Origin of the sequence: Nocardioides lijunqiniae, from assembly GCF_015024225.1 — a bacterium.
GTDB classification, from domain to species: domain Bacteria; phylum Actinomycetota; class Actinomycetes; order Propionibacteriales; family Nocardioidaceae; genus Nocardioides; species Nocardioides lijunqiniae.
Map to the genome: position 1 here is coordinate 55,312 of NZ_JACJGM010000021.1, position 53,450 is coordinate 108,761.

Genomic DNA, 53,450 nt, shown 5'->3' on the forward strand with positions numbered 1-53,450 from the left:
CGTTGGCGCCGTCGTCGGCGTTGAAGAAGACCTGGTCACCGAGGGCCACGAGCTCCTGCTGGCCGTTGCCGGTGGCGCCGGGGAGCGTCTCCTTGACCAGCACCGGCAGCGTGCCGTCGCTGCGCCACAGCTCCCGGTTGCCGTCACTGGACTGCGCGGTGAAGAGGATGCGCGAGCCGAGCACCGTGAAGTTGCGGGGGACGGACGAGCCGGCCGGGTTGATGTCACCCAGCTTCTGCGTCCCGGGGCCGGGGTTGCCGTTGCTGACCCAGGGCTCCGCGCCCCCGGCGCCGTCGGCCGAGAAGACCAGGCTCGTGCCCCAGCGCGTGAGTGCCTGGATGCCGGCGTCGTCGCTGCCGGGCCCGATGTCGGAGACGAGGCTGGTGCCGGCCACGGTCCCGTCGGAGCGCCAGAGCTCGCGTCCGTTGAACGGGTCGGTGGCCGTGAAGTAGACGGTCCCTCCCACCGCCACCAGCTGGTCGGGCTCGCCGGAGGCGGTGCCCGAGCTGATGTCGCGCACGAGCCGGGTGCCGGCCGCGCTGCCGTCGGTCACCCACAGCTCGCGCCCGTGGATGCCGTCGTCGGCCGTGAAGAACACGCGGGCGCCGACCGTGAGCAGGTGGTAGGGGTAGGAGTTGCCCCCGGGGCGCAGGTCCTTGACCATGCGGGTGCCGCGCCCGGTGCCGTCGCTGGACCACAGCTCGACACCCGCCGTCCCGGACTCGGCGTTGTAGATGACCCGCGAGCCCAGCGTGACCACCTCCGTGGGCCGAGAGTCGGCCGCACCCGGGTTGGCGTCGACGACCCGGTGGGGCACCGGGTCGAAGTCAGCCGCACGGGCGGGTGCCACGGCGACGACGCACAGGGCGCTCGCCGCCAGTCCGAGCACGAGGGCGCCGGCCGCCCCTCGGGCGAGGCGGGCAGGGGTGGGCAGGGGTCGTCGTACGGGAGGTCGTCGCATGGGGTCGCCTTCGATGGGGGTGGGCCAGGCGGGACGCGACGCAGGCGCGAGGTGCGAGACCGGGTGAGCAGGCGACGCTAGCAACGAGGACACGAGTTGACTAGGTTCTTCGTGTATTCAATACATTTCTCACCAACTGGATTAGACCAGCGGGGTCGGGCCTCACGCCTCCGGGGGTGGCAGGGCGCGGGTGCTGGCGCCGATCGCCAGGATCGCGGCGCGCAGCCAGGCGACGTACGCCGCGGGGGAGTAGCCCCAGTCGTGGACCAGCTGGTCGTAGGTCTCCTGGGAGGTCAGGACGTAGAGGTACGCCGCGAAGGCCTCCGGAGGGACGGACTCGTCGGCGATGCCGCGGGCGACGTACCAGGCGTGTCCGAGCACGAAGTCCGAGCGCTTCAGCTCGATCAGCTCGGCCACCGCTGCCGAGACCCGCTCCTCCGACCGCGCCGCGGCGCGCACGGCGGCCCAGATGCCGGCGGAGCGATCGTTGGCGGCGCCGATGAACTCGGCGTACGCGCCGATGGCCTGCTCGGTGTCCTCCTGGGACATGATCTCGACGAGCTCGGGCTGGTCGATGATCGAGCGCCAGCCGCCCTCGCCGGCGTAGGTCTGCTGGAACGCCTTGATCAGCAGCTCCGCCTTGGTGCCGACCTTGTTGACGGACTCGAGGGACACCCCCGCCTGTCGGGCGACCTGCTGCATCGTGGCGCCGGCGTAGCCCGAGCTCGCGAACACCTCCGCCGCGGCGGCGACGATGGCACGCCGCGTCTCGGCCGCCTTCTCGGCCCGCAGCGGCGAGCGGTAGGCGCGGGTGGGCGGTGGGGTCGTCATGGCTCTCCAGGGTCGGGGCCCGCCAGGTCGCCGTGCGGGCGGAGCTTTTCGCTGGGCACATTCTGCACCCAATTGCGGGCGGCCCGTCACGGGGCCGGAATGATCGGCGCCCCGACCCGGTTGGGAGAGGTGATGTCCGAGACAATGCCTGCCCGGCCTGCCATGCCCGCCCTGTCCGTGCTCGACCTGGTGCCGGTCCGCAGCGACCAGACGACCGGGGACGCGATCGCCGCGACCCTGGCGTTGGCCCGCGCGGCCGACGAGGCCGGCTACCGCCGCTACTGGATCGCCGAGCACCACAACATGCCCGCCGTCGCCGCGACGAACCCGCCGGTGCTCATCTCGATGGTCGCCGCCGCCACCTCCCGCCTGCGGGTGGGCTCCGGCGGCGTGATGCTGCCCAACCACGCCCCGCTCGTGGTCGCGGAGCAGTTCGCGCTCCTCGAGGCGGCCTTTCCCGGTCGCATCGACCTCGGCATCGGCCGCGCGCCCGGCACCGACCCGGTCACCGGCTGGGCGCTGCGTCACGGGGCCGGCGGGGTCACCGACGAGGCCGTCACGCTCTTCCCCGAGTACGTCGACAACGTGCTCGCGATGATGGAGCCCGGCGGCGTCGGGCTGGCGGTGCAGGGTCGCCGACACGTGCTGCGCGCCACCCCGAGCGCCGCCTCGGTGCCCCAGATCTGGCTGCTCGGGTCCTCCGACTACTCCGCGCGTCTCGCCGCGGAGAAGGGGATGCCCTACGTCTTCGCGCACCACTTCTCCGGCGACGGCACCCGGGAGGCGATCGAGCTGTACCGCTCGCGCTTCGTCCCCTCGCCCGAGCTGGCCGAGCCGCGCACGTTCCTCACCGTCAACGCCGCCGTCGCCGCGACCTCCGAGGAGGCCCAGCGTCTCGCCCTGCCGCAGCTGCTGCAGATGGTGGCGCTGCGCACCGGTCAGCCGCTGACGCCGCAGCGCACGGTGGAGGAGGCCGAGGCGGAGGGCGTCCCCGAGGCGCACCGCGGCCTGGTGCAGGCGATGGCCGCCCGGTGGGTCATCGGCGACGCCGACGGGGCCCGCACGCGCGTGGCCGAGCTCGCGGCGACGTACGGCGTGGACGAAGTGATGATCCACCCGGTCGCCGGGGCCGCTGCCGGGACCGACGCGGGCGCGAGCCCCGCGCGCGAGGAGACGCTGCGCCTCCTGGCGGCCTGAGTCCGCGGTTTGGCCGCGCGAGCACCGGGCAGGGTCCGGAGGTGCCCCTCTCGCTGAAGACCTCCGCCGTCGCCGGCCTGGCCGCCCTGCTCCTGGCCACGGGCTGCTCCGGGGGCGACGACGACGCGGCGGGCGGCCCGGAGCCGACACCGTCCGAGACGACCTCGGCGTCACCGCCGGTGACGCCGGAGCCGACGCCGACGCCCACACCGACCACCAGCGCGTCGCCGACCCCGTCGACCACGGCCGCCCCCGACGCCGAGGGCGCCTTCTGCGCCGAGGTCAGCGCCGAGGAGGCGACGCGTCTCTACGGTCGGCCGGTCACGGTGAACGCCGGCGGGTCGTGCTCCTTCCAGGAGGAGGACTTCGTCGAGCAGGACATCAACGTCGCGTGGCAGCTGGACCCCGCCCCGCGGGCGACCATGGCCTCCATCCGTCGTGACCTGGGCGTGCGCAGCGACGACGCCGAGCGGACCACGCTGGCCGGCGGCGTGCCGGCGTGGGAGGTGCGGCTGACCGACGTCAAGGGCGTGATGATCGCGGCCCTCGTCGAGGGCAGGCACCTCGTCGTGACGGTGCTCTCGGACGGGGTGCACCTGCCGGCGCGGCCGATCCCCGAGATGGCCGCCATCGCGCGGGGGATCGCCGAGACCTACATCGTCTGAGGGCGCGAGACCGACACGATTCGTGTTTCCGGCAGGAAACCTCGTAAACTGGCGTGTCGGCCCAACGTGGGTCTGCCCTGCGGTGCCTCGCGGCTGCCCGGAGCGTGTCCGTCCCTCTCGCAAGAGCGGCTCGGTCGTGTGTCCGGACTGAGGTGCCGACGAGCGATCCTACGAGGTCCACCGGTCACCCGACCGGAGGTTCCCGGGCCGGACGGTAGGAATACGAAGCGACATCCAGACAACAGATTGTGGAGGACATGCCGAAGAAAGAAGGCGTGATCGAGCTCGAGGGCACCATCACGGAGGCCCTCCCCAACGCCATGTTCCGCGTCGAGCTGAGCAACGGCCACAAGGTGCTCGCCCACATCAGCGGCAAGATGCGCCAGCACTACATCCGGATCCTCCCCGAGGACCGCGTGGTGGTGGAGCTCTCTCCGTACGACCTCACCCGGGGTCGCATCGTCTACCGCTACAAGTAAGCAGCCGACCGAACAGAAAGGGTCGACGCATGAAGGTCAACCCGAGCGTCAAGAAGATCTGTGACAAGTGCAAGACGATCCGTCGTCACGGCGTGGTCATGGTGATCTGCGAGAACCCGCGTCACAAGCAGCGTCAGGGCTGAGCCTCGGCTCTCCCCGCACGCTGGACAACTGAACAACCCATCAACGTGAACGCTTAGCCCCGCGCAGCACCATCGCGGGGGGCGAACCACCTCCGGAGCAGAAGGCCGGGGCCGGGCACCGCCCGGGCGCGTCACGATCGAAACCTCTGTGAACCACCGAAGGACACCGTCCTTCAGGAAAGGGCCATCACATGGCACGCCTTGTTGGTGTCGACCTCCCGCGCGACAAGCGCATCGAGATCGCACTCACCTACATCTACGGCATCGGCCGTACCCGTTCCCAGCAGCTGCTCGCGCTCACCGGGGTCGACCCGAACCAGCGCGTGCACCAGATGGGTGACGAAGAGCTGGTCAAGCTCCGCGACGCGATCGAGGGCAACTTCAAGATCGAGGGCGACCTCCGTCGAGAGGTCCAGGCCGACATCCGTCGCAAGATCGAGATCGGCAGCTACCAGGGTCGCCGCCACCGTCAGGGCCTCCCGGTCCGCGGTCAGCGCACCAAGACCAACGCCCGTACCCGCAAGGGTCCCAAGCGCACGGTTGCCGGCAAGAAGAAGGCCAAGTGAGCCGACGCGCTCGCGCGCCTCACTGCCTTCCTAACTCACAGACCAGCTAACACAGGAGAACTGCATGCCTCCCAAGGCTCGTGCGGCCGGCGCCAAGAAGGTCCGCCGCAAGGAGAAGAAGAACATCGCTCAGGGCGAAGCCCACATCAAGAGCACGTTCAACAACACGATCGTCACGATCACCGACCCCACGGGTGCGGTCATCTCGTGGGCCTCTGCCGGCACCGTCGGCTTCAAGGGCTCGCGCAAGTCCACGCCGTACGCCGCCCAGATGGCCGCCGAGGCCGCGGGTCGCCGCGCGATGGACCACGGCATGAAGAAGATCGACGTCTTCGTCAAGGGCCCGGGCTCGGGTCGCGAGACGGCCATCCGGTCGCTCGGTGCCATCGGCCTCGAGGTCGGCACCATCCAGGACGTCACGCCCACCCCGCACAACGGATGCCGCCCGCCCAAGCGCCGGCGCGTCTGACCCGAGACTGAGAAAGAGAGACTGACCCATGGCCCGTTACACCGGACCCATGACCCGGAAGTCGCGCCGTCTCGGTGTCGACCTCGTCGGTGGCGACGCAGCGTTCGAGAAGCGCCCCTACCCTCCGGGCCAGCACGGCCGCGCCCGCATCAAGGAGAGCGAGTACCGCTCGCAGCTGCAGGAGAAGCAGAAGGCCCGCTTCACCTACGGCGTGATGGAGAAGCAGTTCCTGAACTACTACAAGGAGGCCTCGCGCCGCTCCGGCAAGACCGGTGACAACCTCCTGCAGCTGCTCGAGTGCCGTCTCGACAACGTGGTCTACCGCGCCGGCTTCGCCCGCACGCGTCGCCACGCCCGCCAGCTGGTGTCCCACGGGCACTTCCTGGTCAACGGCAAGAAGGTCGACATCCCGTCGTTCCAGGTCTCGGCCTACGACATCATCGACGTGCGCGAGAAGTCGCTCGAGATGACGCCGTTCATCGTGGCCCGCGAGACCTTCGGCGAGCGGATCGTCCCGGCCTGGCTCGAGTCCCTGCCGAACCGCATGCGGATCCTGGTCCACCAGGTCCCCGTGCGCGCGCAGATCGACATGCCGATCCAGGAGCAGCTCATCGTGGAGTTCTACTCCAAGAAGTGATTGCGTCGGTGGCCGGGCTCGCCCGGCCACCGTTCGCACGTACGTCGCCGCCGTCAACACGCAAATGTTCGGGTCCGTCATATAGCGGGTGGGTCCGGAAAGGAAAGAATCAGTGCTCATCGCACAGCGTCCCTCACTGTCGGAAGAGTCCGTCGACGAGTTCCGTTCGCGGTTCGTCATCGAGCCGCTGGAGCCGGGTTTCGGCTACACGCTCGGCAACTCGCTCCGTCGCACCCTCCTGTCGTCGATCCCCGGTGCCTCGGTCACGAGCATCAAGGTCGACACCGTCCTCCACGAGTTCTCGACGATCGAGGGCGTCAAGGAGGACGTCACCGAGATCATCCTGAACCTCAAGGGCCTGGTCGTCTCCTCCGAGCACGACGAGCCCGTCACCATGTACCTCCGCAAGTCCGGTGCCGGTGCCGTCACCGCCGCTGACATCGCGCCCCCGGCCGGTGTCGAGGTGCACAACCCCGAGCTGCAGATCGCCACGCTGTCCGACAAGGGCAAGCTGGAGATGGAGCTCGTCGTCGAGCGCGGCCGCGGCTACGTCTCCGCCGTCCAGAACAAGGGCGCGGACAACGAGATCGGCCGGATGCCGGTCGACTCCATCTACAGCCCCGTGCTGAAGGTGACGTACAAGGTCGAGGCGACCCGTGTCGAGCAGCGCACCGACTTCGACAAGCTGGTCATCGACGTCGAGACCAAGCCCTCGATCCTGCCCCGCGACGCCATCGCGTCGGCCGGCAAGACCCTGGTCGAGCTCTTCGGCCTGGCGCGTGAGCTGAACGTCGAGGCCGAGGGCATCGACATCGGCCCCTCGCCCGTCGACGAGCAGCTCGCGGCCGACCTCGCCCTCCCGGTCGAGGACCTGCAGCTGACCGTCCGCTCCTACAACTGCCTCAAGCGCGAGGGCATCCACACCGTGGGCGAGCTCATCTCGCGCTCGGAGCAGGACCTGCTCGACATCCGCAACTTCGGAGCGAAGTCGATCGACGAGGTCAAGGCCAAGCTGGTCGAGATGGGCCTGTCCCTCAAGGACAGCGCGCCCGGCTTCGACCCGCAGGCGGCCCTCGCCGCCTACGGCGACGACGACGACGACGCGTTCGTCGAGGACGAGCAGTACTGATCCACCGCTGACCCGCCCGAGACTCTCGGGCGGGTCGGCGCCTCAGCAGCACCCGCCCTCTATCCCGGTACCTGACACGGCCGGGGAGAATCGAGAACACGAGCCATGCCCAAGCCCACCAAGGGTCCCCGCCTCGGCGGCAGCCCGGCCCACCAGCGCCTGATCCTCGCGAACCTCGCGAGCCAGCTCTTCGAGCACGGTCGGATCACCACGACCGAGGCCAAGGCTCGCGCCCTGCGCCCGCACGCCGAGAAGCTGATCACCAAGGCGAAGAAGGGCGACCTCCACAACCGCCGCATGGTCCTCAAGACCATCCGCGACAAGGGCGTCGTGCACACCCTCTTCACCGAGATCGCGCCGACCTTCGCCGAGCGTCCCGGCGGCTACACCCGCATCACCAAGCTCAATCCCCGCAAGGGCGACAACGCCCCCATGGCGGTCATCGAGCTCGTGACCGAGGCGTACTCGCCGACCGCGCCCCGCACCACGTCGGCCCCGGCGGCCGCTGCCGCTCCGGTCGAGGAGGCCCCGGTCGAGGAGACCGAGACCGACGAGACCGCGACCGAGGAGTCGGCCGCGACCGACGCTCCCACCGAGCTCGCCGAGGAGGCGTCGCCCGAGGAGAGCGTCGTCGCCGAGGAGGAGCCCACCGAGGACGAGGCCCCCGCGGCCGAGGACGACACCAAGTCCTGACCCGCGCCTCACCGCGTCACCGCTGACCCGCCCGAGATCCTCGGGCGGGTCAGTGTCATCTCCGGGGTCGGAGGGTGTCAGCCCAGCAGCGGAGCGGGGTCGACGCTGCGCGGGGCGCCGCCGGCGCGCACCAGGTCGTGCGTGGCCCGCTGGACGGCCTCGTTGACCGGGGTGGGCACTCCGTGCAGGCGCCCGAGCAGCACGACCTCGCCGGCGAGGTAGTCGATCTCCACCCCGCTGCCGCCGCGGGCGACGCTCTGCCACGTGGAGCCGCCCTCCTCGACCGGCAGGTGCTCGCGGCGGCGCAGGTGGTCGCCGCGGCGCTCGCGGTCGAGCTCGGCCGTGACCACGTCGATGCCGACGCGCGCCAGCACCTGCTCGCCCTCGGCCTGCGCGCGGCGCACCAGCTCGTCGGCGTCCTCGCCCGGGGTGAAGACGGCGTCCACCCCGTTGCCCAGGTTGGACAGCAGCTTGCGGTGCTTCCACGCCATGATGTCGGGCCGCGCCACCGACTCGAAGCCGGCGCGGCGCAGGTCGGCCGCGATCGCCTCCGCGGTCTCGTCGACCCCACCGGGCACCCGCCCGACGTCGAGGATGCCCGGCGCCGAGCCGGACTTCTGCACGACCACGCCGGGCTCGAGGTGGGTGGCCGGCAGCATCACGCACACGGCGTACGTCTCCGCGCGTTGGCGCAGGACGGCTCGCTCGTTGGCCACGCCGTTCTGCACGCAGACGACCGGCACCCCCTCCGGCGTGTGCGCCAGCACGTCCTCCAGGGCGGCCTGCGTCTGCTGGCCCTTCACGCAGAGCAGGACCACGGTGTCATCGGTCCACGCCACGTCGGCCGCGGTGTCGGTGGCCGGCGCGTCCACCCGGTGCCGGCCGTCCTCGCGGTCGAGGGTCAGGCCCTGCGCCCGGATCCGGGCCAGGTGCTCGCCGCGGGCCACCAGCGTGACCGGGACGCCCGCCAGGTGCAGGTTGCCGCCGATCACGCCACCGACGGCGCCCGTCCCGTAGACCACGTAGCGCATGAGACCTTCCTACCCGAGGCAACGTTTGACAGGGTCCACCGGGTAGTACGGGACATGGAAGCAACGACAGCCGAGTCTCGGGACCGGGCGCCGAGCGGGGGACGAGGTGGGGCGGTGGACGCGGTCGGGTTCGACGAGTTCGTCTCGGCGCGGTCGACCGCCCTGCTGCGCACCGCCTACCTCCTCACCCACGACCACTCGCTCGCCGAGGACCTCCTCCAGACGGCGCTGAGCAAGGCGTGGTTCTCGTGGAGCCGCATCGACGGCAGCCCCGAGCCCTACGTCCGCAGGATCCTGGTCAACACCTACGCCACCTGGTGGCGCCGCAAGTGGAACGGCGAGCTCGCGACCGAGGAGCTGCCCGAGCGGGCGCACTCCGACGCGAGCGACGCCGTCAGTGCCGGCCACGACCTGTGGCAGGCGATGGAGCGGCTGCCGCGCCGGCAGCGTGCCGTTGTGGTGCTCCGCTACTTCGAGGACCTCTCCGAGGCCCAGACTGCCGACCTGATGAGCTGCTCCGTCGGCACGGTGAAGAGCCAGCTCAGCAAAGCCCTCGCGAAGCTGCGGATCGATCCCGCGCTCGCCGCCTCCGACGGGAAGGACCTGTCATGAACGGCCTCGACGAGCTCCGCTCCACCCTCGACCGGCACGCCCACGACGTCGTGGACCACGACCTCGGTGGCCGGCTCGGCCTCGTGCACCAGCGGGTGCGCGCCGTACGTCGGCGGCGGCGTGCGGCGGCCGCCGGTGCTGCCGTCCTGGCGGTGGTGGTCGCGGTCGGCGTGGGGCGCGTGACGGGCAGCGACCCGGTGGTGGAGCCCTCTCCGGCGAAGCTGGCCGGGCTGGATGTGCCGGGCACCATCGAGTCCTTGGGCTACACCTACCGCTACTCCTCGGGCGAGGTCGGTGAGGGGATCGCTGCCGTGGTCCTCGAGCCGGCTCCCCGGCCACGGCTGGTGTCGTGGGGCAAGGCGGGAGCGGACGACCGGGTGACGGTGACGGCGCTCGACACCAACAACGCGCCGCTGGACTACGACGTCCCCGACTTCAGCGAGTTCGTCAGCGTCCCGGCCGGGGTCGAGGCCACGGTGTCGGCCCGGGGCGAGGGAGAGTTCGCCCTGGCGGTCTACGAGCTCGACCTGCAGGCAGCGCCACCACCGGGACTGACGGTCGACGGCGTGACCTTCCGCGAGGACGTCGCGGGGGATCGGCTCCTCGACGCCGCGGTGGGCTCACCCGGGGAGTCCGAGGTGACGGTGTCCGGCCCAGGCTCGGGCACGGTCTCCTACCGCTACTTCTGCGCCGACGCTCCTCCAGGAGCGACGCTGCACCTCGAGGTCCCCGGCGCCGGCTCGGTGACCGGGGAGTGCGACCCCGTCCCCGACACCGATCCCGGTGCCGGGAGCGGTGTCACCGTCGAGGCTCCTGCCTCCGGCGACGTGGGCGCCCGCCTGTGGGTGACCGACGGTGAGGAGGGCCCGCCGCTGGTGAGCGACGACGTCGTCGTCGCCCTCGGTGTCTACGCCGTGACCTCCGAGCGCAGCCCGGCGGCGGGGTACTCCGTCCGGGAGCTCGTCGAGCACGACGGACGGCTGTGGCGCAGGGCCGAGGTCCGCGCCTCCGACCCGGGGCAGCGCGAAGTCGTGGTGCCCGGCCGTGAGGGCCGGCTGCCGCAGCTGGTCGTGGGCTTCGGTCGCGGTGACGAGGTGAGCGCCCGGCTGGAGCACGACGGGACCATGTGGCGCTCCCGCTTCGTGAACGAGGACGGCGTCGTGGTGGGTCCGCTGTGGGAGGGGGACCGGGCAGCCGTCCGGCTCCTGACCGAGGAGGTCCCCGCCGCTGCCCGGCTCGCGATCGCGCTCTACGAACGAGTGGACGAGCGGCCCGTCGACTAGGTGGAGGTCCAGGCGTCGGTGACGAGTCGCTGCGCCTGGGCCAGGCTGACTCCCGAACGGCGGGCGGTCGCGGCCAGCACGGCCGCGGCCGCCGCGACGTCGGCGGGTGCGACGGGGGCGGCGATGAAGGTGCCGCGCCGGCCCTCGGTGACGACCACGCCGTCGGCCTCGAGCTCGCGGTAGGCGCGGGCGACGGTGTTGACGGCGAGGTTGAGCTTGGTCGCGAGACCGCGCACCGTGGGCAGTCGCGTGCCGGCGGCGAGCTCCCCCGACGCGGCCTGCGCGGCGATGTGGCCGCGCAGCTGCTCGAAGGGCGGCTCCGGGGTCGAGGGGTCCATCACGATGTCCAGCACGGTCGACGGTAACCCGAGACGGTGCCGAAGGGGTCGTCGCCGCGGCCACCGGTCCGGTGGTAGAAGGGGACCGTGAAGCCCTACGCCCTGGTGGTCGGTGAGTCCCTGGTCGACGTGGTCCTCGAGCCCGACGGGAGCCGCACCGAGCGGCCCGGGGGGAGCGCCGCCAACGTGGCGGTGGCGCTGGCGCGGCTGGACCGGCCGGTGCGGTTCGCCACGGCGTTCGCCGACGACGAGCGTGGCCGCGCGATCGCGATGCACCTGGCCCGCGACGGGGTCGAGCTCGCCACCGACGCCTACGCCGTCGCGCGCACCTCGACCGCCGAGGCGACCATCGGCGCGGACGGCTCGGCTTCCTACGCATTCGACCTCGACTGGCGGCTCAACCCGCTGGGCGAGGAGCGCCCGCTCTTCGTGCACGTCTGCTCGATCGGCGCCGTGCTCGAGCCGGGCGCCGACGACGTGCTGGCGATCCTGGACCGGATCGAGGGCGCCACGGTCAGCTACGACATCAACGCCCGCCCGGCCATCACCGGCACCGGACCCGAGCTCGTGGCCCGGGTCGAGCGCGTCGTGGCCGCGGCCCACCTGGTCAAGGCCAGCGACGAGGACCTGGCCGCGCTCTACCCCGCACTGACGGTCGACCAGGCGGTCCAGCACCTGCTCGAGCTGGGCCCCCGGGCCGTCGCGGTCACCCTCGGCGGGGAGGGCGCCACGTGGCGCGACGCCGACGGCGTCGTGGAGGTCACCGCCCCGCAGGTCGACGTCGCCGACACCATCGGAGCCGGCGACACCTTCTCCGCCGCCATCATCGACGCCCTGTGGGAGCAGCCCGACCGGGCGCCCGCCGAGGTGCTCGCCCACGCGGTGCGGGCGGCCGCCGTGACCGTCTCGCGGCCTGGCGCCGACCCGCCGTACCGCCGCGAGCTCGTGGAGTGACTTCGTCCCTCCATGGGGAGTACTCGCTGCGCTCGTACTCCCGCGCTGTGCTGGGCTAGGTCGTGGGGGTGAGGAAGGTGTGGACGAGGGGGACCACCGAGGCGCCCTCGCCCGTGGCGGCCGCGACCCGCTTCATCGAGCCGGCCCGGATGTCGCCGACGGCGAAGACGCCCGGCACGGTCGTGGCCAGGCTCTCCGGCGGCAGCTCGCCCGACCAGAGGTCGGCGGGGATGTCGCGGCCGGTGAGCACGAAGCCACGGGAGTCGCGGGCCACCCCGTGGGGGAGCCAGTCGCAGTTGGGCTCAGCGCCGAGCAGGAGGAACAGGCCGTGCGCCTCACGACGGGTGACCGTGCCGGTCGCGGTGTCGCGGACGTCGAGCCACTCCAGGCGCCCCTCGCCGCCGCCGTCGGCGACCTCGGAGCACGGCTGCACGGTGATGCGCGGGTTGTAGGCGATCTCGCCGATGAGGTACTGCGACATCGTCTCCTCCAACGACGGGCGCCGCACCATGATCGTCACCGAGTCGGCGAAGCGGGCCAGGTGGATGGCGGCCTGGCCGGCCGAGTTGCCGCCGCCGACCACGACGACGTCGTAGCCCTCCATCTCGCGGGCGGCGGTCATCGCGCTGCCGTAGAAGACGCCCATGCCCACGAGCTCCTCGATCGCGTGGATGCCGAGCTTGCGGTAGGCCACGCCCGTCGCGACGACGACGCTGCGGGCCTCGACGTCGCCGCCGCCGGTCTGCAGCAGGTGGGTGCCGTCGGCGCGGGTCTCCAGCGACTCGACGTCCCAGCCGGTGTAGAACTGCGTGCCGAAGCGCAGCGCCTGGTTGCGCGCCCGCTGGGCCAGCCGCATGCCGGAGATGCCCCGCGGGAAGCCGAGGTAGTTGCGGATCATCGAGCTGGTCCCGGCCTGGCCGCCGATCGCCTCCGACTCCAGCACCACGGTGGTGAGGCCCTCGGACGCGCCGTAGACCGCGGCCGCGAGGCCGGCCGGGCCGGCCCCGACGATCGCGAGGTCCACGAGGCCCTCGACCTTGACGTCGCCGGGTGCGCCGTACATCGAGATCGCGACGTCGCGCACCGACGTGGCGACGAACGACGGGCGCCCCGGCGTGGAGACGATCGGGTACGCCGGCTCGCCGGGCGTCGCGCACTCGAGGACGGCCTCGCGGCCGATCTCGGTGTCGGGGGTGTAGAAGCCCGACGGCATGCCCATCCGGTCGGCGTAGTCGCGGATGGCCAGCGTGAGCGGGGAGGGCGCGGGCGCCACGATCCGCACGCTCTCCACCTCGGGCTTGGCGACGGTGGAGCCCCAGTCGGAGAGGAGCTCGGTCACGGCGCCGTGGAACTCCTCGTCACGCACCCCGCGCGGCATCAGCAGGTAGGCGTCGTACTTGCCCTTGGCCATGCCGGGTCGCAACGCCGGCGCCCGCTCGAGGAAGTGCTCCCAGTGGGCGGCGATGATGCGGCGCGCGGTGGGGACGACCGTGCGCCAGGCGTGGAACGCCTCGAGCACGTGGGCGTCGGGGAGCTCGGTGTCGGTGACGAAGAGGGCGACCTGCCCACCGGCGTCGCGGACGGTGCGCGTGACGTCGAGCGCGCCCTGGCAGGACGTCGCGGTGTGGAGGTCGTAGTCGCGGGCGTAGCGCCCGAACTCGTCGAGGAGGAAGTCGGCGTGCTCGTCGGAGACGAGGATGATGGCGGGCTGCACGAGGACCAGTATCGCGACCTGCGAAACTTGGCGCGTGCGGTTGCGGATCGAGTGTGCCTACGACGGCACCGACTTCCATGGCTGGGCGACCCAGCCGGGCCTCCGGACGGTGCAGGAGGTGCTCAACCACGCGCTCGCCACGGTGCTGCGCGTCGACTCGGTGGCGACCGTCGTCGCGGGGCGCACCGACGCCGGGGTGCACGCGCGCGGCCAGGTGGTCCACGCCGACGTCGGCGCGGTCCCGCCGAACCTGCTGCGTCGCCTCAACGGCGTGCTGCCCCCCGACGTGCGGGTGCGCCAGGTGGGGGAGGCGCCGGCGGGCTTCGACGCCCGCTTCTCCGCGCTGTGGCGCCGCTACGCCTACCGGATCGCCGACGACCCGGTGCTCGTGGACCCGCTCACCCGCCGCCACGTCCTGGTGTGGTCGCGTCCGCTCGACCTGGACGCCATGAACGACGCCGCGCAGGCGCTGGTCGGCCGCCAGGACTTCGCGGCGTTCTGCCGCCGGCGCGAGGGCGCCACCACCATCCGCACGCTGCTCGACCTGACCTGGTCGCGCTCGCCCCAGGGGCTGGCCGAGGCCACGGTGCGCGCCGACGCGTTCTGCCACAGCATGGTGCGGGCCCTGGTGGGCTGCCTGCTCGCCGTCGGCGACGGCCGGAGACCGCCGTCGTGGCCCGCCGAGATCCTGCGCGCCGAGGCGCGGGACCCCTCCGTGACGGTCGCGCACGCGCACGGCCTCACGCTCGAGGAGGTCGCCTACCCGCCCGACGACGAGCTCGCCGCCCGGGCCACCACGACGAGGGCGAGACGCGATGGATGACCACTACTTCTCGGCCGACCCGACGGTGGCGTTCAAGCGCTCGCCCGTCGTCGCGTCGGTGTGGGGCCACGAGCTGAGTCTGACGAGCGGCTCCGGGGTCTTCGCCAACGGACGCGTCGACATCGGCACGGCGATCCTGTTCCGCGAGACCGAGCCGCCGTCCGGTGGTCGGATCCTGGACCTGGGCTGCGGCTTCGGAGTGATCGGACTGGCCATCGCCGTCGCGGTCCCCGACGCGGTGGTCACCGCCGTCGACGTCAACGAGCGCGCCGTCCTGCTCGCCGGCGAGAACGCCGCGGCGCTCGGGGTCGCCGACCGCGTCACGGCCGTCACGCCGGACGGCGTCGACCCCGCCGCGACGTACGACGAGATCTGGTCGAACCCGCCGATCCGGATCGGCAAGCAGGCGCTGCACGAGCTGCTGCTGACCTGGCTGCCCCGCCTGGCCCCCGGTGGTCGCGCGGTCATGGTCGTCGGCAAGAACCTCGGAGCCGACTCGCTGCAGCGCTGGCTGGGGGAGCAGGGCTACCCCACCGCGCGGCTGGCGAGCGCGAAGGGCTTCCGGGTGCTGGAGACCCGTCGCGCCGGCGACGCGCCCTACTCAGGCACACCGCCCTCCGGCGGAGCGTCGTCGGCCTGACCGGAGGTGTCCTCCTCGATGGGGGCGTCGCCGATGTCGGAGACGAGCACGGGGGTCAGCGGATCCGCCGCGCCGCCGTCCTTGATCTCGACCACGCGAAGACCCGAGATGCCCATGTGGGAGTCGGCCGTGAAGCGGAACGGCGCCAGCTGGGGGCCGTCGAGGTCCTGGCCGACCTCCTCCAGCGCCTCGACCAGCCCGTCGCGGGTCAGCTCCTCGCCCGCGGCCTGCAGCGCCTGGACGAACGCGTAGGCGTGGGACATGCCGTAGACGCGGTAGTTGGTCAGCTCGCCCTCGGTGCCGTGCTCGTCCCAGACCTTCTGCCAGAGCTGCACCCACGGGTCCTCGGCCTGGTCGATGCCGGGGATGTACTCGGTCGTGAGCACCCCGTCGAGCGAGCTCGCACTGCCCTCGACGGCGCCTTCGGAGAACTCCGACAGCAGCGACCCGACGAGGTCGGGGTCGGAGCCGACGTTGCTGTAGAACCATTGCGGGTCGTAGCCCAGCTTGAGGGACACCAGCTGGCTCAGGGCGGTGTAGGACGGGGTGTTGAACGACAGCACCAGGTCGGCGCCGGAGGCCTGCAGGCCGGCGATCTGCGGGCCGACGTCGGTGTTGCCGGAGGTGTAGCGCTCGACGCCGACGACCTGGTCCTCGAGGTACTGGCGCACGCCCTTCTCGGCGTCCTCACCGAAGTCGTCGTCCTGCAGGAACAGCCCGACCTTGGCGTCGGGGAGGTTCTCGGCGACGTACTGCCCGATGATCTTGCCCTCGATCTCGTAGTCCGGCTGCCAGCCGAACGTGTACGGCTTGTCCTCGACGTCGTCGCCCCACTGCAGCGACCCGGACGACACGAAGAGGTCGGGCACGCCCTCCTCGTTGAGGAAGTCCACCACCGCACTGTGCGTGGGGGTGCCGAGCCCGCCCACCATCGCGAAGATCTCGTCCTGCAGCACCAGCTCGCTGGTGACCGTGTTGGTGTTGGTGGGGTTGTAGCCGTCGTCCTTGACCAGGTACTCGATCTGACGGCCGTGGACCCCGCCCTGGGCGTTGACGTAGTCGAAGTAGGCCTGCGCCCCGGTGGGGATCTCGCTGTAGCCGGGCGCGGCCACGCCGGTCAGCGGGAAGTGGGCGCCGACCGTGACGGACTCCTCGCTGACGCCGACCTCGCTGACGCCGCCGCCCCCGTCCTCGTCGGACCGGTCGTCACCGGCGCCGCAGGCGGCGAGCAGCGCGAGCGTGGCCAGGACGCCGGCGAGCGGCGCCGGCCTGGTGTGACGTCGTTTCATGGTGATGTTCCCTTCGAGGTGGTGGTGAGGGCGTCGCTGCTGGAGGGAGCGGCGGGGTCTGCGGCGTCGGTCGCCGGCGGGGCCGGCTCCGGCCCCCCGCGCGTACGGCGCACGGCCAGGCGGCGCAACGTCCCGACGATGCCGCTGGGGGCGAGCAGGATGACCAGGATCATCACCAGGCCGTAGACGAGGGGGGCGAGCTCGGCGGCGCGGATGTCGGAGAGGCCGGCGTCGGTGCCCCACCCGGTGACGACCTGGGGCAGGAACGTGAGGAGCGCCGCACCGATGATCGCGCCCGTGAGGCTGCCCAGCCCGCCGAGCACGACGGCGGTGAGCAGGGTGAGGCTGAGGTTGAGCGTGAACCCGCTGGGCGCCGCCAGTCTCACGGTGATGGCCATCATCGCCCCGGCGGCCCCGGCCGCCGCCGCGCTGACCGTGAACGCGGAGACCCGGGCACGACCCAGGTGGATCCCTGCCAGCTCGGCCGCGACCGCGTCGTCGCGCACCGCCCGCCAGCGGCGCCCGACCCGGCTGCGCGACAGGTTGGCGAGCAGCACGAAGGTGACGACGAGGGTCAGCCAGGCGACGTAGGCGACGTAGCGGCTGCGCGTGAGCTCCTGCCCGGTCACGAAGAACGCGAGGTCGAGCACCCACTCGGGGATGTCGGGGAGGACCACCCGCAGCCCCTGCTCCCCGCCCAGGCGCCCCTTGAAGAACAGCGCGACGCCCGGCACCGCGACCGCGAGGGCGAGGGTCGCACCGGCGAGGTAGGGACCGTGCAGGCGGGCGGCGGCGTAGCCGACCGCGACGCCCACCGCGAGGGTGGCCCCCACGGCGGCGAGCACGACCAGGGCCAACGGGGTCGACGACTCCCGGTCGGGAAGGAGCAGGGCGGTGGTGTAGGCGCCGATGGCCATCAACGCCCCGTGGCCCAACGAGATCTGACCGTTGAGGCCGGTCAGGATCGTCAGACCTCCGGCGGCGAGCCCCAGGTAGGCCATCGAGGCGAGCTGGAGGCTGCGGAAGTCACCGGCGCTCTCCAGCACCGCCACCACGACGAGCAGCCCCGCGGCGGCAAGGACCAGGTGCCGCAGGAGAGTGACCTCGCTCCACCACGAGCGCAGACGCGTCATCAGACCCTCCGCTGCGCAGGCTGGGAGAACAGTCCGCCGGGGCGCAGCGTCAGGACCAGCATCAGGATGGCCAGCGCGGTGAGCGCGACGAGCTGGGAGCCGACGTACCCGCTCACGAAGCTCAGGGAGAGCCCGAGGAGCAGCCCGCCGACCACCGCGCCCACGGGACTGTCGAGGCCTCCCAGGACCGCGGCCACGAAGCCGAACACCACGATGGAGTCCATGAAGCCCGGGTGCACCAGGCTGCCGCCGGCGATCAGCAGACCGGCCAGCGAGCCCACGACCGAGGCGAGCGCCCAGCCCAGCGTCAGCATCCGCCCGACGCGGACACCGAGGAGGCGGGCCACCTCCTGGTGGTAGGCCGCCGCCCGCATCCGCAGCCCCAGGTCGGTGACGCGGAACAGCAGGACGAGGAGGGCCATGACCACGAGCACGGCCGCGATCGAGAAGATCCCGAAGCCGGTGATGCCGAGCGTCGTGTCGCCGACCTCGACCCCCCGGACCCCGAACGGCGCGGGGAAGGAGCGGTAGCGGTTGCCGAACACCACCGAGGCGAGGGCGTGCAGCACGATGAACAGGCCGAGCGTGAGGATCACCGCGTTGATCTCCGGCTTGCCCTCCACCGGCCGGATGACGACGCGCTCCACGACCGCGCCGAGCACCAGCCCGCTGAGCAGGGCGAGGCCGAAGCCCAGCCAGTAGGAGTGGCCGGCGTCGATGACCGCGAGGGCGACGAACGTGGTGACCATCGCCATGGGCGCCTGCGCGAAGTTCACGACCCTCGTCGAGCGCCAGATCATCACCAGGGCCAGGGCGAAGGCCGCGTAGACCATGCCGAGGGTGAGGCCGCTGAGCGCGGTGTTCACGAGCTGCTGCACGAGATCTCCTGTTCCCTGCTCAGAATCCGAGGTAGGCGTGGCGGAGCTGGTCGTCGTCGGCGAGCACGTCGGCGTCGGCGTCGGCGACCACCCGGCCGAGGTTGAGGACGATCCCGCGGTGGGCGATCGAGAGGGCGCTGCGCGCGTTCTGCTCGACCAGGAGCACGCTCAGCCCCTCGTCCTCGACGAGGGAGCGCACGAGTCCGAAGATCTGGGTCACGATGCGAGGCGCCAGACCGAGGGACGGCTCGTCGAGCAGCAGCATCCGCGGCCGTGACATGAGCGCGCGCCCGATCACCAGCATCTGTCGCTCGCCGCCCGAGAGCACGTGGGCGACGGCGGCCCGGCGGTCGGCGAGGGCCGGGAAGAGCTCGTAGACCCGCTGCAGGTCGGCGGGACGGACGCGGCCGCGCGCCAGGCCGCCGAGCCGGAGGTTCTCGTCGACCGTGAGCTCGGTGATCACGCCGCGGCCCTCGGGCACCTGGGCCAAGCCGAGGGCGGGCATCCGCTCGGGCGAGAGGCGGTCGATGCGCCGTCCGTCCAGCTCGATGGTGCCGTGGCGGCTGCGCAGCAGGCCCGAGATGGTGCGCAGCAGGGTGGTCTTGCCGGCCCCGTTGGCCCCCAGCACCGCGGTGATCTGCCCTTCCTGCGCGGTGAAGGAGACGTCACGCACGGCATGCACGGGGCCGTAGCTCGTCGAGAGGTCGCGCAGCGAGAGCACGTCAGGCCTCCCCGACGGTCTCGCCGAGGTACGCCGCCAGCACGGCGGGGTCGTCGCGCACCTGGTCCGGGGTGCCGTGCGCGATCACGCGTCCGAAGTCGAGCACGGTGATCTCGTCGCACACCCGCATGACGAGGTCCATGTGGTGCTCGACGAGCATCACCGACATCCGCTCCGTGAGCTCGCGCACGAGCCGGCCGAGGTCGTCCATCTCGGAGGTGGACAGACCGCTCGCCGGCTCGTCGAGCAGCAGCAGGTCTGGCTCCGCGGCGAGGGCGCGGGCGAGGGCGACCCGCTTCCGCACGGCGTACGGGAGGCTCGCGGGATACCGGTCCGCGTGAGCCGCGATGCCGAGGCCGTCGAGGACCTCCCGCGCGCGCTCGCGCAGCGCCCGCTCGTCCCGGGACGCGCCGGGCAGCGCGAGCAGGGAGGACAGGAAGCCGGAGCGGGTGTGCCGGTCGGCGCCGATCATGACGTTCTCCAGGACGGTGACCCGGTCGAAGAGGCCGAGGCCCTGCAGGGTGCGCGCGATGCCGAGGCCGGCGAGGTCACGCGGTCGCAGTCCCGTGACCTCCTGGTCGCGCCACTCGAGGCGTCCGCGGTCCGGTCTGACGAAGCCGCACGCCACGTTGAAGAGGGTGGTCTTGCCGGCGCCGTTGGGCCCGATCACGCCCAGCACCTGGTGGGGGCGGACGAGGAGACCGACCTCGCTCAGGGCCGTGACGCCCCCGAACGTGACGGTCACGTCGCTGAGCGCGAGGCGAGGGCTGGGGCCCGCGACCGGGCTCTCGCCCGTGAGCGGATGACTCATCGAGTGATGCCTCCGGTCCGGGCGGGACGCCCCGAGATGTGCTGTGACGCGCACCACTGTGGTGCGGAGCGCACAGGTTCCGCATTGGGCGCAGCGCCCAACAAAGGCTGTCGATGCGCCGCTTCCCTGGCGCCGGCCTGGTCAGAACTGTGCGAGGAGTGCGAATGTCGTCCCATGCCAGCTCGGAGCGCAGGCTCGGCCTTTCCTCGTCCGGCGGGCGTCGGGACCGACGACGCCGTCACGCTGCGGGCGGTCGAGGCCGCCTGGGCCGCCCTGCGCCCACGCTCGGACGAGATCGCCGACGCGATCACGCTGACCCTGCTGGTGCGCGACCAGGAGGTCTACGAGCGGGTCGGGCCGGAGCTGCGGGTCGACGTGCGGGAGAGCACCCGGGAGCACCTCCGCCGGGGGATCGAGGTGCTGGCCGGCACCAGCGACGCCCCGTCCTCCGCGATCGAGCTGTGGCGCGAGACCGGTCGCCGTCGGGCGCGCCAGCAGGTCCCGCTCGAGACGGTGCTCAACGCCTACACGCTCGGGACGCGCGTCCTGTGGGAGGCCTTGGTCGAGCAGGGCGTGGCGAGCGGCGCGGACACCGACGAGCACGTGCTGGTCGTGGCCGGGCAACGGGTGTGGTCCGCGCTCGACGTCCAGAACGCCGTGCTCGTCGAGGCCTACCGCCGCGAGAGCACCCGCATGCAGCGCCATGACCTCCAACGTCAGCAGAGCGCACTCGACGGGCTCGCCGAGGGGCGAGGGGCCGACCCCGACTTCGCCGCGGAGGCGCGAGACCTCCTCGGCATCGCTGCCGATGCACGAGTGGTGTGCGTCGTCGCGCTGTTCGACGGCTCGCTCGACGAACCGTTGGGTGCCGTGGAGGACCGGTTGGAGCGGATCGACGTCACCTGCCACTGGCACGTCCGCACCGGCCGCTTCTTCGGGTTGCTCGCGGGCGCGGTGCCCGAGCTCGACGAGCTCGTGGCGCTGATCGTCCCGCACGCGACCGGCCGGGTGGGGATCGCCGGCTCGCCGGAGGGCGTGGGCGGGTTCGCGACGGCGTTCCAGCTCGCGACGCGGGCCGCCGAGTCGCTCGCGAGGGGTGAGACCCGGGTGGTGTCGGTGACCGATCGGCTGCCCGAGGTCCTGCTGGCCGGCAGCCCGCAGATCACGCCGCTGCTGATGCAGGAGACCCTCGGGCCGCTGTTGGCCCAGCCGGAGCCGTTGGCCACCACGCTGCTGCACACCCTCGCCGCGCTGTTGCGGCACGACGGGTCGCCCACCCATGCGGCCGAGGAGCTCTTCTGCCACCGCAACACGGTGATCTACCGCGCCCGGCAGATCGAGCAGATCACCGGACGAACGCTCACCTCGCCGCGCGACAAGATGCTGCTGGGGCTGGCCATGATGGTCAGCGGCCACTGACAGCCCTAGCGGAGGTCGACGCCGCCCCACTCCTCGGGCGCGACGTCGCGCAGCGTCTGGGTGAGCTGCCACCGGTGGCCGGCGGGGTCTGCCACCAGGCACTCGAGCTCGCCGTAGTCGCGCTCGGTCAGCTCCTCCAGCAGCGTCGCGCCCTGGGCGAGGGCGCGCTCGAGCGCGACCGCCGAGTCGTCGACCCGGATCTTGATGACGTGGGTGACGGCGCCGGGAGCCGGAGGCTGGTGCTCGCCCCTGGCCTCGGCGACGACCATGCCGACGCCGGGTGCCACGGACATCTGGGCGCGGTGCCCCTCGCCGATCCGGACGGTCTCGACGAAGCCGAACGCCGCGCTCAGCCAGGCGACCGCCTCCCGGACGTCCGGGTAGACCAGGACGGGGGCCAGCGCGCCCGGCGGGGCGGAGCGGTTGGTGACCATCGGTCGACGGTACGCCCGGCTCAGTCGCTGACGCGACCGTGGACGAACATCTGCAGCCGTTGCCGCGTGCGCTGCGGGTCCTCGGGCACGTGGCCGTTGACGGCGCGCGCCGCCCACCCCAATCGGGCCGCGATGCGCGCTGCGTCGGCGAGGTCGGCGTGCGAGAGGTGGGGGTAGGCGGCGGCGTACGGCGCGAGGAAGGTGTCGCGGAAGGGGTCGGTGTCGAGCGAGCCCTCGACATCGTCGAGGCCCCAGGCGAGCTGGCCCTCCAGCGCGACGGACAGCACGAAGAACGGGTGGGACGCGCACGCGTCGCCCCAGTCCATGACGCGGTGCCGGCCGTCGCGGACGAAGACCTGGCCGTCGTGGAGGTCGTCGTGCTGGATGCTCTCCCGGATGCCGTACGCCGCGAGGGTTCGCGCGAGCTCCGTGACCTGGTCGATCGCCTTCCGGAAGCGCGGCTCGGCGTCGGCCTCGTCCATGAGCGCGTCGTAGCTCACGGTGAGCACGTCGAGTCGCAGGTCGGGCACGCCCATCGCCAGCAGCGTGTCGACGTCGTCCTCCAGCGCCAGGCTGATCCGCGCCACGTGGTCGAGCGCGTGGTGCCAGCGGTCCAGGCTCCTCTCGGCCGGCACCAGCTCGCGCAGCCGCTCGCCGGCGTCGGCCATCAGCAGCCAGCCGCGGTCGAGGTCGGCGGCGAGCAAAGGGTCGACGAGGTCGGGGACCCGCTGGGCGAGCAGGGTGACCAGGGCCGCCTCGTGGGCCAGGGGCCCGTGGTTGGCCTTGAACCACACGGGACCGGTGGCGGTCGGGACGCGCAGCACCGTCGACCAGACCTCCACGTGCGGCTGCTCGATCTCGCCGGTCCGCGTCAGGCCCAGCCCGGCCAGCTGCCCGTCGATCCACCTGTGCGCCTGCGCCAGCCACGCGGCGTCGGTCCAGGGAAGTGCCATGGGAGATGTCTAGCGCCGATCCATGGCGGTGCCCACTGACTTTTCCGCCCCCGCCGGTGGTCGAGCAGCGAGCGCCAGCGAGCGAACGTCGAGACCCCCGCACCTCTGATCGCCTCCTCGGGCACTCGGCCGTCGGCTCGCGCGCCGCTGCTGGTCGCGGTCTTTGGCAGCTACGGGGACGGGTGGGCGCTGGGTCGCGCGACGCGGCCGGCCTCGGGGTCGTCTTGGTTTCGAGACGGTTGCTGCGCAACCTCCTCAACCAGCGAGGTCGCCCGGTGGTTGAGGAGGGACGAAGTCCCGTCTCGAAACCACCCCCCGGAAGAACTTCAGAAGTTTCGACAGCCCTTGTGGATAAGGCCTCCTGAGCCCCAATTCAGGGCTCCGATTGTCGGTGGCGAGTGCTTGGGTTGAACCATGAGCAACCCCACCGGACCCGAGGCCGGCTCCGTGCTGGCCGAGGTCCGCGCGGGCAGGGCCGACCAGGGCCAGGCCGAGCTCCGCACCCTGCACAGCACCCTTCAGTGGTGCCTCATCCACGCCACCGACGACGAAGGTCAGGCCGCGTTCGGTGACCACGGCATCCCCCTCGCCGGCGACGGGGCACCCTGGGTCAGCGAGTTCGCGGTCATGGAGCTCGGCGCCGCGCTCGGGATGTCCACCGACTCCGCGAAGCGCTACGTCGGCGCGGCCCTCGAGGTCCGCTACCGACTCCCGCGACTCTGGGAGCGGGTCGCGTCTGGGGAGCTGCCGTTCTGGAAGGCCCGCTTCGTCGCTGAGCGGACCATGGCCCTGCCCGATGCCGGCGCCAGGTTCGTCGACCAGCACGTCTCCTTCGTCGCCCACGAGGTCTCGCTCGCCGAGGTGGAGCGCCAGATCGACGCCGCCCGGGCCAGGTTCGACCCCGAGGCCGCCGAGAAGGCCCGCCGGCAGGCCGTCGACGGCAGAAAGTTCGACGTCTACACGTCCGAGGTCTCGATCAACGGCACCGTCGACGTTGACGGCACCCTCGATGCCCAGGACGCCCTCGACCTCAACGCCGCCCTGTCCCGCCGGGCCGCGGACCTCAAGGCCGCCGGGTCCGAGGAGTCACTCGACGTCAGGCGGTCCATGGCCGCCGGCGACCTGGCGCGCGGCTACGACCCGCTGCCGTTCGAGGACACCGACGAGGTCACGACGAAGGCTTCGGTGAGGCGGACCGTCGAGCTCGTCGTCCACCTCGACCACGACACCGTCTTCGGCAACCCCGCCACCAACCTCGGCCGCTGCGAGAACACCCGCACCCCTGTCCTGGCCGAGACGATCCGGGAGTGGTGCGGCAACCCCGACACTGCCGTGGTCGTACGCCCGGTCCATGACCTGGCCGACCACGTCCACGTCGCCGCCTACGAGCACCCCACCCGACTCGCAGAGCAAGCCGAGATCGTCGACCTCACCTGCATCTTCCCGTGGTGCACCAGGCCCGCCACCCGGTGCGACAAGGACCACGCGATCCCCTACGCCGACGGGGGACCGACCTGCTCCTGCAACAGCGCACCCCTCTGTCGCGGACACCATCGGCTCAAGACCCACGGCCGGTGGACCTACGACGTCCTCGACCGCGGCACCTACCTGTGGCACTCAGCCCACGGCCACACCTACCGACGCGATCACACCGGCACCACCCCGATCGAGCCGCCCGAGCCCGAACGACGAACCTGACCGTCCCCCACCCCGCCACCGGCGGGGCTGTCGGCACGCCGGCTCCAAGCAATGTTGTGTCCGATGCCCTTCCCGCAGGCCCACCTCGCCGTGGACTTAGTCCACCACCTCGTAGGGCACATCGATGTAGCCGCGTAGGAGGCCTGGCACGCCAGTGTGAGCAGCAAGAACTCGTTCATGACGTGCGTGTTCCCGTGGTGTTCCCGACCAGCCGCTCGCTGCGACTTCGACCCTGCCGTGCCGTTTGCGGAGGGCGGGCCGGCGTGGCGCTGCAACCTCGCATGTAATTGGTACATCCTCGGCGATTGCGGGTGCAACGTGCTCAGCGTGCCCAGATTATTCCGCCGGTCCACACAAGCAGCGAAGGCGACACTTGGTCACAGCACCCGCTTTCGGATGCGAGCGCACCGTTCTTGTCGAAAGGACTAAGTCCGGCGCTCCTCAGACTTAGCATTGCGATATGAATGGCGACGTTACGAATAGCCAGGTCCCGCCTGGAGCAGTGGAAACGGCGCAGTTCGTCTTCCAGCAGTGGAACGCCACCAATCAACAGGCGGCGATTGATCGGCTAACAGAGCCCGCTGATCGAGCGGAACCGTGGGCGCTGGCCCTAATGGTCTGGCTGAGCATGCAGCAGGGTGCTCCGGGATTCGATCGCGCGTTGCCGTACGCCCAGAAAGCGCAAAGCCTGGGGATGCCGTGGGTGCCGTATCACTTGTACAACAACATGGTGGGTCACATTGCAAGCGCTCCTCATCTCCTCGACCAGTTGGTGGACCTCATTCAAGAAGGCACCGGCACGATCACGTCAGCACTGGACCCAGTTGGCCAGGCCTGGGGTCTGCTTTCACAAGGTCAGATCGAGTCCGCGGTGAAGCTGATGGGCGTGACAATGCGCTTCTCCCCTAATCCCGAGTCGTGGGATGCGGTTGTCCGCGATGCGCAGCGCCGGACGAATGAAGTTCGTGACCTCCTGGCCGACGCGCAGTCCACACAAGCCGACCTTCGGCAGATTGCGGCGCGCAGCGAAGTGGACATCGAGAAGTGGCGCACCGATCTAGAGACCAAGGCTCGCCAGGCAGAGTTGCTGATTTCGAGCGTCAATTCCGGTGCGGTCAACGCGTTGTTCGATGCCGAGGCTAAGAGGAATGCTGGGGAGTCAAAAACGTCTTGGCGATGGGGGATTGGAGTCCTTGCAGCAGCGGCTTGCGTTGCTGTGCTCCCGTTGGTTCTCCACTATTTGGGCATCGGGCCGGATTACTCGATGGGCGGCTTACTTGGCGCTCACGCAGGTTCCACCGCCGCGCTCGGTGCGGTAGCGGGAGTCCTCTTGGCGAGAGCGCGGGGCCGAGACCGTGCTCATCAGCGCGCACGGGATCTGTCGACGGCCATGGGAACGATGATCTCCTACAGCAATCAGATACAGGACGAGGCTGAGAAGCAGCGGTTCATGCTGACTATGGGTCAATTGGTGCTCCAGGCCCATCTCCAGGGCGACTCAGGTGGCGCCAAGGAGGATTCCTTCGCGGGTCTCGCCGCGTTGTTGAGCGTCATGCGCCAACCGTCTACGTCGCCCACGTAACGAGATCCGCTGCGGCGCCCGGCGGCGCCGGGCGCCGCCACTTGAAGTAGCAACATCTCAGGCGTCCAGGAGCGTTCAGACCTCGAGCGGATCCAGCAGGTCGTAGTCGCTGACGGCTGCGGAGAGCGTCCGCACCTGGTGGTCACCGTCGCCGAAGAGGTGGTCCAGCGCGGTGAGGTGGGCGACGAACATGCCGACGTTGTACTCGGCGGTCATCGCGATGCCGCCGTGCAGCTGGATGGCCTCCTGGCCGACGTGGCGCCCGCCGCGGCTGACCTGGAGGGACACCCGCGCGGCCGCCGCGGCGACCTCCTCGGGCGAGCCGGCCGCGACGACCATCGTCGACCAGTCGACGAGGCTGTGCGTGAGCTCGAGCGAGGTGTACATGTCGGCGGCCCGGAAGGTCAGGGCCTGGAAGGTGTTCAGCGTGACGCCGAACTGCTTGCGGCTCTTGAGGTAGTCCGTCGTCGCCTTGAGCAGCGTCTGCATCGCGCCGAGCGCCTGGTTGGCGGCCATGATCCGGGTGATGTCGAGGACCGTGGCGATCGAGGCGGTCAGGTCCTGGCCGTTGGCACCGAGTGGCGAGCCCGGGGTCCCGTCGAGGGCCACGCGGGCGGCCCGGCCGCCGTCGTACGTCGCGTAGCCGGAGCGGGTGAGGCCCTCGGCGTCGCCGGCCACCAGGAAGGCGCCGGTGCCGCCGTCGGGCAGCGCGGCGCTGACGACCAGCACGTCGGCGCGGGCGCCGTGCAGCACCGGCTCCTTGACGCCGGACAGGGTCCAGGTGTCGCCGTCCTGGGTGGCGGTCACCTTCTCGGCGCTCGCCCCCCAGCGGCGGCCGGGCTCGTCGTGCGCGAACGCCAGCACGCTCTCGCCGGACGCGAGGGCGCCCAGCACCTCGGCGCGCTGCTCCGCCGTGCCGGCCGCGGCCACGAGGCCGCCGGCGAGCACGACCGAGGCCAGGAACGGCTCGGGCGCGAGGGTGCGGCCCAGCTCCTGGCAGACGATCCCGATCTCGACCGGTCCGGCGCCGACGCCGCCGTCCTCCTCGGAGAACGGCAGCCCCAGCACGCCCATCTCGGCCAGGCGGGCCCACTGCTGCTCGTCGAAGCCGGGGTCGGCCTTGACCACCTGGCGACGGTGCTCGTAGTCGTTGTAGGCCTTGCCCACGAGGCCGCGGACGGCGTCGCGGAGGGCGACCTGCTCGTCGTCGTACGTGAAGTCCATGTCGTGTCCCCTTGGGCTCAGAGTCCGAGGATCGTGCGGCTGATGATCTGCCGCTGGATCTCGTTGGAGCCGCCGTAGATGGAGGCCTTGCGGAGGTTGAGGTAGGTCGGCGTGACGGTGCGCGTCCAGTCGGGCAGGTCGGAGCCGTCGTCGGCGCCGGAGGCGACCGAGGCCGGCCCGGCCAGGTCGACCATCAGCTCGCTGACCGCCTGCTGCAGCTCGGTGCCCTTGAGCTTGAGCACCGAGGAGGCGGGGTGCGGCTCGCCGCCGGCCGAGTGGGCGACCACGCGCAGCGCGGTGAGCTCCAGCGCGAGCAGCTCGTTCTCGAGCTCGACGATGCGGGCGCGGACCAGCGGGTCGTCGAGGAGCGTGCCGCCCTCGCCGTCGGAGGTCTCCTTCGCCAGGTCCTTGGCGCGGGCGAGGATGCGCTTGGTGGCGCCCACGGGCGCCACGCCGACGCGCTCGTTGCCGAGCAGGAACTTGGCGATCGTCCAGCCGCCGTTGAGCTCGCCCACGAGGTTGGCGGCGGGGACGCGCACGTCCTCGAACCACACCTCGTTGACCTCGAAGCCGCCGTCGATCAGCTCGATCGGGCGCACCTCGAGGCCAGGGCTCGTCATGTCGATGAGCAGCATCGAGATGCCGGCCTGCTTCTTCACGTCGGGGTCGGTGCGCACCAGCGTGAAGATCCAGTCGCCGAACTGGCCGAGCGTCGTCCAGGTCTTCTGCCCGTTGACGACCCACTCCTCGCCGTCGCGGACCGCGGTGGTGCGCAGGCTGGCCAGGTCGGAGCCGGCGTCGGGCTCCGAGAAGCCCTGGCTCCACCAGATGTCGAGGTTGGCCGTCTTGGGGAGGAACTGCTGCTTCTGCTCCTCGGTGCCGAAGTGCGCGATCACCGGCCCGATCATGGAGGCGTTGAACGCCAGCGGCGTGGGCACGCCGGCGCGCTGCATCTCCTCGTGCCAGATGTGGCGCCGCAGCTCGCTCCAGCCGCGGCCGCCGTACGCCTCGGGCCAGTGCGGCACCGCGAGCCCGGCGGCGTTGAGCGTCTGCTGGGCCTCGACGATCTGGTCGCGCGTGAGCTCGCGGCCCTCGATCACCGTGCGGCGGATCTCCTCGGAGACCTCGGTGGTGAAGAACGCGCGCATCTCGGCGCGGAACTCCTGGTCGTCCTCGGACAGCTCGAGCTGCATGCGGGTCGGCCCCTCTCCTGGTCGGCTGCCCCGATGCTACTGACAGGTAGAAGCAGGGTCAGACGCGCACGTCGTCGGCGGTCGCGTGGACGTCGGCCCGCTCCTCGCGGCGACGCTCCCAGAGACGCGCCAGGACCATGACGACGCCGGCCAGCGCGCCGCCCGCGACCAGGTCGATGACGTAGTGCTCGCCGTAGTAGACGAGCGCCAGCCCCATCGCGGCCGGGTAGGCGAACAGCAGCCAGCGCAGGGGGCTGCGCAGCCGCCAGACGGCGTAGAGGGCGATCAGGAACGCCGTGCCGAAGTGCAGCGACGGCATGGCGGCCACCGGGTTGCCGACGCCGTTGAGGATCACGTCGACGCGCTGCAGGCCGATGTCGCGCCAGCCGCGGGAGGTGAGCCGCTCGACCGGGCCGAGGTAGCCCTCGTCGGAGGCCAGCCACGGCGGCGCCATCGGGTAGGAGATGTAGATCAGCAGGCCGCCGAAGTTGAGGCCGACGAAGCGCCGCATCCAGACCTGCCACTCGGCGTGGTTGCGCACCCACAGCACCACCGCGATGGTGAGGCCGGCCAGGAAGTGCGAGGCGTAGACGAACGTGAACGCCACGTCGTACCAGCGCGGGTCGCTGTCCTTGCTGCACGGCTCGCCGCACCACGCGGCCTGCAGGGTCTCGGTGGGCGTCGTGCCCAGCCCCATCCAGCGGTCGACGTCGATGGGCATCGTCCAGTGCACCGGGATCTGGAGCTCGTCGGTGAGCCCGCGGCTGAAGAAGTAGAACGTCAGCAGCGCTGCCGGCAGCCACCAGTCGCGCAGGAAGTTCAGGTGCTCGCGGGGGTGGGCCTCGATGTTCCACGCGACCGTGCCGAGCCAGAGCGTGATCATGACGGTGATCGAGTCGTTGGGGATCCCGAAGCGCCACCACCACGCGGCCACCGCGGCCACCCAGACGACCATCGCCGCGAGGCGCACTCCAGGGCGGCGGGTGCGGGCGACGTCGACGTCGACGTTGCTGTCCGCTACCTCCGCCTGTGCCGTCATGGGGCACGATCCTAAAACACGGTGCTTCCCTCGCGCACGCCAGTATCGCCCGAACGGGTGTAGCGAGTCGGGGGGGCGGCGGGTCGTGTCGGCGCCCGCCTAAAGAAGGTGCCGTCCGGTCGCGGATGACGGAGAATCGGTCGACGTGGGACACGTAGAGGTCAGTGGAGTGCGCTTCGAGCTGCCGGACGGGCGGGTGCTGCTCGACGACGTCTCGTTCCGGGTGGGGGAGGGCGCCAAGGTGGCGCTGGTCGGCGCCAACGGCGCCGGCAAGACGACCCTGCTCAGGATCATCACGGGCGACCTGGTGCCGCACTCCGGGGCCGTGACCCGCAGTGGCGGCCTGGGCGTCATGCGGCAGATGGTCAACGCCGGCCTGGGCGCCGAGCCGACCGTCGCCGACCTGCTGCTGTCGGTCTCCCCGCCCCGGGTCCGCTCGGCGGCGGCCGAGGTGGACCGCTGCGAGCTGGCGCTGATGGAGACCGACGACGAGAAGACCCAGATGCGCTACGCCGAGGCGCTCGCGGAGTACGCCGACGCCGGGGGCTACGACATCGAGGTGGCGTGGGACGTCTGCACGGTCAAGGCGCTGGCGGTGCCCTACGACAAGGCGAAGTGCCGCGAGCTGCGCACCCTGTCCGGCGGCGAGCAGAAGCGGCTGGTGCTGGAGTACCTGCTCGCCGGCCCCGACGAGGTGCTCCTGCTCGACGAGCCGGACAACTTCCTCGACGTGCCCGGCAAGATCTGGCTCGAGCAGCGCATCCGCGAGTCCGACAAGACGATCCTCTTCATCAGCCACGACCGAGAGCTGCTCGACAACACCGCGACGCGTGTCGTCACCGTCGAGCTCGGCCACGCGGGCAACCTCGTGTGGACCCATCCGGGCGGCTTCGCGAGCTACCACGAGGCGCGCAAGGACCGCTTCGCCCGCTTCGAGGAGATGCGCCGGCGCTGGGACGAGGAGCACGCCAAGATCAAGGCCCTCGTGCTGCGGCTCAAGATCAAGTCCGAGTACAACGACGGCATGTCCAGCCAGTACCGCGCCGCCCAGACCCGGCTGCGCAAGTTCGAGGAGGCGGGGCCGCCGACCGAGCAGCCGCGCGAGCAGCAGGTGACGATGCGGCTCCAGGGCGGCCGCACCGGCAAGCGGGCGGTCGTCTGCGAGGACCTCGAGCTCACCGGCCTGATGAGGCCCTTCGACCTCGAGGTCTGGTACGGCGAGCGGGTCGCCGTGCTCGGCTCCAACGGGTCCGGCAAGTCGCACTTCCTGCGCCTGCTCGCCGCCGGCGGCAGCGACCCGGACGTGGAGCACCAGCCCGTGGGCGAGGTGCCGATCAAGCCGGTGCCGCACACCGGCAAGGCCAAGCTCGGCGCCCGCGTGCGCCCGGGCTGGTTCGTGCAGACCCACGAGCACCCCGAGCTGGTGGGTCGCACCCTCACGGAGATCCTGCACCGGGGTGACGGCGAGGCCGACGGTCGCGGTCGTCGCGGCATGGGCCAGGAGCAGTCGGCGCGGGTGCTCGACCGCTACGAGCTCGCGCACGCCGCCGACCAGCGCTTCGAGTCGCTCTCGGGCGGGCAGCAGGCGCGCTTCCAGATCCTGCTGCTCGAGCTCTCGGGCGCCACCCTGCTGCTGCTCGACGAGCCCACCGACAACCTCGACGTCCAGTCGGCGGAGGCGCTGGAGGAGGGCCTCGAGGCCTTCGACGGCACGGTGGTCGCGGTGACCCACGACCGGTGGTTCGCCCGGGGGTTCGACCGGTTCCTGGTCTACGGCTCCGACGGCGCGGTCTACGAGTCCGACGGTCCCGTGTGGGACGAGGGCCGGGTGCAGCGCGTCCGATGAGCGAGCTGAGGACCCGCGTGGTCGACCACGCCGACGACGCCACCGTCACGGCGTGGCACGACGTCTACCTGCGCGCCGAGCGCCACGGGCGCGAGGAGCTCGCGACGCCGTGGGCGCTGGAGGAGCTGCGGGCCCAGCTGCGCACGCCGGGCCGCCGCCGCCGCTGGGTGGGCCTCGTCGGCGAGGTGGACGGCGCGGTGGTGGCGGTGGCCGGGATCGTGATGCCGCTGCTGGACAACCGCGACCAGGCGGAGGTCGCGGTCCACGTCGACCCGGGGCACCGGCGCCGAGGCCACGGCTCCGCGATGCTCGCCGCCGCGGAGGAGGTCGTGCGCTCCGAGGGTCGTCACGTCCTCGCCGCCGAGGCCACCTGGCCCTACGACCGCGGCCCCGAGGGTGCCGGGTCGCCCGGGCTGGAGTTCGCGCTGGCGCACGGCTTCGAGCTCGCGCTGGGCGACGTCGTGCGCGAGCTGCGCCTGCCGGTCGCCGAGGAGCTCCTCGAGCAGCTGGCGAGCGACGCGGCGGCGTACCACGAGGGCTACACGCTGCGCTCCTTCGTGGGCCCCGTGCCCGAGGACCTGGTGCAGGGCTGGGCCGAGCTCTCCGCCTCCCTGATGACCGAGGCCCCCACCGGTGAGATGGAGCGCGAGCCGGAGGCGGTCGACATCGCCGCGCTGCGCGAGGGCGAGGAGCTGGGGCGTCGGCAGGGACGGACGAAGTACAACACCGCCGCCCTCGACGCCGAGGGCGCCGTGGTGGCCTACACCGACGTGGCGACCACGGTCCACGAGCCGGGGCGCGCCTACCAGTGGGGCACGCTGGTGCGTCGCGCCGACCGCGGCCACCGCCTCGGGATGGCCGTCAAGGTCGCCAACCTGCGGCTCCTGCAGCGCGAGGACCCCGGCGCCCGGCGGGTCGTGACCTGGAACGCCGAGGTCAACGGCCACATGATCGGCGTCAACGAGCGGCTCGGCTTCGTACCGGTGGAGCGCGCCGGCGAGCTGCAGAAGCGCCTCGCCTGACCTGACGGTCGGCGGGGCGGGGACGTGCTGGGCTGACGGGCGGGCGGTCGACCCACCCGCCCGTCAGGTTCAGGACGAGCTGCGCTCAGCGTCCGAGTCGAGCGTGAGCGTCGTGGTGTCGCTCCTGCCGTCGCGCTCGTAGGCGACGGTGACCTCGTCGCCCGGGCGGTAGGTGCGGATGGTCGCCACGAGGGAGTCGGCGCCGGTGATCACCGTGTCGTCGACCCGGGTGATCACGTCGCCGGTCTCGAGCCCGGCGGAGCCCGCGGCCGAGCCGTCGCTGACGTCCCCGATCTGGGCGCCCTCGGTGACCTCGGCGCCCGTGGCGTCCGCGACGTCCTGGACGCTCACGCCGAGCTTGGCGTGGGTGGGCGTCTCGCCGTCGGCCATCTGCTCGACGATCGGCAGGACCGAGTCGATCGGGATCGCGAAGCCGAGGCCGATGGAGCCGGCCTCGCCGCTGCCGTTGGAGGCCGAGCGGATCGAGGAGTTGATCCCGACGACGTTGCCGTCCATGTCGGCCAGCGCACCGCCGCTGTTGCCCGGGTTGATCGCGGCGTCGGTCTGGATGGCGGGGTACGTCGTGCTGTTGCCCTCGCCGTCGGAGCCGACGTCGACGGGCCGGTTCAGGGCACTGACGATGCCGCTGGTCACCGTCGACTCCAGGCCGTACGGCGAGCCGATCGCGACGACCTCCTCGCCGACGTCGAGGTTGTCGGACTCCCCGATCGTGGCCGGCGTCAGCCCGCTGACGTCCTGGGCCTGGATGACCGCGGTGTCGGTGAGCGGGTCGGTGCCGAGGACCTCGGCCGAGGCCTTGGTGCCGTCGTTGAACGAGACCGTGATCCGGCCGTCGTCGCCGGCGAGCTCGACCACGTGGTTGTTGGTGAGGATCTGGCCGTCGGAGCTCAGGATGATGCCCGAGCCGGACCCGGCGCCCTGCCCTCCCGACACGTCGAGCTTCACGACCGAGGGCAGCACGGAGGAGGCGACCTCCTCGACGCTGCCGGCGGGCGCGTCGCTGTCGGGGGTGTCGGCCACCTGCGACGTCGTGCGGTCCGGGGTCGCGCTCGAGGACGCGCCTGCGCCGTCGTCGTCGTAGGCGTTGAAGGCGGCGGCGCCGCCGACGCCGGCGGACCCGCCCACGAGGAGCGAGGCGCCGACGACGGCGGCGGCGAGTCCGGCCCGACCGCGGCGACGGGTCGCCGGTCGGGAGGTCGGGGCCGGGGCGGGAGCCGCTGCCGGAGGTACGGCGAAGGGCAGCGGCTGCGTGGAATCGGTGGGCTCGTCAGGCCGGTGGCTCGGCGGCGGGAAGGGAGGCTGGTCGTTCATGTCTCCATCGTGGGTACGCCGCCTGTGACCATCCTGAGACTGCGCTGGGCGCCGGCGAAGAACTGCACGCGCTCTCGTAGGGTGCCCGGATGACGACGGCGCGCACGGTCCCCGTCACCACCGAGATGGACGGTGACGAGCTCGACGCCGAGGACGCCTGGCGGCTCGCCCGTCGCTTCGGCCTGCGTCGTGTCGCGGTCGACGGCTTCGTGCGCTTCCGCTACGGCGACGGGTTCACCAACAGCCGGGCCCTCGCGCTGCAGACCTGCCTCGCGGTCGTGCCGTTCATGCTCGCCGTCACCGGGCTGGCCGCCGACCTCGACGAGGACCGCTCCGCCCAGGTCGTGGCGCGCACGATCAACGCCGTCTCGCCCGGGTCGAGCGGCGACGACGCCCTCGTCGGCGCGATCGCCTCGGGCTCCGAGGGGCCGGGGGAGGTCGCGCTCGTCGTCGGGCTGCTGTTCGCGCTGATGTCGATGACGACCGCGATGGCACAGGTGGAGCGGGGCAGCAACCGCATCTACGGCATCCGCCGGGACCGCCCCGCGATCGCCAAGTACGGACGGGCGGCGGTGCTGACCGCCGTGCTGGCCGTGCCGGTGGGGCTCGGCTTCCTGCTCCTCGTCGCGGGCGGGGCCTTCGGCGACGCGATGGTGGAGGAGTACGGCTGGTCCGACGGGACGCACACCGCCTGGCAGGTCGGCCGCTGGCCCGCGGGTCTGGTGCTGTTGGTCCTCACCATCGCGGTGCTGCTCGACCACGCCCCGCGCCGGCGCCAGCCCGCGCTGTCCTGGCTGGCGCTCGGTGCGGCGGTCGCCGTGGGGCTGAGCATGCTCGCCGCCGCCGGGCTCGCCCTCTACGTCAACCTCAGCGGGTCCTTCGGCAGCACCTACGGTCCGCTGGCCGGGATCGTCGCGCTGCTGCTGTGGAGCCTGCTGTCCTCCATCTCCCTCTTCTACGGCGTCGCGGTGTGCGCCCAGCTGGAGGCCCTGCGCGCCCACCAGACCGAGCCCGTCTACGACGACCCGGGACGCCCCGAGGAGGAGCAGGTCTGACGCGGCCGCCGCCGTCGGTGGGAGGATCGGCCCATGAGCCCGCGCACCCGCACCCTCGCCGCCGCCCTGATCGCCACGCTCCCGGTCGTCCTCGCCGTCGCCCCGGCCGACGCCGCCGTACGCCGGGGTGACGACCGTGCCAACACCCTCGTGGGCACCCCGCGCGGCGACAGCATGTGGGGCTACGGCGGCGCCGACCGACTGCGCGCCGGCGGGGGAGACGACGCGGTGTGGGGTGGCGCCGGCAAGGACCGCCTCAACGGCGGCAAGGGCGAGGACTCCCTGTGGGGCGGCGGTGGCAACGACACCATCGACACCGGGCGCGACGGTCGCGAGGACCGTGCGTGGGGCGGCGCGGGCAAGGACACGATCTACGTCTTCGGCGACGACTCCGCCTGGGGCGGCGGCGGCGACGACCGGATCTTCGCGACGTACGCCGACGACGACCTCGAGGTCCGCTGCGGCCCCGGCCAGGATGTCGTGATCTTCAACGCCCCGGTGCCGGAGGAGGCCACGGTCCACGGCTGCGAGACCGTCAAGGTCGTCTCAGCGGGCTGAGCCCTCGTGCGTCGGCAGCGCCCACGCCGACCACGGTGAGGTGCGGTCGCCCAGCAGGGTGGCCACCATCTGGCCCGTCATGCCGGGCACGCGCATCACAGCCGGCGCGAGCAGGTCGCGCGGCCAGGCCAGCGGCGTGAGGTCGCTCTGGAAGACCGGCATCATCAGGCGGGTCAGCCACTGGTACCACCGCACGTGTCCGGCCCGGCCGGCGGCGTAGGCCGCGAGGGCGCGGGGCACGTCGGCCTGCCCGGCCAGGGCGTGGTCGAGCGCCCAGGCGTCTGCCAGCGCGAGGGAGGTGCCGGTGCCCAGCTGCGGGCTCATCGCGTGGGCGGCGTCGCCGACCAGGACCGCGCCTCGGGCACCGTCCACTCGGTACGGCGTGCGGGTGGCGACGTCGCGGTAGCCCGCCGGAAGGAGCTCCTCGACGCCGTCGAGCAGCGGCGCGAACCGGCCGGCGAGCGGACGGGCCCCCTCGCGCCAGGCGGGGAGCCCGCGGGTGACCACGGCGTGCATGTCGCGGCGCCGCACCGACCAGAAGACGGAGCTACGGTCCTGGCCGGTGGGCAGGACGCCGAGGTACTCGCGGGTGCCGCGCAGGCTCTGGAACAGGCAGTCGGCGGCGAGGGCCTCGGGGTCGTCGACGATCGCCCACAGGGCGCCGTACTCGTACTCGCGGTCGCGCACGGTGACGTTCATGCTGCGCCGGACCGACGACCGGCTGCCGTCGCACCCCACCACCAGGTCGTACGACGAGTGGTCGCCCGAGGGGGTCTCGACCGTGACGCCGGCGGTGGTGGGCCGCACCCCCGACACCGGCACCCCCAGGTGGACCGGCACGCCGCGCGCCAGCACGGCCTCGTGCAGGAGCCCGAAGAGCGCGCCGCGATGGACCCCCAGCGCGGGCGCCGCGCCCGGCACGGCGTCGTAGCCGAAGTCGAGCAGCTCCCGACCGGTCGATGTCTCGATCCTGACCCGCGACACCGGTCGGGACACGGCGGCCAGCGGCTCCAGCAGGTCGATCCGGTCCAGCACGGCCTGCCCCATCGCCTGCAGCCAGATGCCGGCCCCCACCGGGCGCGGGTCCTCGGCCTGCTCGAGGACCGTCACGTCCACGCCGCGGTCGGCCAGCAGGCAGGCCAGCGTGGCGCCGCCCATGCCGAGTCCCACGATCCCGATGCGCATGGGCCGCACCATTTCACATGCGGCTCCGACCGTGGAGACTCAGGCCATGAGCGACTTCAACGACCAGGTCATCGCGGAGTTCCGGGCCAACCACGGCCAGGTGGGCGGGCCCTTCGAGGGCGCGCCGCTGCTGCTCCTGCACAGCACCGGCGCGAGGTCCGGCCAGGAGCGCGTCAGCCCGATGATGTACCTGCCCGAGGGGGAGCGCTACGTCGTGTTCGCGTCCAAGGCCGGCGCCGACGACCACCCCGACTGGTACCACAACCTCAAGGCCCACCCCGACGCCCGGATCGAGGTCGGGGACGACGAGGTGGCGGTGCGCGCCGTCGAGGTCACCGGCGTCGAGCGCGACCGGCTCTACGCCCAGCAGGCCGAGCTGTTCCCCGGGTTCAAGGAGTACGAGGCCAAGACCTCGCGGGTCATCCCGGTCGTCGCGCTGGTGCCTGCGGGCTGAGCTCACGCGGCGGTGCGCCCACCGGTCGCTCGCTGACGTAGAGGCGGAACAGGCACCAGGCGCTCACGGCGCAGAGCAGGTGCCACACGCCGTGGCCCTGGTAGAGCGACGTCGGGAAGCAGAGGGCCGAGCCGTCCTTGGCGGTGGTCCAGATCGCCAGCGCCACCAGGATGCTGCCCGTGGCCGCCCAGGCCCAGCGGGTGTCGAGGACGAGGCGTCCACCCCGGGCCACCCGCGACTCCAGCCACAGGGCGGTGGCCAGGCCGACGCCGAACGCGAGGTTGCCGGCGTGGCCCAGCCACGGCACCTCGCCGAGCAGCGCGACGAGCTCGCAGACGACCAGGACGGCGAGGTAGACGGCCGCGAGGAACGCCGGCCCCCGCTGCCAGTGCCGCATGGCGGCGTACGCGACGGCGAAGCCGGCGATGAGGTACATGCTGGCCATGTCGAGGTGCCCGCCGAGCTCGGTCTCGGTCGCGTGCATGGCCATGCTGGCCGGGCCCAGCAGCACCACCACGCAGGCGTACGCCGTGGCCAGCCCCGGCCGCCGGGCGAGCGTGCCGGCACCCAGCCCGCCGGGTCGTCCCGCCTGTCGGGCGACCAGGAGGCCGGCGACGACGAAGCCGAGGTTGCTGAGCGTGTTGACGGGCTGTCGCACCGTGCCCGTGGCGGCCTCGCAGAAGTCGGCTCCGCGGTCGACGTCCGCGCCCAGCCAGCCGCCGGCCACCGCCAGCGCGAGCAGTCCCAGGGACAGGAACGCGACAGCCCCCGCCCAGACGAGGGGCGGGGGCTGGCGGACGTTCAGCTGACTACGCCCAGCGCTCGGAGGCCGGCACGAAGTCCAGCCGGCGGTCGCCGGTGTAGATCTGCTTGGGCCGCGCGATCTTCTGCTCCTTGTCCTGGACCAGCTCCAGCCACTGGGCCAGCCAGCCCGGGGTGCGGCCGATCGCGAAGAGGACCGTGAACATCTCCGGCGGGAACTGGAAGGCCTCGTAGATCAGGCCGGAGTAGAAGTCGACGTTGGGGTAGAGCTTGCGCTTGACGAAGTACTCGTCCTCGAGCGCGATCTTCTCCAGCTCCAGCGCGATGTCGAGCAGCGGGTTGGTGCCGGTGACCTCGAAGACGTCCTCGGCGGACTTCTTGATGATCTTGGCGCGCGGGTCGTAGTTCTTGTAGACCCGGTGGCCGAAGCCCATGAGCCGCTCGTTGCCGTCCTTCACGCCCTTGATGAAGTCGGGGATGTTCTCCTTCGACCCGATCCGGCGCAGCATCCGCAGGACGGCCTCGTTGGCGCCGCCGTGCAGCGGGCCGAACAGGGCGCCGACCCCCGCCGACACGGCGGAGTAGGGGTCGACCTGGGTGGAGCCGACCGAGCGCACGGCGTTCGTCGAGGCGTTCTGCTCGTGGTCGGCGTGCAGGATGAACAGCACGTCGAGGGCCTTGACCAGCCGCTCGTCGGCCTCGAACTTCGACTCGCTCATCTTGAAGAGCATCGAGAGGAAGTTGGCGGTGTAGCTCAGGTCGTTGTCGGGGTAGACGTACGGCTTGCCCTGCGCGTGGCGGTAGGACCAGGCGCCCAGCGTGGGCATCTTGGCGATCATCCGCACGATCTGCATGTGCCGGTTGTCGGCGTCGCTGATGTTGCGGGCGTCGGGGTAGAAGGTCGACAGGGCGCCGACGGAGGCCATCAGCATGCCCATCGGGTGGGCGTCGTAGCGGAAGCCCTGCATGAACGTCTTCACGTTCTCGTGCACGAAGGTGTGGTACGTGATCTCGTGCACCCAGGAGTCGTACTCCTCCTTGGTGGGCAGGGCGCCGTGGACCAGCAGGTAGGCGACCTCGAGGAAGTTGGACTTCTCGGCCAGCTGCTCGATGGGGTACCCGCGGTACTCGAGGATCCCCTTGTCGCCATCGATGAAGGTCACGGCGCTGCGGCAGGAGGCGGTGTTGACGAAGCCGGGATCGTAGACGGCCAACCCGGGCTCGTCCTCTCCCGTCTTGATCTTCCCGACGTCGGCGGCCTTGATGGTGCCGTCGAGGATCGGTACGTCGTACTCCTGTCCGGTGCGGTTGTCTCGGACGGTGAGAGAGTCAGTCACGTCGTCCAACCTAAACCGCGCATGGTCGGGGCGCGAACCCCGTGTCCATGTTCGTGCATCCGGGGCCTCGGGCGGGACCGCCCCGGGGCGGCCTCGCGCGAGGTCCCGCCCCCGGCGTTTTGACCCCCGTGGCGCGGGCGCCGTAGTCTTGCCGGTCGCGACTCCTGCCGCGTCCGGACCTGCTCATGACGGCCCGGATGCAGTCCCGGACACCAAGCCGGGCCGTGTTCGTCAGAAGACGCAGCTCCACCGCCCGGAAGTCTCATCCGACGGGCCCCCACGAACGAAGAGAGAAGAACCGTCTTGCGCACGTACAGCCCCAAGCCCGGCGACATCCAGCGCGACTGGCACGTCATCGACGCAGAGGACATCATCCTCGGCCGTCTCGCCGTCGAGGTCGCCACGCTCCTCCGCGGCAAGCACAAGCCGATCTACGCCCCGCACATGGACACCGGTGACTTCGTCATCGTCGTCAACGCGGAGAAGGTCGCCCTCACCGGCAGCAAGCGCACCACCAAGCTGGCCTACCGCCACTCCGGCTACCCGGGCGGTCTCACCTCCACGCCCATCGGCGAGGTCCTCGACAAGGACGCTCGCAAGGCGATCGAGAAGGCCGTGTGGGGCATGCTCCCCAAGAACAAGCTCGGCCGCGCCCTGATGAAGAAGCTCAAGGTCTACTCGGGCCCGAACCACCCGCACTCGGCCCAGCAGGCCGTCCCCTTCGAGATCTCGCAGATCTCCCAGTAATCATCGACGTCGAAAGCAAGGTTGAGGAACACAGTGGCTGACACCAGCACCGAGGTCGAGGAGACCTACGAGACCGACGAGCAGGGCGTTGCCTACAGCTCCGAGAGCTCCGCGTCCGCGGACACCCCCGCCCGCCCGGCGACGATCGCCCCCGCGGCGGCCACCGGTCGCCGCAAGGAGGCCGTCGCCCGCGTGCGCATCGTCCCCGGCACCGGCGTGTGGACCGTCAACGGTCGCACGCTCGACTCCTACTTCCCGAACAAGCTGCACCAGCAGGTCGTCAACGAGCCGTTCGCCGAGCTTCAGCTCGAGGGCCGCTTCGACGTCATCGCGCGCATCCACGGCGGCGGCATCACCGGTCAGGCCGGCGCCCTGCGCCTCGGCGTGGCCCGCTGCCTGAACTGGATCGACACCGAGGCCAACCGCCCGGCCCTCAAGAAGGCCGGTCTGCTGACCCGCGACGCCCGCGTCATCGAGCGCAAGAAGGCCGGTCTCAAGAAGGCCCGCAAGGCGCCTCAGTTCAGCAAGCGCTGATCGCGGCGTAGCACCACATGCCGCGCATCTTCGGCACGGACGGGGTCCGGGGCCTGGCCAACGGTCATCTGACCGCTGAGCTGGCCCTGGACCTTTCCGTTGCCGCCGCCCGCGTCCTCGTCGACCGCGGGGAGTACGCCGGGCCACGGCCGATCGCCGTGGTCGGGCGGGACACCCGGATCTCGGGGCAGTTCCTCGAGCACGCCGTCGTGGCGGGGCTGGCCTCGGCCGGCGTCGACGTCGTGCGGCTGCGGGTGCTGCCGACGCCGGGCGTCGCCTACATGACCCACGCCCTGGGCGCCGACCTGGGCGTGGTCATCAGCGCCTCGCACAACCCGATGCCCGACAACGGCATCAAGTTCCTCTCCCGCGGCGGCCTCAAGCTGGACGACGCCGTCGAGCGCGACATCGAGGCGCACCTCGAGATGGCCTGGGAGCGCCCGACCGGCGGCGAGGTCGGCCGCGTCTCGCCGTACGCCACCCCGGTCGAGGAGTACGTCGACCACCTGCTCTCCACGATCCAGCGGCCGCTGAGCGGCCTCAAGGTGGTCCTGGACTGCGCCCACGGCGCCGCCCACGAGGCCGGCCCCCGGGCGCTGCGGCTGGCCGGCGCGGAGGTCGTCGCGATCGGCGTCGAGCCGGACGGGCTCAACATCAACGACGGCTGCGGCTCCACCCACCTCGGCCCCCTGCGCGAGGCCGTGCTGGAGCACGGCGCCGACGTCGGCTTCGCGCTCGACGGCGACGCCGACCGCTGCCTCGCGGTCGACCACGAGGGCAACACCGTCGACGGCGACCAGATCCTCGCGGTCCTCGCGATCGGGATGGCCGAGTCCGGGCTCCTGGTCAAGGACACCGTCGTGGCCACCGTGATGAGCAACCTCGGGTTCGTGCAGGCCATGAAGGCCGCCGGTCTCGGGGTGCGCCAGACCAAGGTCGGCGACCGCTACGTCCTCGAGGCCATGCGCGTCTCCGGCTACACGCTCGGCGGCGAGCAGTCCGGCCACGTGATCATGAGCGACCACGCCACCACCGGCGACGGCATCCTCACCGCCCTGCACGTCCTCGACCGGATGGTGGCGACCGGCCAGAGCCTCGCCTCGCTGGCGGGGGTCGTGACCCGGCTGCCTCAGGTGCTCGTCAACGTGCCCGGGGTCGACAAGACCCGCGCCGACGACGACCCGGTCCTCGCCGCGGCCGTCGCGGAGGAGGAGTACGCCCTCGGCGACACCGGCCGGGTGCTGCTGCGCCCCTCCGGCACCGAGTCCCTGGTCCGGGTCATGGTCGAGGCGCCGACCCAGGAGCTCGCCCAGGACGTCGCCGACCGGCTCGCCGCCGTCGTGCTCGCCCAGCTCGCGCTCTGACGCGGAGCGTCTCGCCCTCGCGGGGGAGTTTCACCGGGTACCCGGTGAAACTCACGCTTCCGGCAGGAAGCTTCGGCCGGGAAGCGTGAGTTTCCGCCGGGCAGTGGGGCGCGAGGGACGGAAGTGACGGGCGCTCTGCGCAGTCGGCGCGCTCCCCCCGTCGAATGGGTCGCTACAGCTTGCGCAGCCGGACGTAGCGGACCGAGTGGTCCCGGTCCTTGCGCAGCACCAGCGTGGCGCGCGAGCGGGTGGGCAGGATGTTCTCGACCAGGTTGGGGCCGTTGATGCCGTCCCAGATGCGCTCGGCCTCGGCGACCGCCTCCTCCTGGGTCAACGCGCCGTACTTCGCGAAGTAGGAGCCTGGGTCGCGGAACGCCGTCTCGCGCAGGCGCAGGAACCGCGAGACGTACCAGTCGCGGATCTTGTCGCGCCCGGCGTCGACGTAGACGGAGAAGTCGAAGAAGTCGCTCAGCGTCAGCCCGGCGGTGCCGTCCTCGCGCACGCGCGCCGGCTGGAGGACGTTGAGGCCCTCGATGATGACGATGTCGGGGCGCTTGACGACGACCTTCTCGCCGGGGACGACGTCGTAGACGAGGTGGGAGTACGTCGGTGCCTCGACCTCGTCCTTGCCCGACTTGATGTCCACCACGAAGCGCAGCAGGGCGCGACGGTCGTAGGACTCGGGGAAGCCCTTGCGGTGCATCAGGCCGCGGCGCTCGAGCTCATGGTTGGGGTAGAGGAAGCCGTCGGTGGTGATCAGGGCGACGTTGGGGTGCTCGGGCCAGTGGGCCAGCATCTGCTGCAGCACGCGCGCGGTGGTCGACTTGCCGACCGCCACGGAGCCAGCGAGCCCGATCACGAACGGCGTGCGAGGCGGGTTGCGCTGGTGCAGGAACGCCTCCTGCTCGCGGTGCAGCTTGCCCGCGGCCTCGACGTACAGGCTCAGCAGCCGGCTCAGCGGCAGGTAGACCTCCTGGACCTCGTCGAGGTCCAGCTGGTCGCCGAGCCCGCGCAGGTTGCGGATCTCCTCGACGCTGAGCGGGTTCTCGGTCTCCGCGGCCAGCGCAGCCCACGCCGCACGGTCCAGCTCGACGTACGGCGAGCTCTCCCGGTGTGCGTCGTCGTGGCCACCGTTGCGATGGCCCCCGCCTGTCGACATGCGGGGATTCTTGCAGCAGCGGGTGCGGGCCGGAGGAGCGGCGTCCCACCCTTACAGTGGGGCCCATGTGTGGCATCGTCGGATACGTGGGCCCGAAGCAGGCCCAGCAGGTCGTCATCGAGGGTCTGCGACGGTTGGAGTACCGCGGCTACGACTCGGCGGGCGTGGCCCTCGTGGTCCAGGGCACGCTGGCCTCGGAGAAGCGCGCCGGCAAGCTCGCCAACCTCGAGAAGGCCATCGCCGACGCACCGCTCCCGGAGTCGACCACCGGCATCGGACACACCCGCTGGGCCACGCACGGCGCGCCCAACGACGCCAACGCGCACCCCCACGCCGGCGGCGCGCGCCGCGTGGCGCTCGTGCACAACGGGATCATCGAGAACTTCGCGACCCTGCGCACTGAGATCGAGACCTCCGGCGGCGTGCTGCTCTCCGAGACCGACACCGAGGTCGCCGCCCACCTGCTCGAGACGCTGGTCGTCTCCGGCCTCGACCTGACGACCGCCATGCAGGAGGTCTGCCGCCGCCTCGAGGGCGCCTTCACGCTCGTCGCGGTCGACAGCCAGGACCCCGACCGGGTCGTCGCGGCGCGCCGCAGCTCGCCGCTGGTGGTCGGCATCGGCGACGGGGAGAACTTCCTGGGCTCCGACGTGGCGGCGTTCATCGAGCACACCCGCGAGGCCATGGAGCTCGGCCAGGACCAGGTCGTCACGATCACCCGCGAGGGCGTGGAGGTCACCGACTTCGACGGCGCGCCCTCGGAGGGCAAGCGCTACCACGTCACCTGGGACCTGTCGGCCGCCGAGAAGGACGGCCACGACTGGTTCATGCGCAAGGAGATCTTCGAGCAGCCGCGCGCGGTCGCGGACTCCCTGCTGGGGCGACGCAACGAGGAGGGGTTGCTGCAGCTCGACGAGATGCGCCTGTCCGACGACGAGATCCGCGACGTCGACAAGATCATCATCATCGCCTGCGGCACGTCGTTCTACGCCGGCATGGTGGCCAAGTACGCCATCGAGCACTGGACGCGCGTGCCCGTCGAGGTCGAGCTGGCCTCGGAGTTCCGCTACCGCGACCCGATCCTCGACTACTCCACCCTGATCGTGGCGATTAGCCAGTCGGGCGAGACCGCCGACACCCTCCAGGCCATCCGGCACGCCCGCACCCAGCGCTCCAAGGTGCTGGCGATCTGCAACACCAACGGCTCGACCATCCCGCGCGAGTCCGACGCGGTGATCTACACCCACGCCGGCCCCGAGATCGGCGTCGCCTCCACCAAGGGCTTCCTCACCCAGCTCGTCGCCTGCTACCTGCTGGCCCTCTACGTCGCCCAGGTCAAGGGCACCCGCTACGGCGACGAGATCGACGAGATCATGCAGCAGCTCGAGGCCATGCCGGGCCACATCGAGACGGTGCTGGAGTCCGCGGAGACCGTCTACGACCTCGCCCGCAGCCACCTCGACACCCGCTCGGTGCTCTTCCTCGGCCGCCACGCCGGCTACCCGGTGGCCCTCGAGGGCGCGCTGAAGCTCAAGGAGCTCGCCTACATCCACGCCGAGGGCTTCGCCGCGGGCGAGCTCAAGCACGGGCCGATCGCCCTGATCGAGGAGGGGCTGCCGGTCCTGTGCGTCGTACCTCCCCAGGGTCGCGACCAGCTCCACGGCAAGATGATCAGCGGCATCCAGGAGGTCCGGGCCCGCGGTGCGCGCACGATCTGCCTGGCCGAGGAGGGCGACACCTCGATCGAGCCGTACGCCGACGTGCTGATCCGACTGCCGAAGGTCCCGGTCCTGCTCCAGCCGCTGGTCTCGGTCGTGCCGCTCCAGCTGTTCGCCTGCGAGCTGGCGACCGCCATGGGCCACGACGTCGACCAGCCCCGCAACCTCGCCAAGTCCGTCACCGTCGAGTGAGCCGGCACCGAGTGAGCGGGCACCGACCGTGGCGGTGATCGGCGTCGGCATCGACGTGGTCGACATCGAGCGCTTCGGCGAGTCCCTGGAGCGCACGCCCGGTCTCTCCGCCCGCCTCTTCACCCCCGCCGAGGCGAGCCGCCCGCTGGCGTCCCTGGCCGCGCGCTTCGCCGCCAAGGAGGCCGTGGCCAAGGCCCTCGGCGCGCCGGTCGGCATGTCGTGGCAGGACGCGGAGGTCGTCAACGAGGCGTCCGGCCGTCCCCTGCTCGAGATCCGCGGCTCCGTGGCCGCCCGTGCCGCCGAGCTCGGCGTCGCCCACGTCCACCTCTCCCTCTCCCACGACGCCGGCATCGCGTCCGCCGTCGTCGTCCTCGAGTCCTGACCCCTCCGGCGTAGCTTCTGGTACGGGTTGGGCGGGTTGGGACATGGGTCGTGTGCCGGAGGCAGCGCTGCGGCGCTGCGTGGGGCACACGACCCAGGTGGCGCGCGGCCTCGATCCCGCAGCTGGGTCAGTCGGATGCGGTGGTGGGTCGCGCGGGCCTGGGGGTGGGTCGTGTGCCGCAGGCAGCGTCAGGCCGCCGCGCCTGGCACACGACCCGGCAGACCCAGCGCCACCAGGTCGATCGCGACCTCCCCAGGCTCGTGGCGCAGCTCGAAGGCGGAGCAGCGCAGGATGGTCCGCGTCGACGTGGTGATGCGGCGTGCGCGTCGGAGGTCGGCGCGCCACTCGAGCGCCTCCATGTGGAACGACCCGTCCACCCCCAGCACGAGCACGGAGCCGTCGGGCAGGTCCCACTCGCAGTCGGTCCACCGCACCTTGCCCGCGCGATCGGTGCGCGGCCGCTGGCGCAGGGGGAAGGGCATGGCGAAGCGCAGGCACATGCGACGCACGTCGAGCTCCGCCATCGACTGGACCCCGTCGTCGATGGAGCTCAGCGTGGCCTTGAAGGGCTTGGCCCGCCGCAGTGGCCGCAGCTGGTCGACCCACTCGACCAGCCGTGCCGCCGTGGTCAGCCGCTGCTGCACGACGGCCGCCAGGATGCCGTGAGCGGCACGGGGCTCAGCCTCGTACGCAGCCCAGAGGAGCACCGCGGGCTCGAGATGGCAGCGGGGCAGCCCGGGCCGCGGCGAGCGGAGCCGCTCGTACGGTCGTCGGGTACGGAAGAACCGCACACCGTCGACGGGCTCGAAGGCCAGCTCGTCGTCCACCAGCACGCACACCTGACGCCGCGGCCACCCGTCCAGCCCGTGCGTCGCCGCGGCGGTGAGTCCGCCCAGCATGCTGCGTGGCCCCGCGTGCAGCACGGCGAGCCACAGTCGCTGCGTCGGGTCGAGGGTCCCGGTCGTGACGCTGATGACTCGCGGCGTCCGCTCGGCCCACCGTCCGGCTGCGAGGTTGTTGCGGACGCGACCCCAGTCGACGCCGCGGTCGTTGAGCTGGCGGCGCGCGACCAGCCCGCGCTGCTCGCGGAGCAGCTGTTCCAGTGACTGCATCCACGAGGTATGCCCGGAATCGAGATGCTGCCGTGCGTTGTCCACAGGAGGCGGTGATCGGAGCTGGGTCGTGTGTCGCAGGCAGCGCCGGGGCCCGGTCTCCGACACACGACCTGCCACCGCCCCCGCTAGCGTGAGTCCATGAGGCGCGCGCACACGGTCGAGCAGGTACGCGAGGCGGAGGCGGCGCTGCTGGCGCGGCTGCCCGAGGGGGCGCTGATGCAGCGTGCCGCGCACGGGCTGGCCTACGCGGTGCTCGAGCTGCTGGGCTCGGCCTACGGGCGCCGCGTGCTGCTCCTGGTCGGCGCCGGCGACAACGGCGGCGACGCGCTCCACGCCGGTGCCGTGCTCGCCCGGCGCGGCGTGGCCGTCGAGGCGTGGCTGCTGTCCGATGCCGCGCACGAGGGCGGGCTGGAGGCGCTGCGGGCGGCCGGCGGGCGGGTCGTGTGGCGCCGCCGGCGCCCGGGCGCTGCCTCCGGCACACGACCCGACGCGACCGCCTCCACCAGCACCACCGGGACCTTCGACGTCGTGGTGGACGGGATCACCGGGATCGGGGGGCGGCCGGGGCTGCGCGAGGAGGCGACGGCCGCGCTGGCCGAGCTCGACGGCGTGCCGGTCGTCGCGGTCGACCTGCCGTCGGGCGTCGGCGTCGACACCGGCGAGCTCGACGGGGGGCACGTGCGTGCGGACCTGACCGTCACGTTCGGCACGCTCAAGGCCGCCCACCTGGTCGACCCGGCCGCCTCCGCGTGCGGCGCCGTCCAGCTCGTGGACCTCGGTCTCGACCTGCCCCCGGCCGACATCGAGGCCCTGCAGCCCGCGGACGTCGCCGTGCTGCTGCCGCGCCCGGCCGAGGACGCCCAGAAGTACGCCCGCGGCGTGGTCGGCGTCCGGGCCGGCTCCGACGAGTACCCCGGCGCCGGGCTGCTGAGCGTCTCCGGCGCCGCCAGCGGGCTCGCCGGCATGGTCCGCTACGTCGGCGACGCCGGCGTGGCCGGGCGGGTGCGCGACGCGCACCCCGAGGTCGTGGGCGACGGCCGCGTCCAGGCGTGGGTGGTCGGCTCCGGGAGCGGCCAGCACGCCGCGGCCGAGCTGGCCGCCGTGCTCCGCGACGGGGTGCCGGTCGTCGTGGACGCCGACGCTCTCGCCCACCTAGAGGGACCGCTCGACGTGCCGGCCGTGCTCACCCCGCACGCCGGCGAGCTCGCCGCGATGCTCGGCCGCGACCGCGCCGACATCGAGGCGCGGCCCCTGGTCCACGCCCGCGAGGCCGCCGAGGCCTACGGCTGCGTCGTGCTGCTCAAGGGCCGCCACACCCTGGTGGCAGAGCCGCCCGGGCAGGGCGGCCGCACCCGGGTCACCACCACCGGCAACCCCTGGCTCGCCACCGCCGGGGCCGGCGACGTGCTCGGCGGCCTCATCGGCGCGCTCCTGGCCGCCGGGCTCGAGCCCTTCGACGCCGCCTCGGTCGGGTCCTGGCTGCACGGGGCGGCGGCCACGACGGCCGGGGCCGGTGGGCCGCTGGTGGCGGGCCAGATCGCGGGCGCGGTGCCTGCGGTCGTCCGCGGGCTCCCGCCGCTCGGCTGACCAGTCGTCGCGGATGGGACAATCGACCCCATGACCAGACCGCGGGCCGAGATCGTCGTCGACCTCGCCGCGATCCGCCACAACGTCCGGACCCTGCGCCGCACCGCGGGGGTCCCGGTCATGGTCGTCGTCAAGGCCGACGGCTACGGCCACGGCATGGCGCAGGTGGCCGCCGCCGCGCGAGCGGCCGGCGCGGAGTGGCTCGGCGCCGCCACGCTCGACGAGGCGCTCGCCCTTCGCGCCGCGGGCGACACCGGCCGGGTCCTGTGCTGGCTGACCGTCCCCGGTGAGGACTACGCCGCCGCGCTGGCCGCCGACCTCGACGTCACCGCCTACTCCGTCGCCGAGCTCGACGAGATCGCCGCGGCCGCCTCCGACTCCGACTCCGGCTCCGCCACCGGCCCTCGGCCCGCCCGGGTCCAGCTCAAGGTCGACACCGGGCTGTCGCGGGGCGGCGCGTCGGAGCGCGACTGGGAGGGCCTCTTCGCCCGTGCCCGGGCCGGCGAGGAGGCGGGCCGGTGGCGCGTCACCGGCGTCTGGTCGCACCTCGCCTGCAGCGACGACCCCGACCACCCCGCCAACGACGCCCAGGAGGCGACGTTCCGCAGGGCCCTGGAGGCCGCCGAGCGGGCCGGGCTGCGCCCGGAGGTGCGCCACCTCGCCAACTCCGCGGCCACCCTGCTGCGTCCCAGCAGCCGCTTCGACCTGGTGCGCTGCGGCATCGCCTCCTACGGCCTCGACCCGGCCCCGGGCGAGACCGACGACATCGGTCTGGTGCCGGCCATGACCGTGCGCGCGCGACTGGCCCTGGTGAAGGCGATCGCGGCCGGTGACGCGGTCTCCTACGGCCACACCTGGACCGCCGACCGGCCCACCACCGTCGGCCTCGTGCCGGCCGGCTACGGCGAGGGCGTGCCCCGCCAGGCCGGCAACGTCGCCTCCGTCGCCGTCGGCGGCCGGCGACGCCCGATCCGCGGCCGGGTCTGCATGGACCAGGTGGTCGTCGACCTCGACGGCGATCCGGTGGAGGCGGGCGACGAGGTCGTCCTGTTCGGCCCCGGTCGCGACGGCGAGCCGACCGCCCAGGACTGGGCGCAGTGGTGCGACACCATCAGCTACGAGATCGTGACCCGCATCGGGGGCCGTCTGACCCGCTCCCACGTCGACAGCGAGGCCCCCGCATGAGCGTCCACCGCCGCATCGTCGGCATCGCCGCCGGCGCGGTCGGCCTGGCCGCAGCCGGTACGGCGGTCGAGGTCGCGCGCCGCAACCACGCCATCGGCGGCCGGCGCGACGTGACCGACGCGTTCGGGACCCTGCGCTCGGCCCCCGTCAGCGTCATCGCCGAGGACGGCGTCCCGCTCCACGTCGAGGTCGACGCGCTGACCGAGGCGCCGCCCACCCAGCGACGGTGGTCGCGCCGCGGGCCCGACCCGGAGGTGACGGTCGTCTTCGTCCACGGCTACTGCCTCAACCTGGACGCCTGGCACTTCCAGCGCGGCGCCTACCGCGGCCTGGTCCGCACCGTCTTCTACGACCAGCGCTCCCACGGCCGCTCCGGACGCTCCAGCAACGAGAACGCCACGATCGAGCAGCTCGGCCGCGACCTCAAGCAGGTCGTCGACGAGGTCGTCCCCGACGGCCCGGTGGTCCTGGTGGGCCACTCGATGGGCGGGATGTCCGTCGTCGCCTTCGCCGAGCAGTTCCCCGAGCTGATCGGGGACCGCGTGGTCGGCGTGGGCCTGATCTCCACCACCGCCGGCGGTCTCGACGTCGGCCGGGTCCTGCTGCCGCTGCTGCCCAGCCGGCTCAGCGGGCGGCTCACGAGCGGGGCGGTGCGCACGCTGCGCCGCGGGCACCGCTCGGTCGACACGTTCCGTCGCATGGGTGCGGCCGTCGCGCGGGTGACGACCGACGTGTTCGCGTTCGGCGACAAGGTCCCGGCCGCCTACGTCGAGTTCGTCGACGACATGCTGTCGGCGACGCCGTTCGAGGTGGTCGCGGAGTTCTTCCCCAGCTTCAGCAGCCTCGACAAGTTCGACTTCGTGGAGGTGCTCGGGCGGGTCCCCACCTCGGTCGTCTGCGGCACCGAGGACAAGATGACCTCGATCGGCCACAGCCGCAAGCTCCACGCCCGCATCGCCGGGTCGCGGCTGCTCGAGTGCGAGGGCGCGGGCCACATGGTCCCGCTGGAGCGCCACGACCAGGTGACCGCGGAGCTGGACCAGCTCATCACCGCCGCCACCACCCGGGTGACGGGCCGGTGACGCTCTCCGTACGGCGCGTCGGCCACGAGTCGGCCGCCGTGGTCCACCACATCGTCCACGAGGCGTTCGCGAGCCGCCCGGCACTCGACCCGCCGGCCGACGCGCTCAGCGAGACCGTCGAGTCCATCGGCACCCGCCTGGCGCTCAACGGCGGGCTCGTCGCGCGGGTGGGCGACGAGCCGGTCGGCGCCCTGCTGTTCGACCCGGTGGGCGACTCCGTCTACCTGCGCCGCTTCGGGGTACTGCCGGCCGCCCAGGGCCACGGGGTGGCGGCGGCCATGGTCGCCGCCGCGGTGGACGCCTGGCCGGGCAGGGCCCGGCTCTCCGTCGTGGCCCGCGAGGAGCTGCCCGCGACGGTCGCCTTCTGGCAGCGCCGCGGCTTCGCCCAGGCCGACCGCCGCTACCCCTACGTCGAGCTGTCCCGGCCGCTGCCGCGCAGCTTCGACGTGCCCACCGCCGACGACATGCACGCCCTCGGGGTGCGCCTCGCCGGCGAGCTGCGCGCGGGTGACCTGCTCGTCCTCTCGGGCGGGCTCGGAGCGGGCAAGACGACGTTCACCCAGGGGCTCGGCGAGGGGCTGCAGGTGCGCGGCGGCGTCACCTCGCCGACGTTCGTCATCGCCCGCGTCCACCCGTCGCTGGTGGGTGGGCCCGACCTCGTGCACGTCGACGCCTACCGGCTCGGCGGCCTCGACGAGCTCGACGACCTCGACCTCGACACCTCCCTCGACGAGGCGGTCACGGTCGTCGAGTGGGGGGAGGGGATGGCCGAGACCCTGTCCGACTCCCGCCTGGAGGTCCGCATCACGCGCGCCGACACCGCCGACGGCGAGCTGGACCCGCGCCACGTCGAGGTCCTCGGCGTCGGCACCCGCTGGGCGCATTAGTAGGTTCGTCCCGTGCTCCTTGCGTTCGACACCGCCTCGCCCACCGTCACCGTCGCCCTGCACGACGGTGAGGACGTGGTGGTCGAGCTGACCTCGGAGCGGTCGATGAAGCACGGCGAGCAGCTCGCGCCGCTCATCGAGGAGGCCCTCCAGCGCGCCGGCATCGTGCGCCAGGACCTCACCGCGATCGCCGTCGGCGTGGGCCCCGGGCCGTTCACCGGGCTGCGCGTCGGCCTGGTCACCGCCCGCACGCTGGCCCACGTCCTGGAGCTGCCCGTCTACGGCGTGTGCTCGCTCGACGTCCTCGCCGCCGAGGCCGCCGGTCAGCTGCCCGGACCCTTCGTGGTGGCCACCGACGCCCGTCGCAAGGAGGTCTACCTCGCCTCCTACGACGACGGTGGCGTGCGGCAGGCCGGCCCGGACGTCGCCAAGCCCGACGTCGTGGCCAGCGAGCTCCCGGTGGTGGGGGAGGGCGGGGCGCTCTACCCCGCGGCGTTCCCGGCCCACACCGGCCCGCTGCGACCCAGCGCCGGCTGGCTGGCCCGGGTGGTCACCGAGGAGCTCGCCGAGCTCTACGACCCCGACCCGCTCTACCTGCGCCGTCCCGACGCCGAGAGCCCGCGCCCGCCGAAGCGGGTCTCGTGATCCGCTCGGCCACCCCCGCCGACGTCGTCGCCATCGCTGACCTGGAGTCCGACGCCCTCGGGGCCGACGCCTGGTCCGAGGGCCTGGTGCGCGAGGGGGTCGAGGGCAACCTGCCCACGGTCCACTACGTCGTCGCCGACGACGACGGCCTCGCCGGGTACGCCGTCGCGAGCGTGGTGGCCGACATCGCCGAGCTGCAGCGGATCGCCGTCCGCGGCGACCGGCGCCGCGGCGGCGTGGCCACCGAGCTGCTGGACGCCGTCGTCACCCTGGCCGCCGACGGGGGTGCCGACAGGCTGCTCCTCGAGGTGCGCGACACCAACGCCCCCGCCCTCGCGTTCTACGCGGCCCGAGGCTTCGTGGAGGTCGACCGTCGGCCCCGCTACTACCGCGACGGATCGCCGGCCGTGGTCATGCGCCGTGCGCTCGGCCCCGCCTGCGGGGGAGGATGATCCCGTGAAGCACGAACCCCTCGTCCTCGGCATCGAGACCTCGTGCGACGAGACCGGCGTCGGTGTCGTCCGCGGGCACACCCTGCTGGCCGACGCCGTCGCGAGCAGCGTCGAGGAGCACGCCCGCTTCGGCGGCGTCGTGCCCGAGGTCGCCAGCCGCGCCCACCTCGAGGCGATGGTGCCCACCATCGAGCGGGCGTGCGAGACCTCCGGCATCAAGCTGCGCGACGTCGATGCGATCGCCGTGACCAACGGCCCCGGCCTGGCCGGCGCCCTGCTGGTCGGCGTCGCGGCGGCGAAGGCGCTGGCGCTCGGCCTCGGCAAGCCGATCTACGGCGTCAACCACCTCGCCGCCCACGTCGCCGTCGACCAGCTCGAGCACGGCGCCCTGCCCGAGCCGTGCCTGGCCCTGCTGGTCAGCGGTGGCCACTCCAGCCTGCTCAAGGTCACCGACGTCACGACCGGGGTCGACCCGATGGGCGCCACCATCGACGACGCCGCCGGCGAGGCGTTCGACAAGGTGGCCCGCCTGCTCGGCCTGCCCTTCCCCGGCGGCCCCCACATCGACCGGGTGGCCCGCGATGGCGACAGCGTCGCCATCGACTTCCCGCGCGGGCTCAGCGCCCGACGCGACCTGGAGCGGCACCGCTTCGACTTCTCGTTCTCGGGGCTCAAGACCGCCGTCGCCCGGTGGGTCGAGGCTCGCGAGCGCGCGGGGGAGCCGGTGCCGGTCAACGACGTCGCCGCGAGCTTCCAGGAGGCCGTCTGCGACGTCCTGGTGCGCAAGGCACTCGACGCCGCGTCCAGCGAGGGCATCGAGGACCTGCTGATCGGCGGCGGGGTGGCTGCCAACTCGCGCCTGCGCGCGCTGGCCGAGGAGCGTGCCTCCAAGCTCGGCATCCGCGTGCGCGTGCCGCGCCCCGGCCTGTGCACCGACAACGGCGCCATGGTCGCGGCGCTCGGCGCCGAGATGGTGGCCCGCGGGCGCCCGGCGTCGCCCCTGGACCTGCCTGCCGACTCCAGCCTGCCGGTCACCAGCGTCCTGGCCTGACGCCGACGCACGTCGCGCCGCCGACCGCTGCTGCGGGTCGACGGCGCGATCGTGAGGCCGCGGTCGTGGGGCGTGCGTCAGTTGATGGTGCCGGGCGCCGCGTCGGCGTCGTCGATCCAGTCCTGGCCGTCGTCGAAGAGGTCGCGGTCGCCGCGACGCTCCTGCTCGACCTTGCCGCCGCCGTTGCGGCCACGCCCGGCCGCCGCTCCGGCAGCCGCGGCGCCGCCACGGCGTCCGCCGGCGGCTCCACCGCCGGCACC

Annotated in this window: 56 protein-coding genes (1 of these 56 running past the window's edge); 34 read left to right on the forward strand and 22 right to left on the reverse strand. The window is 72.3% G+C overall.

The window, feature by feature from the left end; genetic code table 11:
• Together IRQ30_RS14045 and IRQ30_RS14050 are read right to left on the reverse strand one after the other, a co-directional pair.
• Positions 1–961 carry the 5' portion of an ELWxxDGT repeat protein gene (locus tag IRQ30_RS14045; RefSeq protein ID WP_193613536.1) on the reverse strand. The gene continues 740 nt to the left of window position 1, outside the view, so only the first 961 of its 1,701 coding nucleotides appear in the window; it begins with the start codon at positions 959–961; the stop codon falls past the left edge of the window.
• Between the two features lie 162 nt (positions 962–1,123).
• Entirely contained in the window at positions 1,124–1,792 is a 669-nt protein-coding gene (locus tag IRQ30_RS14050; protein WP_193613538.1) for a TetR/AcrR family transcriptional regulator, read from the reverse strand.
• A gap of 162 nt (positions 1,793–1,954) precedes the next feature.
• Between IRQ30_RS14050 and IRQ30_RS14055 the strand changes: the two genes are divergently transcribed.
• From IRQ30_RS14055 to rplQ, 9 genes are all read left to right on the forward strand, one after another.
• A complete protein-coding gene (locus IRQ30_RS14055) occupies positions 1,955–2,989 on the forward strand; it encodes an LLM class flavin-dependent oxidoreductase (RefSeq protein ID WP_193613540.1) in 1,035 nt (344 codons plus the stop codon).
• Positions 2,990–3,030: 41 nt separating this feature from the next.
• Positions 3,031–3,654 (forward strand): hypothetical protein, encoded by a 624-nt coding sequence (locus IRQ30_RS14060; protein WP_193613542.1) that lies wholly within the window; start codon positions 3,031–3,033, stop codon positions 3,652–3,654.
• A gap of 257 nt (positions 3,655–3,911) precedes the next feature.
• Positions 3,912–4,133, forward strand: coding sequence for a translation initiation factor IF-1 (gene infA, locus IRQ30_RS14065; protein ID WP_026145687.1), 222 nt, complete (start codon positions 3,912–3,914; stop codon positions 4,131–4,133).
• Positions 4,134–4,162: 29 nt separating this feature from the next.
• Entirely contained in the window at positions 4,163–4,276 is a 114-nt protein-coding gene (gene rpmJ / locus IRQ30_RS14070) for a 50S ribosomal protein L36 (protein WP_091025735.1), read from the forward strand.
• Positions 4,277–4,467: 191 nt separating this feature from the next.
• Positions 4,468–4,842: a 30S ribosomal protein S13 gene (gene rpsM, locus IRQ30_RS14075; RefSeq protein ID WP_134738182.1), complete on the forward strand. Its 375-nt coding sequence runs from the start codon at positions 4,468–4,470 to the stop codon at positions 4,840–4,842.
• 64 nt (positions 4,843–4,906) lie between these two features.
• A complete protein-coding gene (rpsK, locus tag IRQ30_RS14080) occupies positions 4,907–5,311 on the forward strand; it encodes a 30S ribosomal protein S11 (RefSeq protein ID WP_091025736.1) in 405 nt (134 codons plus the stop codon).
• 28 nt (positions 5,312–5,339) lie between these two features.
• The gene (rpsD, locus tag IRQ30_RS14085) at positions 5,340–5,948 is read left to right on the forward strand and encodes a 30S ribosomal protein S4 (RefSeq protein WP_193613544.1); all 609 of its coding nucleotides are present in this window, start codon (positions 5,340–5,342) and stop codon (positions 5,946–5,948) included.
• A gap of 112 nt (positions 5,949–6,060) precedes the next feature.
• Positions 6,061–7,077: a DNA-directed RNA polymerase subunit alpha gene (locus IRQ30_RS14090; RefSeq protein WP_193609621.1), complete on the forward strand. Its 1,017-nt coding sequence runs from the start codon at positions 6,061–6,063 to the stop codon at positions 7,075–7,077.
• A gap of 105 nt (positions 7,078–7,182) precedes the next feature.
• Positions 7,183–7,770, forward strand: coding sequence for a 50S ribosomal protein L17 (gene rplQ, locus IRQ30_RS14095; RefSeq protein WP_193613546.1), 588 nt, complete (start codon positions 7,183–7,185; stop codon positions 7,768–7,770).
• A gap of 77 nt (positions 7,771–7,847) precedes the next feature.
• On the opposite strand, the gene IRQ30_RS14100 is transcribed toward rplQ, so the two are convergent.
• Positions 7,848–8,801 (reverse strand): ketopantoate reductase family protein, encoded by a 954-nt coding sequence (locus tag IRQ30_RS14100; protein ID WP_193613547.1) that lies wholly within the window; start codon positions 8,799–8,801, stop codon positions 7,848–7,850.
• A gap of 114 nt (positions 8,802–8,915) precedes the next feature.
• Between IRQ30_RS14100 and IRQ30_RS14105 the strand changes: the two genes are divergently transcribed.
• Positions 8,916–9,413: a SigE family RNA polymerase sigma factor gene (locus tag IRQ30_RS14105; RefSeq protein WP_338089708.1), complete on the forward strand. Its 498-nt coding sequence runs from the start codon at positions 8,916–8,918 to the stop codon at positions 9,411–9,413.
• Positions 9,410–10,696, forward strand: a complete 1,287-nt coding sequence (locus tag IRQ30_RS14110) for a hypothetical protein (protein ID WP_193613551.1) — start codon at positions 9,410–9,412, stop codon at positions 10,694–10,696. Before IRQ30_RS14105 ends, IRQ30_RS14110 begins: the two co-directional genes overlap by 4 nt.
• On the opposite strand, the gene IRQ30_RS14115 is transcribed toward IRQ30_RS14110, so the two are convergent.
• On the reverse strand, positions 10,693–11,049 hold the full coding sequence (locus IRQ30_RS14115; RefSeq protein ID WP_338089709.1) for a GntR family transcriptional regulator: 357 nt from the start codon (positions 11,047–11,049) through the stop codon (positions 10,693–10,695). The genes IRQ30_RS14110 and IRQ30_RS14115 overlap by 4 nt on opposite strands.
• A gap of 72 nt (positions 11,050–11,121) precedes the next feature.
• On the opposite strand from IRQ30_RS14115, the gene IRQ30_RS14120 reads away from it, so the two are divergent.
• Positions 11,122–11,988, forward strand: coding sequence for a PfkB family carbohydrate kinase (locus IRQ30_RS14120; RefSeq protein WP_193613553.1), 867 nt, complete (start codon positions 11,122–11,124; stop codon positions 11,986–11,988).
• A 55-nt stretch (positions 11,989–12,043) separates the two neighbouring features.
• Here the strand turns inward: IRQ30_RS14120 and IRQ30_RS14125 are convergent, their stop codons facing one another.
• Complete coding sequence (locus IRQ30_RS14125) at positions 12,044–13,702, reverse strand: FAD-dependent oxidoreductase (protein ID WP_193609615.1); 1,659 nt, start codon at positions 13,700–13,702, stop codon at positions 12,044–12,046.
• Here IRQ30_RS14125 and truA point away from each other — a divergent pair.
• Together truA and IRQ30_RS14135 are read left to right on the forward strand one after the other, a co-directional pair.
• Positions 13,689–14,525, forward strand: a complete 837-nt coding sequence (gene truA, locus IRQ30_RS14130; protein ID WP_193609614.1) for a tRNA pseudouridine(38-40) synthase TruA — start codon at positions 13,689–13,691, stop codon at positions 14,523–14,525. The genes IRQ30_RS14125 and truA overlap by 14 nt on opposite strands.
• Entirely contained in the window at positions 14,518–15,165 is a 648-nt protein-coding gene (locus IRQ30_RS14135) for a class I SAM-dependent methyltransferase (protein ID WP_193613555.1), read from the forward strand. Before truA ends, IRQ30_RS14135 begins: the two co-directional genes overlap by 8 nt.
• On the opposite strand, the gene IRQ30_RS14140 is transcribed toward IRQ30_RS14135, so the two are convergent.
• From IRQ30_RS14140 to IRQ30_RS14160, 5 genes are read right to left on the reverse strand one after another with little or no spacing between them, the layout of a single operon-like run.
• On the reverse strand, positions 15,123–16,454 hold the full coding sequence (locus tag IRQ30_RS14140; protein WP_193613557.1) for an ABC transporter substrate-binding protein: 1,332 nt from the start codon (positions 16,452–16,454) through the stop codon (positions 15,123–15,125). The genes IRQ30_RS14135 and IRQ30_RS14140 overlap by 43 nt on opposite strands.
• Complete coding sequence (locus IRQ30_RS14145) at positions 16,451–17,587, reverse strand: branched-chain amino acid ABC transporter permease (RefSeq protein ID WP_193613558.1); 1,137 nt, start codon at positions 17,585–17,587, stop codon at positions 16,451–16,453. Before IRQ30_RS14145 ends, IRQ30_RS14140 begins: the two co-directional genes overlap by 4 nt.
• Positions 17,587–18,465, reverse strand: a complete 879-nt coding sequence (locus IRQ30_RS14150) for an ABC transporter permease subunit (RefSeq protein WP_193613561.1) — start codon at positions 18,463–18,465, stop codon at positions 17,587–17,589. Before IRQ30_RS14150 ends, IRQ30_RS14145 begins: the two co-directional genes overlap by 1 nt.
• Positions 18,466–18,484: 19 nt before the next feature.
• Positions 18,485–19,186, reverse strand: a complete 702-nt coding sequence (locus IRQ30_RS14155) for an ATP-binding cassette domain-containing protein (protein WP_193613563.1) — start codon at positions 19,184–19,186, stop codon at positions 18,485–18,487.
• Between the two features lies 1 nt (position 19,187).
• Positions 19,188–19,997 carry an ABC transporter ATP-binding protein gene (locus tag IRQ30_RS14160; RefSeq protein WP_193613565.1) on the reverse strand — a complete coding sequence of 270 codons (810 nt, stop codon included), beginning with the start codon at positions 19,995–19,997 and terminating at the stop codon, positions 19,188–19,190.
• Positions 19,998–20,171: 174 nt separating this feature from the next.
• Between IRQ30_RS14160 and IRQ30_RS14165 the strand changes: the two genes are divergently transcribed.
• Positions 20,172–21,416, forward strand: a complete 1,245-nt coding sequence (locus IRQ30_RS14165) for a PucR family transcriptional regulator (protein ID WP_193609607.1) — start codon at positions 20,172–20,174, stop codon at positions 21,414–21,416.
• A 5-nt stretch (positions 21,417–21,421) separates the two neighbouring features.
• Here the strand turns inward: IRQ30_RS14165 and IRQ30_RS14170 are convergent, their stop codons facing one another.
• Both IRQ30_RS14170 and IRQ30_RS14175 read right to left on the reverse strand, forming a co-directional pair.
• On the reverse strand, positions 21,422–21,850 hold the full coding sequence (locus IRQ30_RS14170) for a VOC family protein (RefSeq protein ID WP_193613567.1): 429 nt from the start codon (positions 21,848–21,850) through the stop codon (positions 21,422–21,424).
• Positions 21,851–21,870: 20 nt separating this feature from the next.
• Positions 21,871–22,803, reverse strand: a complete 933-nt coding sequence (locus IRQ30_RS14175) for a phosphotransferase family protein (protein WP_193613569.1) — start codon at positions 22,801–22,803, stop codon at positions 21,871–21,873.
• 414 nt (positions 22,804–23,217) lie between these two features.
• On the opposite strand from IRQ30_RS14175, the gene IRQ30_RS14180 reads away from it, so the two are divergent.
• Complete coding sequence (locus tag IRQ30_RS14180) at positions 23,218–24,501, forward strand: HNH endonuclease signature motif containing protein (RefSeq protein WP_193613571.1); 1,284 nt, start codon at positions 23,218–23,220, stop codon at positions 24,499–24,501.
• 460 nt (positions 24,502–24,961) lie between these two features.
• Positions 24,962–26,083 (forward strand): hypothetical protein, encoded by a 1,122-nt coding sequence (locus tag IRQ30_RS14185; protein ID WP_193613573.1) that lies wholly within the window; start codon positions 24,962–24,964, stop codon positions 26,081–26,083.
• Positions 26,084–26,158: 75 nt separating this feature from the next.
• On the opposite strand, the gene IRQ30_RS14190 is transcribed toward IRQ30_RS14185, so the two are convergent.
• From IRQ30_RS14190 to IRQ30_RS14200, 3 genes are read right to left on the reverse strand one after another with little or no spacing between them, the layout of a single operon-like run.
• A complete protein-coding gene (locus IRQ30_RS14190; RefSeq protein WP_193613575.1) occupies positions 26,159–27,307 on the reverse strand; it encodes an acyl-CoA dehydrogenase family protein in 1,149 nt (382 codons plus the stop codon).
• A 17-nt stretch (positions 27,308–27,324) separates the two neighbouring features.
• Complete coding sequence (locus IRQ30_RS14195; protein WP_193613577.1) at positions 27,325–28,500, reverse strand: acyl-CoA dehydrogenase family protein; 1,176 nt, start codon at positions 28,498–28,500, stop codon at positions 27,325–27,327.
• A gap of 58 nt (positions 28,501–28,558) precedes the next feature.
• A complete protein-coding gene (locus IRQ30_RS14200; RefSeq protein ID WP_193613578.1) occupies positions 28,559–29,539 on the reverse strand; it encodes a phosphatase PAP2 family protein in 981 nt (326 codons plus the stop codon).
• Between the two features lie 145 nt (positions 29,540–29,684).
• Here IRQ30_RS14200 and IRQ30_RS14205 point away from each other — a divergent pair, with 145 nt between their 5' ends.
• Together IRQ30_RS14205 and IRQ30_RS14210 are read left to right on the forward strand one after the other, a co-directional pair.
• On the forward strand, positions 29,685–31,385 hold the full coding sequence (locus IRQ30_RS14205) for an ATP-binding cassette domain-containing protein (protein WP_193613580.1): 1,701 nt from the start codon (positions 29,685–29,687) through the stop codon (positions 31,383–31,385).
• Positions 31,382–32,407 (forward strand): GNAT family N-acetyltransferase, encoded by a 1,026-nt coding sequence (locus tag IRQ30_RS14210; RefSeq protein ID WP_193613582.1) that lies wholly within the window; start codon positions 31,382–31,384, stop codon positions 32,405–32,407. Before IRQ30_RS14205 ends, IRQ30_RS14210 begins: the two co-directional genes overlap by 4 nt.
• A 69-nt stretch (positions 32,408–32,476) precedes the next feature.
• On the opposite strand, the gene IRQ30_RS14215 is transcribed toward IRQ30_RS14210, so the two are convergent.
• Positions 32,477–33,739, reverse strand: a complete 1,263-nt coding sequence (locus IRQ30_RS14215; protein ID WP_193613584.1) for a S1C family serine protease — start codon at positions 33,737–33,739, stop codon at positions 32,477–32,479.
• A gap of 89 nt (positions 33,740–33,828) precedes the next feature.
• Here IRQ30_RS14215 and IRQ30_RS14220 point away from each other — a divergent pair, with 89 nt between their 5' ends.
• A complete protein-coding gene (locus IRQ30_RS14220; protein ID WP_193613586.1) occupies positions 33,829–34,794 on the forward strand; it encodes a YihY/virulence factor BrkB family protein in 966 nt (321 codons plus the stop codon).
• A gap of 33 nt (positions 34,795–34,827) precedes the next feature.
• A complete protein-coding gene (locus tag IRQ30_RS14225) occupies positions 34,828–35,352 on the forward strand; it encodes a calcium-binding protein (RefSeq protein ID WP_193613587.1) in 525 nt (174 codons plus the stop codon).
• Here IRQ30_RS14225 and IRQ30_RS14230 read toward each other — a convergent pair.
• Positions 35,341–36,537 carry an FAD-dependent oxidoreductase gene (locus tag IRQ30_RS14230; protein ID WP_193613588.1) on the reverse strand — a complete coding sequence of 399 codons (1,197 nt, stop codon included), beginning with the start codon at positions 36,535–36,537 and terminating at the stop codon, positions 35,341–35,343. The two genes, IRQ30_RS14225 and IRQ30_RS14230, sit on opposite strands and share 12 nt — an antisense overlap.
• Before the next feature lie 46 nt (positions 36,538–36,583).
• On the opposite strand from IRQ30_RS14230, the gene IRQ30_RS14235 reads away from it, so the two are divergent.
• A complete protein-coding gene (locus IRQ30_RS14235; RefSeq protein ID WP_193613590.1) occupies positions 36,584–36,991 on the forward strand; it encodes a nitroreductase family deazaflavin-dependent oxidoreductase in 408 nt (135 codons plus the stop codon).
• Here the strand turns inward: IRQ30_RS14235 and IRQ30_RS14240 are convergent.
• The gene (locus tag IRQ30_RS14240) at positions 36,957–37,718 is read right to left on the reverse strand and encodes a ceramidase domain-containing protein (RefSeq protein WP_338089710.1); all 762 of its coding nucleotides are present in this window, start codon (positions 37,716–37,718) and stop codon (positions 36,957–36,959) included. The two genes, IRQ30_RS14235 and IRQ30_RS14240, sit on opposite strands and share 35 nt — an antisense overlap.
• Before the next feature lie 82 nt (positions 37,719–37,800).
• Positions 37,801–39,090 (reverse strand): citrate synthase, encoded by a 1,290-nt coding sequence (locus IRQ30_RS14245; protein WP_193609595.1) that lies wholly within the window; start codon positions 39,088–39,090, stop codon positions 37,801–37,803.
• A 303-nt stretch (positions 39,091–39,393) separates the two neighbouring features.
• Between IRQ30_RS14245 and rplM the strand changes: the two genes are divergently transcribed.
• From rplM to glmM, 3 genes are read left to right on the forward strand one after another with little or no spacing between them, the layout of a single operon-like run.
• On the forward strand, positions 39,394–39,837 hold the full coding sequence (gene rplM / locus IRQ30_RS14250) for a 50S ribosomal protein L13 (protein WP_193613592.1): 444 nt from the start codon (positions 39,394–39,396) through the stop codon (positions 39,835–39,837).
• A gap of 33 nt (positions 39,838–39,870) precedes the next feature.
• Positions 39,871–40,371 (forward strand): 30S ribosomal protein S9, encoded by a 501-nt coding sequence (rpsI, locus tag IRQ30_RS14255; protein WP_193609593.1) that lies wholly within the window; start codon positions 39,871–39,873, stop codon positions 40,369–40,371.
• A gap of 17 nt (positions 40,372–40,388) precedes the next feature.
• Positions 40,389–41,735 (forward strand): phosphoglucosamine mutase, encoded by a 1,347-nt coding sequence (glmM, locus tag IRQ30_RS14260; RefSeq protein WP_193613594.1) that lies wholly within the window; start codon positions 40,389–40,391, stop codon positions 41,733–41,735.
• Between the two features lie 172 nt (positions 41,736–41,907).
• On the opposite strand, the gene coaA is transcribed toward glmM, so the two are convergent.
• A complete protein-coding gene (gene coaA / locus IRQ30_RS14265) occupies positions 41,908–42,894 on the reverse strand; it encodes a type I pantothenate kinase (RefSeq protein WP_193613596.1) in 987 nt (328 codons plus the stop codon).
• 65 nt (positions 42,895–42,959) lie between these two features.
• On the opposite strand from coaA, the gene glmS reads away from it, so the two are divergent.
• Together glmS and IRQ30_RS14275 are read left to right on the forward strand one after the other, a co-directional pair.
• Positions 42,960–44,804, forward strand: a complete 1,845-nt coding sequence (gene glmS, locus IRQ30_RS14270) for a glutamine--fructose-6-phosphate transaminase (isomerizing) (RefSeq protein ID WP_193613598.1) — start codon at positions 42,960–42,962, stop codon at positions 44,802–44,804.
• A gap of 28 nt (positions 44,805–44,832) precedes the next feature.
• Positions 44,833–45,186 (forward strand): holo-ACP synthase, encoded by a 354-nt coding sequence (locus tag IRQ30_RS14275; protein WP_193609589.1) that lies wholly within the window; start codon positions 44,833–44,835, stop codon positions 45,184–45,186.
• 188 nt (positions 45,187–45,374) lie between these two features.
• Here IRQ30_RS14275 and IRQ30_RS14280 read toward each other — a convergent pair whose 3' ends face one another.
• Complete coding sequence (locus tag IRQ30_RS14280) at positions 45,375–46,298, reverse strand: hypothetical protein (RefSeq protein WP_193613600.1); 924 nt, start codon at positions 46,296–46,298, stop codon at positions 45,375–45,377.
• Positions 46,299–46,439: 141 nt separating this feature from the next.
• Here IRQ30_RS14280 and IRQ30_RS14285 point away from each other — a divergent pair, with 141 nt between their 5' ends.
• Genes IRQ30_RS14285 through tsaD form a run of 7 tightly spaced genes read left to right on the forward strand, consistent with a single transcriptional unit; the run spans position 46,440 to position 53,190 of the window.
• A complete protein-coding gene (locus tag IRQ30_RS14285; protein WP_193613602.1) occupies positions 46,440–47,888 on the forward strand; it encodes an NAD(P)H-hydrate epimerase in 1,449 nt (482 codons plus the stop codon).
• 30 nt (positions 47,889–47,918) lie between these two features.
• On the forward strand, positions 47,919–49,073 hold the full coding sequence (alr, locus tag IRQ30_RS14290) for an alanine racemase (RefSeq protein WP_193613604.1): 1,155 nt from the start codon (positions 47,919–47,921) through the stop codon (positions 49,071–49,073).
• On the forward strand, positions 49,070–50,155 hold the full coding sequence (locus IRQ30_RS14295; RefSeq protein WP_193613606.1) for an alpha/beta fold hydrolase: 1,086 nt from the start codon (positions 49,070–49,072) through the stop codon (positions 50,153–50,155). The genes alr and IRQ30_RS14295 overlap by 4 nt, the downstream gene beginning before the upstream one ends.
• Positions 50,152–51,042: a tRNA (adenosine(37)-N6)-threonylcarbamoyltransferase complex ATPase subunit type 1 TsaE gene (gene tsaE / locus IRQ30_RS14300; RefSeq protein ID WP_193613608.1), complete on the forward strand. Its 891-nt coding sequence runs from the start codon at positions 50,152–50,154 to the stop codon at positions 51,040–51,042. The genes IRQ30_RS14295 and tsaE overlap by 4 nt, the downstream gene beginning before the upstream one ends.
• A 12-nt stretch (positions 51,043–51,054) precedes the next feature.
• The gene (gene tsaB, locus IRQ30_RS14305) at positions 51,055–51,687 is read left to right on the forward strand and encodes a tRNA (adenosine(37)-N6)-threonylcarbamoyltransferase complex dimerization subunit type 1 TsaB (RefSeq protein WP_193613610.1); all 633 of its coding nucleotides are present in this window, start codon (positions 51,055–51,057) and stop codon (positions 51,685–51,687) included.
• Positions 51,684–52,139, forward strand: coding sequence for a GNAT family N-acetyltransferase (locus tag IRQ30_RS14310; RefSeq protein WP_193613612.1), 456 nt, complete (start codon positions 51,684–51,686; stop codon positions 52,137–52,139). Before tsaB ends, IRQ30_RS14310 begins: the two co-directional genes overlap by 4 nt.
• Positions 52,140–52,143: 4 nt before the next feature.
• A complete protein-coding gene (gene tsaD, locus IRQ30_RS14315) occupies positions 52,144–53,190 on the forward strand; it encodes a tRNA (adenosine(37)-N6)-threonylcarbamoyltransferase complex transferase subunit TsaD (RefSeq protein WP_193613614.1) in 1,047 nt (348 codons plus the stop codon).
• 77 nt (positions 53,191–53,267) lie between these two features.
• Here the strand turns inward: tsaD and IRQ30_RS14320 are convergent.
• Positions 53,268–53,450, reverse strand: a 183-nt coding sequence (locus IRQ30_RS14320) for a hypothetical protein (RefSeq protein ID WP_193613616.1), incomplete at its 5' end; no start/stop codon positions are given.

Coding starts and splice junctions, on each gene's coding strand:
- IRQ30_RS14050 (WP_193613538.1), bottom strand. CDS start 1,792: ATGACGACCCCACCGCCCACCCGCGCCTACCGCTCGCCGCTGCGGGCC.
- IRQ30_RS14055 (WP_193613540.1), top strand. CDS start 1,955: ATGCCCGCCCTGTCCGTGCTCGACCTGGTGCCGGTCCGCAGCGACCAG.
- infA (WP_026145687.1), top strand. CDS start 3,912: ATGCCGAAGAAAGAAGGCGTGATCGAGCTCGAGGGCACCATCACGGAG.
- rpmJ (WP_091025735.1), top strand. CDS start 4,163: ATGAAGGTCAACCCGAGCGTCAAGAAGATCTGTGACAAGTGCAAGACG.
- rpsM (WP_134738182.1), top strand. CDS start 4,468: ATGGCACGCCTTGTTGGTGTCGACCTCCCGCGCGACAAGCGCATCGAG.
- rpsK (WP_091025736.1), top strand. CDS start 4,907: ATGCCTCCCAAGGCTCGTGCGGCCGGCGCCAAGAAGGTCCGCCGCAAG.
- rpsD (WP_193613544.1), top strand. CDS start 5,340: ATGGCCCGTTACACCGGACCCATGACCCGGAAGTCGCGCCGTCTCGGT.
- rplQ (WP_193613546.1), top strand. CDS start 7,183: ATGCCCAAGCCCACCAAGGGTCCCCGCCTCGGCGGCAGCCCGGCCCAC.
- IRQ30_RS14100 (WP_193613547.1), bottom strand. CDS start 8,801: ATGCGCTACGTGGTCTACGGGACGGGCGCCGTCGGTGGCGTGATCGGC.
- IRQ30_RS14110 (WP_193613551.1), top strand. CDS start 9,410: ATGAACGGCCTCGACGAGCTCCGCTCCACCCTCGACCGGCACGCCCAC.
- truA (WP_193609614.1), top strand. CDS start 13,689: ATGGCGGGCTGCACGAGGACCAGTATCGCGACCTGCGAAACTTGGCGC.
- IRQ30_RS14135 (WP_193613555.1), top strand. CDS start 14,518: ATGGATGACCACTACTTCTCGGCCGACCCGACGGTGGCGTTCAAGCGC.
- IRQ30_RS14140 (WP_193613557.1), bottom strand. CDS start 16,454: ATGAAACGACGTCACACCAGGCCGGCGCCGCTCGCCGGCGTCCTGGCC.
- IRQ30_RS14145 (WP_193613558.1), bottom strand. CDS start 17,587: ATGACGCGTCTGCGCTCGTGGTGGAGCGAGGTCACTCTCCTGCGGCAC.
- IRQ30_RS14160 (WP_193613565.1), bottom strand. CDS start 19,997: ATGAGTCATCCGCTCACGGGCGAGAGCCCGGTCGCGGGCCCCAGCCCT.
- IRQ30_RS14165 (WP_193609607.1), top strand. CDS start 20,172: ATGCCAGCTCGGAGCGCAGGCTCGGCCTTTCCTCGTCCGGCGGGCGTC.
- IRQ30_RS14170 (WP_193613567.1), bottom strand. CDS start 21,850: ATGGTCACCAACCGCTCCGCCCCGCCGGGCGCGCTGGCCCCCGTCCTG.
- IRQ30_RS14175 (WP_193613569.1), bottom strand. CDS start 22,803: ATGGCACTTCCCTGGACCGACGCCGCGTGGCTGGCGCAGGCGCACAGG.
- IRQ30_RS14180 (WP_193613571.1), top strand. CDS start 23,218: ATGAGCAACCCCACCGGACCCGAGGCCGGCTCCGTGCTGGCCGAGGTC.
- IRQ30_RS14185 (WP_193613573.1), top strand. CDS start 24,962: ATGAATGGCGACGTTACGAATAGCCAGGTCCCGCCTGGAGCAGTGGAA.
- IRQ30_RS14190 (WP_193613575.1), bottom strand. CDS start 27,307: ATGGACTTCACGTACGACGACGAGCAGGTCGCCCTCCGCGACGCCGTC.
- IRQ30_RS14195 (WP_193613577.1), bottom strand. CDS start 28,500: ATGCAGCTCGAGCTGTCCGAGGACGACCAGGAGTTCCGCGCCGAGATG.
- IRQ30_RS14200 (WP_193613578.1), bottom strand. CDS start 29,539: ATGACGGCACAGGCGGAGGTAGCGGACAGCAACGTCGACGTCGACGTC.
- IRQ30_RS14210 (WP_193613582.1), top strand. CDS start 31,382: ATGAGCGAGCTGAGGACCCGCGTGGTCGACCACGCCGACGACGCCACC.
- IRQ30_RS14215 (WP_193613584.1), bottom strand. CDS start 33,739: ATGAACGACCAGCCTCCCTTCCCGCCGCCGAGCCACCGGCCTGACGAG.
- IRQ30_RS14220 (WP_193613586.1), top strand. CDS start 33,829: ATGACGACGGCGCGCACGGTCCCCGTCACCACCGAGATGGACGGTGAC.
- IRQ30_RS14225 (WP_193613587.1), top strand. CDS start 34,828: ATGAGCCCGCGCACCCGCACCCTCGCCGCCGCCCTGATCGCCACGCTC.
- IRQ30_RS14230 (WP_193613588.1), bottom strand. CDS start 36,537: ATGCGCATCGGGATCGTGGGACTCGGCATGGGCGGCGCCACGCTGGCC.
- IRQ30_RS14235 (WP_193613590.1), top strand. CDS start 36,584: ATGAGCGACTTCAACGACCAGGTCATCGCGGAGTTCCGGGCCAACCAC.
- glmM (WP_193613594.1), top strand. CDS start 40,389: ATGCCGCGCATCTTCGGCACGGACGGGGTCCGGGGCCTGGCCAACGGT.
- coaA (WP_193613596.1), bottom strand. CDS start 42,894: ATGTCGACAGGCGGGGGCCATCGCAACGGTGGCCACGACGACGCACAC.
- glmS (WP_193613598.1), top strand. CDS start 42,960: ATGTGTGGCATCGTCGGATACGTGGGCCCGAAGCAGGCCCAGCAGGTC.
- IRQ30_RS14280 (WP_193613600.1), bottom strand. CDS start 46,298: ATGCAGTCACTGGAACAGCTGCTCCGCGAGCAGCGCGGGCTGGTCGCG.
- IRQ30_RS14285 (WP_193613602.1), top strand. CDS start 46,440: ATGAGGCGCGCGCACACGGTCGAGCAGGTACGCGAGGCGGAGGCGGCG.
- alr (WP_193613604.1), top strand. CDS start 47,919: ATGACCAGACCGCGGGCCGAGATCGTCGTCGACCTCGCCGCGATCCGC.
- IRQ30_RS14295 (WP_193613606.1), top strand. CDS start 49,070: ATGAGCGTCCACCGCCGCATCGTCGGCATCGCCGCCGGCGCGGTCGGC.